Consider the following 57,671-nt stretch of genomic DNA (forward strand, 5'->3'; position numbering starts at 1 on the left):
TAACGGATTGCACACCTTTCAGGCCTCTTTCCACCGCTTGTTCCATCACTGTCAAATTCCTGTCCATCTTTTCAATGATCTGTTCTCTGGACAGGTTCGAGAATTCCATTTCTTGTAAAATCATGATTTCCGCGATTTTTACTTTTTTACTTTCAGCAAGTTCAACCAACTCTGCTACATTTCGGAACATGTTTTTACCTCCATATCTATGCCAACACTTTTAATGTTTATCATTCAACCATCCTTATGACTTGCGACACGTTTTCCAATCCTTCAATTTCCTTCATGACATCACCCTTGATTTTCTGATCGACTTCAATCACCATGAGGGCCATGTGACCTTTTTCTTTTCGTGAAACTTCCATATGTCCAATGTTAATTTCATGATTCGCCAATACTGTCGAAACGGAAGATATGATTCCAAACACATCGTTATGCACGACTAAAATAGCTGGGTTTTCACCCGACAATTTAAGCTTGAACGTATTCAATTCCGTTATTTCTATCGTTCCGCCGCCAATCGAGATCCCAACAAGTTCCAATTCCTTATCTTCGTCGAACAGCTTGATCTTGACTGTATTAGGATGATCCATCACCGTATCCTCGATTGTAAAGGTAACTTCCATGCCGGCTTCTTCCGCTATCGTTAAAGAAGCAGGGATTCGTTCATCATCCGTATCAAAATCCAATATCCCGCCTACGACAGCGACATCCGTACCGTGTCCCCTGTATGTTTTTGCAAAAGAACCATATAAAGAAATGATGGCTTTCTTCGGTTGCTTTCCGAATAATGTCCGTGCTACTCTGCCAATTCTGGCAGCTCCTGCTGTATGTGAGCTTGAAGGTCCAATCATGACGGGACCGATTATATCGAATGCAGATCTGTATTTCATCGTGTAATGCCCCTTTTCTGGGAAAAGATTTGTTTAACCGTCTTCTTTATGCCGCTATTTGTTCTTCTTTCGCCCTTATTCGTGAAAGGGCCTAATCTTTTAATTTTGATACGATTAAGCCAAGGAAACCTACCGAATCCCCCACAACTTGTACATAACCCAGCTGTGATAAGTCACCTTTACAGGATCATTGAATTCGTACAAAACTCCAAACCCTGTGATTGGTGTGGCTGCCCCGGTTACATTATGGGTCAGAAGCAGGGAAAAAGCTTTACAAGACGAGAACGGCCGTTGAGTGCGTCAATGCTAAAAAAAGAGTTTATTCAACTAATAATAATTTCAGTTATCGAACAGGCGAAAAAGATAAAGTACATTTCGAACTTATAATGCTTGTTTATATTTATAATCCTCCGAAATTAGCAGTGAATCGGCTCAATCAACAAATGCACAAAATAAATCAAGCTGTTATTCGTTTAGGTAAACGAAGGCAAACCCTTTATGGAATTATTTCAATTATAATAGAGATTGAAATGTGGCATTAATATAGGAATAAATAGTAATGATGTCCTGTTTGAGATATGACAAAATACTCACAAGGTCGAGGGTTTTGTCTGTTCTAATAGAATTAGTGGGGAAAATCTCTAAAAATAGTGTAAAGTTTATCTCCTATCTTTAAAGCATCATAATATTGTATTCACTCAAACACGATTGTTTTATTACCATGAATAATAACTCTGTCTTCAATATGCCAAGAAACAGCTTGGGCAAGAACCTGTCTTTCCACATGACTTCCGGTAACCTTTAATTCTTCGATTGTATGTCTATGATTAACCCGCTTTACATCTTGCTGAATAATGGGTCCTTCATCAAGATCATTCGTAACATAATGAGCAGTTGCCCCAATTAACTTTACACCACGGTTATAGGCCCTCGCATAAGGATTAGCACCGACAAACGCCGGTAAGAAAGAATGATGAATGTTAATAATTTGATTTGGGAACTCCGATACAAAGGCAGGGGAAAGAATTTGCATATATCTAGCCAAGGCAATAAAGTCTACTTTCCCTTTCAATAGACCTATTGCTTTCTGTTCTGCTTGTTGCTTCGTTTCATGAGCTAAAGGAATATGATAATATGGTATGCCATAACTTTCTACTATTTTTTTAAAATCAGGATGATTACTGATCACCATCGGAATTTCCACTGGAAGTTCATTCGATTTCCAACGCCATATAAGCTCCATAAGACAGTGATCCATTTTGGATACAAAGATAGCCATTCGTTTTCTTTTATTATTGCCGCTTAAGCTCCATTCCATCGCATAAGCCTGGGCTAGCACATGTAAGTCCTCTTCCAGTTTTGCATAGGAAGCATCAAAGTCGTTTAAATCAAATTCGATTCTCATAAAAAACATACCAGCTTGTGGATCCGTAGTATGTTGGTCAAAATGAACAACATTTGCTCTGTTTTCTAATAAAAGGTTAGATACGGCCGAGATAATACCTGGTTTCTCTGGACAAGATATTAATAATTTAGCACGATTAACATTCACTACTTGATACAATGGACTCTCACCATCCTTTAGATTTGTAATAAAAATATGTAAAAACTTTCGAATTCAGAATGATGGCTAACTCAACCGCTATAGGTGTCCGAACAATACCGTTACTACAATTTCATTTCTAGCAATCTTGAACTACGGTGAGGGAGGGCGAACCTTAAAATTTTTTTACTGACATGACGGTTTTCCTTCCATGATTTCACATCACCAGTTTTTATAGTGATACTACTTGATACCTTGCTTCTCCCACATCAAATGGTTCGCCATCCCCCATGAAGGAAGAAGTATTCAACTCTTCTTTTACTATCCTTTATATCTATGAGTGTATTTCCTTACCATATACTGCTAGGGCAGCTTCCCCAATTGCTTCCGCTAATGTAGGGTGAGGGTGTATCGTATGCGCAATATCCATAGCTGTTGCATTTAATACTCGTGCAAGACCAGCTTCCGAAATCATATCTGTTACATGCGGCCCAACCATATGTGCTCCTAACAACTTACTAGATTCTTCTTCAACAACGAGTTTGACAAAACCGTCTGATTCACCAAAAACAAGAGCCTTTCCAATCGCACGGAAGGAGAACTTCCCTGTTTTTACTTGATACCCCATCTCCTTCGCTTCCTCTTCTGTTAATCCAACACTAGCTACCTCCGGGTTACTATATATGCATTTGGAAACAAGAGATTGATCAAGTGGCACTGGTTTTTCTCCTGCCATATGTTCAATGGCGATGATCCCTTCATGTGAAGCAACATGTGCAAGCTGTAATCCTCCAATCACATCTCCAATTGCATAAATGTTTGGCTCATTCGTTTGATAATACTCATTTGTTTGAATCACACGTTCGACTTCGACTTTGGTATTTTCAAGGTGAATGCCTTCTATGTTTGCTAATCTTCCGACAGATACTAATAATTTTTCTGCTGAAAATGACGTGTCTTTTCCTTTATATTCCGCCTTTATAGAGACACCGTCACCTTTTTCTAACGATTCTGGAAGCACCTTTGCCCCTGTTACGATTTTCACACCTTTTTTCTTCATTAGTCGCTGTACTTCCTTTGAAATATCTTTATCTTCCATCGGTAAAATGCGCTCGGCATACTCAATCACAGTCACTTCTAATCCAAAGTCAATAAGCATGGAAGCCCATTCTATTCCAATAACACCGCCGCCGACAATAATGATGGAATTTGGGAGCTCTTTCATTTGTAGCGCTTCATCCGATGTCATCACATATTCGCCATCTGCTTCTAGGCCGGGTAATGTCCTTGGACGAGATCCTGTAGCTATTAAAATATTTCGAGAGCTTAATATTGTTTCCCGTTCATCATTATTCAATCTCACTAAAACATCTCTCGACTGTAAAATACTCCCTTTCCCTTCAAACACATCTATTTTCCCTTTTTTCATTAGATGTTGTACACCTTTAAATAAGCGTTCAGTAATTTCTTCTTTCCTAGCCTGTACCTTTGAGAAGTCCAGTCCAACTTCAGGTGCAATAACACCAAATTTTTCTGCATTTTTTGCATTCGAATATACCTCTGCACTTCTTAATAATGCTTTACTAGGAATACAACCTGCATGAAGGCATGTTCCACCAAGTTTACCTTGTTCAACTACCGCCGTTTTTAATCCTAATTGAGACGCACGAATGGCCGCAACATATCCACCGGTGCCGCCACCGATGATAACAACGTCATATTTTTGATTCACCCAATACTTCCCCCCTTGTTTTCATAACCATAGAGACATATGGATAGTCTAAGAAAACAACTAACTTATTAAGCACCATTTATTCTATTAATAGGTAAACGATCATGATACTTTAATTTATTTCAATGGCACATGCATTGGATGCAAAGCCTTCTCCAACAATAAAGCCACAATCTTCTTTATAATCAATTTGTGTTTCTTCATCTAAATAGCGTTTTGTAAAATGATCTAATCTAAGCTGAATTCCCTCATATTCAATAAATACATCGTTTCTGCGGGGCTCGTCCAATAAGAGGGAGAACTTCACCGACACCCCGCAGCCGCCGGCAATATCAGCGTCAATGCGAGGAATTTGCGCACACTTACATGTCATTTCCTTTAGTTTATTCATAGCTGCCTCTGTTATCTTTATTTTGTCTATCATCTCTTTCTCCCCTTTCTTAATGGTTTGTTGAAAAAATGATCATGCATTAACCTTAGTTGCACGAACTTGTTCATCAGCATGATAGGAGGAGCGAACAAGCGGACCGGCTTCGCAATGACTAAACCCTTTTGACATGGCAATGTTTTTCAGTTCTTCAAACTCTTCTGGACTCCAATATTTTACGACCTTCAAATGTCGTTTAGTAGGCTGTAAATATTGACCAATAGTCATGATGTCTACATCGTTAGCACGAAGATCATCCATTGTTTCCATAATTTCTTCTTTTGTTTCACCTAGACCAATCATAATGCTTGATTTCGTAGGGATAGTGGAATTCATTAGCTTTGCCCGCCTTAAAAACTCTAATGAACGTTCGTATGTTGCACGTGCACGAACTTTTTGGGATAAGCGTTTTACTGTTTCAATGTTGTGATTCAAAATGTCTGGCCTTGTATCCATTAATGTTTTTAAGCTGTCATATTCCCCATTCAGATCTGAGGGGAGAACTTCAATGCTGCAAAATGGATTTTGCCGCCTCACTGCTTTTACAGTTTCTGCAAATACCTTTGCTCCGCCGTCTTTTAAATCATCGCGAGCAACAGCGGTAATCACCACATGTTTTAGGTTCATTTGCTTTACTGATTCTGCGACACGTTCGGGCTCTTCCCAATCAAGTTCTGATGGCAGCCCTGTTTGAACTGCACAGAACCTGCAAGCTCGGGTACAAACACTTCCTAAAATCATGAAAGTTGCCGTTTTTCGTACCGCCCAGCATTCATGAATATTAGGACATCTTGCTTCTTCACAAACAGTATGAAGTTTTTTTTCACGCATCATTTTCTTTAAGCCTGTATATTGTTCATTTGTATTTAATTTAATTTTAAGCCATTCTGGTTTACGAAGATCAGTGGTGGACATTTTATTTCTCACTCCTATGAGCAGATGTAATTTTAGCTTTAAAGAGGTTCCATACGCCTAAAAAAAAAGACCGATAGAGTTTCTTCTTTGCTCTGTCTTTTTAGTTCTCAAGACTATTTTCTCCTTGCACCTCTTGGCACTTTTTTCATCCTTTATAAGCACGCTTAAATGAAACCACCTTGTATGAAATATTGAGATTCTTGTCTTAATATTCATCCTTGGTGGTTCATGTTCATTCAAACATTCAATTATGACGTTACCGTTGCTTCCTCTACTACTTTTTCTTTGGAGTAACGCAAGATAGGTTGTCTAGCTGCTTGGACCTCATCCAATCGCCCAATCACTGTAGTATGTGGTGCTTCTAAAACAACCCCTGGGTTTTCTTCCACTTCTTTGGCAATTGTAATCATGACCTCCGCAAATGCATCGAGTGTTTCTTTCGACTCTGTTTCTGTCGGTTCAATCATCAAACATTCCTCAACATTTAACGGGAAATAGATGGTCGGCGGATGGTAGCCGAAATCTAGCAGGCGTTTTGCTATATCAAGCGTTCTTACACCTAGCTTTTTCTGCCTGGATCCGGATAGGACAAATTCATGCTTGCAAATTTGTAAATATGGCGCTTCAAAGAATGGCTCCAATCTTTTACGAAGGTAATTAGCATGAAGCACAGCACTTTCCGACACTTGGCGAAGCCCAACAGGCCCCATCGTGCGAATATAAGTATACGCCCGCAGGAGAATTCCGAAGTTTCCATAATACCCCTTTACCCTTCCGATAGAGTGCGAATAATTAGCGTTCAGCACATATTTTTCACCTTCTTTTTCTATGCGCGGAACTGGCAAGTATGGAGTAAGTTTCTCTTTCACACCGACAGGACCTGCACCTGGACCGCCACCTCCATGAGGAGTCGTAAATGTTTTGTGAAGATTTAAGTGCACAATGTCAAAGCCCATTTGACCTGGTGTTGTTTTTCCTAAAATGGCATTGGCATTCGCTCCGTCATAATATAATAGCCCCCCTGCTTCATGAACAACCTGAGCGATTTCCACAATTTCTTTTTCAAAAAGTCCAAGGGTATTCGGATTCGTCAACATTAGCGCAGCTGTATCAGATCCTACATGTTTCTTTAATTCTTCTAGGTCAACTAATCCATTTTTATCGGATGGAATCGTGATCGTTTGAAAACCAGCAACACTTGCACTTGCAGGATTTGTACCGTGCGCTGAGTCTGGAACAAGTACTTTCGTTCTGGTTTCACCTTTTTCAGCATGATACGCCTTAACCATCATTAAACCTGTCCATTCCCCTTGAGCCCCTGCGGATGGCTGTAATGTTACAGCATCCATTCCTGTAATGACGGCTAGCTCTTCCTGTAATTCATATAAAACTTCTAATGCACCTTGTACTGTTTCAACGGGCTGATAGGGATGAATGCGGCTAAAGCCTTCCAGCCGTGCCACATCTTCATTTATTTTCGGATTGTACTTCATCGTGCAAGAACCCAGTGGATAGAATCCATTATCGATTCCATGGTTTTTATTAGAGAGCGCTGTGTAATGGCGGACAAGCTGCAACTCTGATACTTCTGGCAGCTCAGCAGGTTCGTCACGAATTAAATGCTTTGGAAATTTTTCATTTATATCAACATAGTCAACGTCACTATCCGGAATACTTGAACCTACCCGTCCTGGACGACTTATTTCAAAAATCAACTCATTATATTCAACCATTAAAAATCGCCTCCAAAGCATCAACAAATTGGTCAATTTCTTCTTTTGTTCGCTGCTCAGTCACAGCTAGCAGCATTTTGTTTTCAAAACCGTAATCACTTTCTAAATCAAATCCACCGATAATACCCGCCTTAAGAAGTTTTGCATTGATTTCCTTTACCGAACGAGGAAGCTCGACTATAAACTCATTGAAGAATGGTGCCTCATTGATTATGGTATAGCCCTTCTGTTCTAGAGTTTTCGCCATGTAATCAGCTTTCTCAATGTTTAGCTGTGCCATTTGACGAATCCCTTGCTTTCCAAGTGATGTCATGCAAATAGAAGAGGCAAGAGCATTTAATGCCTGGTTGGAACAAATATTCGATGAGGCTTTATCACGGCGAATATGCTGTTCACGTGCTTGAAGTGTTAACACAAATCCACGCTGTCCTTTTTCATCTGCTGTTTGGCCTACAATTCGTCCTGGGATTTTGCGCATGAGTTTTTTATTTACCGCAAAATAGCCGCAGTGTGGACCGCCAAAGGACATCGGGATTCCTAATGGCTGCATATCACCGATCACAATATCTGCCCCAAGTTTCCCAGGTGCCTGCAATAGTGCTAGTGCAAGAGGATTGGCGCTTACGATTAAAAGGGCACCTTTTTCTTCCGCAATTTTCTTAATTGCTTTTATATCCTCAATGGAACCGAAGAAATTTGGATATTGAACAATTACGGCAGCAGTGTCATTATCTATTTGTTCTTGCAGCTTCCCTAAATCTGTAATCTCATCAGCTAGGTTTACTTCCTCAGCTGTGTATCCCGGACCACCTGCTACTGTATGTAAAATAGCACGGGATTCAGGATGTACCGCTTTGGAAACAAGAACTTTCGAACGTCTCGTAGCCGCAACAGCAAGTGATGCAGCTTCTGCAAGCGATGTAAAACCATCGTACATGGAAGAGTTAGCCACATCCATTCCTGTCAACTCACAGACCATCGTTTGAAATTCAAAAATTGCTTGTAATTCACCTTGACTGATTTCCGGTTGGTAAGGTGTATAGGCTGTGTAAAATTCGGAGCGTGAAATCATATGGTTTACCACACTTGGAATGTAGTGATCATATGTACCCGCGCCTAGGAAAGTCGGGTAATGATTCGCATTTTTGTTTTTTGTAGCAAGCTGGTTCATTTTTTTCACAAGCAGCGGTTCAGGAACCGCCATTGGGATGTTTAGCTCTCCCTGCAGGCTGATTTCAGCTGGAATATCTTCAAATAACTCATCTATAGAAGAAATATTTAAAAATGTGAGCATCTCGTCTTGGTCTTGTTTCGTATCAGGAAGGTATCTATAAGTGGCTGTCATATTATTCCTCTCCTTCATTAGTAAATGCTTGATACTCATCTTCGTTTAGAAGTGAGTCTAATTCTTCTGGATTGGACATTTCTACTTCAACTAACCACCCTGCTTCAAATGGATGCTCGTTAATCGTCTCTGGAGCGCCTTCTAACTCTTCGTTTACAGTAACTACGGTCCCTGAAACAGGTGAGTAAAGTTCGGAAACTGCTTTAACAGACTCGATCGTTCCCATCGATTCATTGACCGTTACTTCATCATCAATCGCTGGATTTTCAACAAAGACGATATCACCTAACGCTTTTTGTGCATAATCAGAGATTCCAATACGAACACGGTTTCCTTCTAATTGTTGCACCCACTCATGTTCTTTGCTATATCGAAAACTTGATAATAATTTCGTCATTGTATTTTCCCCTTTTCTTTTCTTTTTTCTTTTTAACTATTCCCATAATTCAGAATATAATTTAGGTAATTTTGCTCTTAGGTAGTCGATTTTAGGCTGTATGCAAGGTAACGGATATCGACTCATGAAAACTACACGATAACTCTATTAAAATATTTCCGCTTACCTTTTGTAGAATGGTGCATTAACAATAACGGCTTCAATCTGTTTATTTCGGATTTCCACTTTTATCGGTGTCCCCACTTCAGCTTGATCGGCTGATACCAAGGCAAGACCTAAGCTTTTCTTCAAAGATGGTGATTGTGTTCCTGATGTAACAATACCAATTTCCTCTCCATCTTTAGAAATTACCTTGTAACCATTACGCGGAATCCCCCGGCCTGTTACTTCAATCCCTACTAATTTTCGTTTTAATCCAGTTTCTTTTTGTTTTGTAAGAGCAGATTTTCCGATAAAGTCACTTTCTTTGTTCGTCTTTACGACAAAGCCGATTCCTGCTTCAAGCGGGCTGATATCGTTACTTAGTTCTTGGCCATAGAGTGCAAGACGTGCTTCCAGCCGAAGCGTGTCCCGTGCACCAAGTCCGCATGGTTTTAATCCACTCGTGGCTCCTGTTTCTAAGAGCTTTTCCCAAAGTGCTACCGCTTTGTCTGCAGATAAATAAAGCTCATATCCATTTTCTCCTGTGTAACCTGTACGGGATACAAGTACGTCGGAAATCCCCGAGATGTTGACGTGTTGGGCGAATTTAAATGAACCAATTTCTGATAAATCAATTTCCGTTAACTTTTGCAAAATGCTTTCTGCCTTTGGTCCTTGGATGGCAAGCTGAGCGATGTCCTCCGAAATATTTTGGAGCTCCATCTCTCCTTTTACATGCTGCTTCATCCATTCGTAATCTTTCTCAATGTTTGCAGCATTAATGACAAGTAAATATTTTTCATTCCCTAATTTATAAACTAATAAATCATCGACCGTTCCACCGTCTGGATAACACATTGCTGTATACTGTGCTTGATTGATGCCAAGCTTTGTTACATCGTTTGTAACAAGGTAGTTAATATAACTCTCGGCATCTTTCCCTTCCACAAGCACTTCTCCCATATGAGAAACATCAAAAAGTCCTGCTTCAGTTCGAACAGCTTCATGCTCTTCTAAAATGCTGGTAAATTGAACCGGTAGAGCCCAGCCACCAAAATTTATAACTTTTGCTCCGTATTTTTTATATACTTCAAAAAGCGGTGTTTGCTTTAATGCTGTTTCAATACCCATGTTTTACCCCCAATTATGATTTTCTGCAAAATAGTTCAACTGTTAAAGTTTTTTTTATTGCTAGTAGTATCTCGCTGCCATGGCAGTTGCTCAGTTTTCAGCAAAGGCATAATTCCATTAAGCTGCCCCTTTATTTACACAGTAGTTGGCTGTTGAAATAACGGATAAACATCACAAATCTCTTTGGTTGTATCTCTTGCTTTCTGAAGGACGTCTTTATTCCCTTTACTCTTTAGAACAGTTGCAATCACTTCACCAATTTTCACCATCTCTTCCCTCTTCATGCCTCGAGTTGTTAAAGCTGCTGTCCCCATTCGGATACCGCTCGTAACAAATGGCTTTTCTGGATCATAGGGAATCGTATTTTTATTCACGGTAATGCCTGCGTCTTCCAATAATTTCTCCGCTTCTTTTCCTGTTAAATTCCACGGACGCAAATCTAAAAGGACAATATGATTATCTGTTCCACCAGAAACAAGTGCTGCACCTTCATTTTTTAATGTTTCGCCAAGTGTTGCAGCATTTTCAATGACTTGTTTCGCATAATCCTTAAAGCTTGGTTGTAAAGCTTCGTTGAATGCAACTGCTTTTGCTGCAATGATATGCATAAGTGGACCGCCTTGAATTCCTGGGAATACGGATTTATTAATCGCTTTGTTAATTACTTCATCGTTCGTTAAAATGATGCCCCCCCGAGGTCCTCTTAATGTTTTATGAGTTGTACTTGTCACAACATCCGCATATGGGATTGGGGATGGGTGAAGACCAGTAGCTACCAGCCCGGCTATATGAGCCATATCCACCATAAGTTTTGCACCAACTTGATCGGCAATTTCTCTAAATCGTGCAAAATTAATCGTTCTTGGATAGGCACTTGTTCCTGCAATAATCAATTTAGGTTGTTCTTTCTTTGCGATAGCTTCCAACTCATCATAATCAATTAACTGAGTATCTTCTCTAACTCCATAAGACACAACTTCAAACCATTTTCCTGAAACGCTGACTGGACTTCCATGAGTTAGGTGGCCACCATGTGAAAGGTTCATTCCCATCACCTTATCACCAGGCTGAAGGAGTGCGAAAAAAACTGCGAAATTGGCTTGTGCACCTGAGTGAGGCTGAACATTTGCATATTTGGCACCAAAAAGCTTTGTTAGACGCTCAATGGCCGTTTGTTCTGCCACATCGACAAATTCACACCCACCATAATAGCGCTTTCCTGGATAACCTTCTGCATATTTATTTGTCATCACGCTTCCCATTGCCTCTAATACATCTGGGCTAACAAAATTTTCTGATGCAATCAATTCCAGTGTTTGATGTTGACGTTGTCCTTCTTTCTCAATCGCTTCAAAAATGGTTGAATCATTTTGTTGTAAACTCATTTCATTTTCCCTCCCGGACATTTTTGTAAATTCAGAATTTTTACATAATTACCAATCCCAATATGGTGCTCTTTCCCGCTACAGACCTGCTTTTCTATGAAAACTGCTAAAAACAGTATGCTTTACAACCTTTTTTGCACGCAAAAAAGGACAGAAAAGGGTCGTAGCGTTCTCTACCCTTCTCTGTCCTTTTACCTGAGAGTTTAGCTCCATTTTTTAAATAGAGCCTTTCCCCTTTGGTGGCGTATGTGTTTATACGCGCTCTCCAGAGGTGCGTCCATTTGTGGTTCCATCTACCTGAGAGATTTGTTCCAAGGGTCTTTTTGGAACTTGCTCCTTCGGTGGCTTGTCGCTTTGCACTCTCCCACAACTGTCATCCGCTTATTCAATTTGGTACATTTAGAATAGTTGTTGAGAATAATAATGTCAAGCATTTTTGAAAGCGCTAACAATACTATTCTAAAATATTTATTTCGAATTATCATAGAATCAACCAGATATCTTTGGCTTTTTAAAACGGGCAGATTTTTTACTCACCGAGTTGGAAAAAATGGAGCAGCAACTATCTGTACAAACACAGCAAATAGAATCAAAGGATTTCTTGCCTCTTAATTCCCCGCTACCTCTCTCTGATTCGCCTGATCCACCTTCGTTATGCGCATCTTATAAATCGCAATCAGCAGAATGAACCAAACAGGAGTAACGAATAAGGCAACACGAGTGTCGTCCGCAAGTGCAAGAACAACAAGGACGAATGCCAGGAAAGCAAGGATCAAGTAATTGGAAATTGGATAAAGTGGTAATTTAAATTTGTTCTTTTTCACTAGATCTGGTCTTGTTTTACGGTATTTCAAATGACTGATGACTGTAATTCCCCAAATAAAGATGAAACATACGGTAGAAATACTTGTAATCAAGGTAAATACGCCTTCAGGCATTAAATAATTCAATACAACAGAAATTAAAATGACAACAGTTGAAAAGAACAATGCATTGGAAGGTACTTTACGGTCATTAAGTTTTGCAAACGGTACAGGTGCATTTTTATCTTTGGCAAGTGAGTATACCATCCGGCTTGTACTGAAGATTGCGCTGTTACATGCCGAAGCAGCCGATGTTAGGACGACAAAATTAACGATACCAGCAGCTCCAGCAATACCTACAGCCACAAATACTTGAACGAATGGGCTTTCCGTTGGGATGATTGCGTTCCATGGATAAACACTCATAATGACAATAAGTGCTCCAATGTAGAAAATTATAATCCGAATAGGAATATTATTGATCGCCTTGGGGATAACTTTTTCTGGATCTTCTGTTTCACCTGCTGTAAGTCCTACAAGTTCAATGCCCACAAACGCAAACACTACCATCTGGAATGAGAGGACAAAACCATTTATTCCATTTGGGAACATACCCTCGTGACTCCATAGATTCGTGAAACTTGCTGCGCCTGAATCAGTGGAAAAGCCTTTAATAATCATGAAAATACCGATAACAATTAATGCTAGAATAGCTATGACCTTAATTAATGCGAACCAGAATTCCATTTCGCCAAAAAGTTTTACGGTTGCAAGATTCATAAATAGCAGAATGACTAGTGCAATTAATCCAGGCATCCACTGCGGTACGGAGGGAAACCAATACTGAGTATAAAGTCCAACTGCTGTTAAGTCGGCCATTGCGATTGAAATCCAGCAGAACCAGTATGTCCAGCCGGTTACAAATGCTGCCATATTACCTAAATAGTCTCTTACAAAGTCAACAAAGGAATGATAGTTCAAATTAGATAAGAGTAGTTCTCCAAGTGCGCGCATGATTAAAAAACAAATGATGCCTGTAATCATGTAAGCAAATAGAATTGATGGTCCAGCTAAATGAATAGATTTTCCTGCTCCAAGAAATAATCCCGTTCCGATTGCACCACCAATAGCTATGAGTTGTACGTGCCTGTTTTTTAACCCTCTATCCAACTTTTGTTCCTGCATACGATTCCCCACTTTCTACTTTTATAGGCTACTTGGAATTTTTTCCTTATAAAGGTTCAGTCCTTCAATTAGTGTGAATTATTAGCACACTGGGAGACTGCTCTATCACTGTAAGCGCTTTCTTAGCAGGTGCTAGATATAGTTTAAGGATAGACTCATTTATCTACATATCTCCATGCACTCTCCTCTCTTTTTATCTTTCCAAGTACAAAAAAAGACAGAGGAAAGATAGGGATTTTCCTAACTTCCTCTGTCCTTTTACCTGAGAGTTTAACTCCTTCGGTGGCCTATGGCTCTCTTCAGAGACGCGTCCAATTGTAGTCCTTTTACCTGAGAGATTAGTCCCCTGCTTTTTAGGGTTTGCTCCTTCGGTGCTAAACAATGTTTAGTCTCTCCCACAATCTTCATCCGCTGGTATAGAGTTGTACTACTAGTTGTATATTATCGGGTTTTAATGGATATTTCAATTATTTTCTGAAAAGGCTCTATTTTCTGATAATTAAATATGGACAAGTTTGAACTTTATGAACAGTGTATAATTTGAAGTTATTAGCTACGAAAAAACAAGCTTATAGCAGCTTTTCTATGTCGCAAGGAATCCCAAACAAGCTTATGTATAAGCGAAACATTTTTACATTTTTCCGATTGACAATACGGGTGAATTTTAAAGATGGGAAAGGACATAAAGTCTATAGTTTTAACATAATTAATGTATGGAAAAAGAGAAAATTCGAGACTCGCGAAAATCCTTGCAGCAGTAAAGATTGTCCAGGAGCTTCCTCCCTAAGTTCAGCAGTATCAGAAGCCTTCTCTTCAACTTCCTCTTCAGCCCCACCACCTGCTATATTAGCAATGATGACTATTGCTAGAACCCATACCCACCACTTCTTTGGCTTCTTTAGCTTGATTTTCTTTTCCTTAACCATTAAGCCTTATACCCCCTTTACAGTTTTTCAGACGGACTGTTGTAAACAAAAATAGAATAACATAATTTGGATCAATACGGTTTATATTTATCATCACGCATTCATTTTCACAATGCTTGCCGTGTTAACGAAACCATCTCCCATTTCAATTTACCAGCGTCAAACCAGGCCTCTAATTTGGTTAGCCTCTTCTTTTAAAACATATCCATAAAGTATGATCAATTCTATACCTTACCTTGATAAAATGACATATTTTAAGGGCATGTTTAGGATGATCCAAACACACCCTAATAAAAATTCAATTTATCTAATTCAGCAAATCCTGTGGTAATCTGAACCACACCTTACAAATGATTCTATTCTTTTCCTTAATCTAACTCATAATAACCACAAACAACATACCCTACTGCTTTTGCTGCCACGAGAAGGGCATCTTCATCGATATCAAATTTAGGATTATGATTAAAATAAGGTTTTTCTACTCCTTTAGGTGTACAAGCAATGTAAAAGAAGCAGGAAGGGATTTTTTCAGCATAGTAAGCAAAGTCTTCAGATGGCGGCATTGCTGGAAATTCCATTACTTCTTTAATATCTTTATCCTTTGCATTCTTAAGAAACTCAGCAACCTTTCCTGTTAGATCGGGATCATTATATAAAGGTGGATAGTCATTCGTATAAGTAAAATCACATGTTACTCCAAACTCTTCTTCAAGTCCTTTTACAAGGCGTTTAACTTCCTTTTCAATTTTTTCTTTTGTTTCAACAGTCATATAACGGATATCGCCTTCAAGCTCTACGCTGTCTTTAATTATATTAAATGTTCCTTTTCCATCAAAAGATCCAATAGTAATCACACCAATATCAAATGGACTTAATCGACGGCTAATAATCGTTTGAGCAGCTGTAACAAAATGAGCACCAGCCACAATGGCATCATTCGCTAGGTGTGGTGAGGAACCATGTCCACCTCTGCCTTGAATTTTTAATTTCAGATAAGCCCTGCCGTTAAAAGAATATCCAGCGTGATAACCAACAACTCCTGCTGAATCCATTGGCAACAAATGGATGCCAAATATATTATCTAAATCGTCAATCACGCCGGATTCTACAATACTCTTTGCCCCGCCTGGCGGAACTTCTTCCGCATGCTGATGAATAATTTTGATTGTACCTGGAATTTCGGCTTTTAATTGAATGAGGCAATCCGCCAAGACTAACAAGTACGCTGTATGGCCATCATGACCACACGCATGCATAACGCCTTCATTTTTTGATTTAAAGGTTACATCCGTTTCTTCAACAATTGGAAGCGCATCAAAATCAGCTCGAAGACCGATGTTTTTTCCAGGCTTTCCACCTTTAATGGTCACGATAATTCCGTATCCATTACCTACATTAGATTGAACTTCTACGTCTTTTTCTTTATAAAAATCGATAATATATTGAGCTGTCTTTTCTTCTTTAAAAGAAAGCTCAGGATTTTCATGTAGGTATCTACGAATTTCAATCATTTCATCCGTACGGGATTGTAGCATTTCCATTAATTCATTTCTCATTATCTCTTCATCCCTTCATCATTTTTCGAAAACGCCGTTAAATGTGGCATTTTACATTTCCAACAGCTAATTATTCTGCAATAGGGTTCCGTTTGGTACCAGCCGGTGATTTTTTAGGAGCATTAGAAGTTTTAGCGGTATCTTTTGCACCAAAAAGATAATAGATGATATTGAAAGCAAAGCGAATATAACGTTTACGAAAATCCGAATGCACTGCCAAGTGAGCTTGCCACCTGTATATGGCTTATTTTGAAATACAGCAAAGTCAATCAGAACGATATCTTTGCTATTTTCAACGATTAAAACAATAACTTCTATGATTGTGGCAACGAGTAGGACGATTGAAATCGGACTTGTCCATCCTAATCTGCTCCGTAATTAATAAATACATTCAAGGCAATCATTATAATGGTAAAAATGATCAAGTCAGTGTAATCGAATTTATAGGCACCGTTTCCTTTCTGGTTTATCTTTCAGCAGAAACATACCAATTATTGCAAAGAATGAAAATCCACCTCCGCCACATGGAAGTTGCGATTGCACCTTCGCAAAAGATATTACGTCTTTTCCCGTATACCTTTCTCCTGCTTCTTCATAGCCTTCAAACTGTTTCCTCTAAATTAATTATAAGAATACTATTCAAATATAATGAGACATTATTGGGGATATTGCCTACAGGGACACTGTTGGATAGTTCTTATCGTCATCCAGGTGTTCATAAGGCAGCGAAATTCATAATCATGAACTACTACGCCTGCAGCTCTGGATTTATGCTACTGAGCTTTCCTTTTTCGTACATCGTGTAAAAATATTTTCATATTGACTTCGAAAATACAAACCCATTTCCAGAAATAGAAGTGCTTGTTGGGGAAATAGCACCAGGCCCAATAAACGAAAAAAGACGGAGCTTTACGCTCCGCCTTCATGCTAGAATATTTTTTTCTCATTCAACTCGAGAGCTAATTCTTTAAAGTACTGTAGCGATTCTGGATTTCCCATGGAGTCTGCATTCACTACCTTATCAAACTCGAACCCTAATAACACTTTACGAATCGGGACTTCCATTTTCTTTCCGTTCAATGTTTTTGGAATTTGTTCAACGACATGGATTTGGTCAGGAATAAAGCGAGGGGACACATGCCCTCTGATTTGTTCCTTGATTTTTGCCGTCAATGAAGTATCCAGGGCTTTACCGGGCTTTAGAACAACGAACAGCAGCAGTGAGGAACCCCGGCCAAGCACTTCCCTATCAATGACAAGGCTTTCCATCACCTCGTCTATCGCTTCGACGGCCCGGTAGATATCGCTAGTTCCCATCCGTACACCAGAACGGTTGATGGTCGAGTCGGAACGTCCATAAATGATACAGCTGCCCTTGTCGTCGATCTTTATCCAATCACCATGCTTCCATATGCCAGGATATGTATCGAAATAACTCTCGTAGTATCTTGACCCGTCTTGATCATTCCAGAAGTATAGCGGCATGGACGGCATCGGTTTGGTAATGACCAATTCACCGACTTCATTAATCAATGTTTGACCATGCACATCAAAGGCTTCCGCACAAACCCCTAATGCCCTTCCTTGTATTTCCCCGATTCTCACGGGCAAGGTTGGGACACCGCCAACAAAACCGGCACAGACATCGGTTCCGCCACTGGATGAACTGAGCCAAATATCCTTCTTGACATTCTCATACACCCATTTATAACCGTCGCCAGACAATGGAGCTCCAGTGGAAAAAAGAGCCTTCAATTTGGATAAATCATATTTTCCCATGGGTTTATTTCCTAACTTCATGGAATTGGTAAGGAAAGGTGCACTTGTTCCAAAAAAGGTCATGCCTGTATCTTCCGCCAATTCCCAAAGGGCATCCATATTCGGAAAAGAAGGACTGCCGTCATAAAGGACGATGGTCCCTTCATTAAGCAAACCGCCCATAAGGAGATTCCACATCATCCAGCCTGTCGTCGTAAACCAGAATACAGTATCCCCGGAAGTCATGCCTTGATGGATTCTTGTTGATTTAAAATGCTCCAATAATATACCGCCATGCCCTTGAACAATTGGTTTTGGCATCCCGGTTGTACCTGATGAATAAAGGATCCACAGCGGATGATCGAACGGAACACTTTCAAAAGATAATTCTGCCTGTTCTTCTAAAAGGTCATCCCAAGGAATCACATCTTCCAGATTCACTTCGAAAATCTTTTTTTCTATGTAAGGAAACAAAACGGTATGTTTGACAGTGACCAATTCCTGTATAAGCTGTGAGACGACTGATGTTTTATCATATACATTTCCATTGTACTGATACCCATCAACCGCCAGTAATACAACCGGTTCAACCTGTTTGAAACGATCTATGACACTTCTTGCCCCAAAATCAGGTGAGCAACTGGACCAGACGGCACCTATGCTTGATGCTGCCAAGAAAGCTATGACCGCTTCAGGAATATTCGGCATATAGGCAACAACACGGTCACCGGATTTCACACCAAGTTTCCTTAATGAATGGGCGACAGAAGCTACTTTTTCTTTCAGCTCTTTCCAGCTGACCTCTTGCTGCCTGATATGTTCTGAACGAAAAAAAATCGCCGTTTTCTCTTCTTGATCATTCAATAATGCATTTTCAGCATAATTAAGCCTTGCCCCCTCGAACCATTTGGCACCTGGCATGGATTGCTCGGCTAAAACCCTATCATATTTCCTGGCTGCTTTTACATCACAATATTCCCAAATTGAAGCCCAAAAATCCTCCAGTTCATCTACCGACCATTTCCATAATTCATGATAATCATAAAATGTTAAACCTTTCTTTTCTTTTAACCATTTCACATATTGAGTCAATACCGTTTGCTCGATTTGTTCCATTGTCGGTTCCCAAATGATTTGCCCATCTGTAAGCGATTTCATTTCGTCATCTCCCTTAGGTATCAAATGCGTTATTGAATCATTTCATAATATTGGTAGTTTACTTAAATTGTAATCTATGAGTTTAAAACCGTCAATTTACACTAAACTTAAATAAGCTCGTTTCTATGTAGGGGCAGGTTAATAGAGAAACATGTCCCTTTCCCTTGTACGCTTGATACATGTACCGTTCCATCCATACTTTTGATAACACTATACGAAACCATCATGCCTAATCCCGTCCCTTTATTTTTTGTCGTGAAGTAAGGCTCACCTAAACGGTATATTTGTTCCTGTGTCATTCCAATTCCCTGATCTTGGATCTTAATTTGGATGGTGGAGGCTGCATGAAATAAATGAATGTATATTTCGCCATCATGGTCCATCGATTCTATTCCATTCTTTATGATATTGAACAAGCATTGCTGGAATTTCTTCCTTTCACCCATGACATAATAAGCCCTATCTTCGAGCAGGGATAACTTCAATTTTATTCCATTATTATTAGCAAAGGGTTTTATGCTGTCCACGACATGCTGAATTTCCTCTGATACCCTTAATCGCTCTGTGTTTTCAGGGCTTATGGCAGCAAACGTCAAATAATCATTAATGACATCCGTGGCCCGATCTAATTCATTCAGTGCGATATTTGCATATTTGACCTTTGTATGTGAAGTCACATCTTCGCTTAACATTTGAATATATCCCCTGGTAACTGTAAGGGGATTTCTGACTTCATGAGATATACTTGCAGCCAGATGACTGACGACCTGCAATTTTTCCGCTTTCACTAATTTTTCGAGAACCTGAAAATTAGTGAGGATGACTTCCCATAATAAGATTACAACAACGATTCCTATGACATGGATCGAGAAGTATTGTTTCCATAGACTTATCCCGATAGTAAGTTCAAATACTTCTGTTGAAATAAACTGTGTGAGAATAAGGACAATGAATATTAATGATATACCAATAAGTATTTTTTTACTGACAGACATTTTTAGATAGTACTTAGAAATAAAAAACAGGGAAATTCCCATTAGTGGAAAAGAGATGCATGATATATAAAATCCATTTTCACCCCCTGATAAATATCGGATAACAAGAGTGATGACGATCAATATGATTCCTAACCGGTAGCCTCCATATAAACCGCCTAAGAGAAAAGGGATCCATCTAAGATCCCAAACAAAATCCTCTTCTATAACAACGGGAAATAACATGCATAGAACAAGTGAAAGAATAGGGAAAATCGATAGGAAGGATCCTTTTAATGCATCTAAACGGTATACGTACTTCACTAGATAGCTCATTTGCAATAAAAAAATCGGAAAAAGGATAATTAAAAAGTTAATCAGTAAATCTTTTGTCATAAGATTCATTTATACACCGAACTTTCGATATTTTTCGAAGATTTAGACAGGTATATCAATAATAACAAGATAGAGAATGATATGCTAGTGAAATTTCCATTCAGGAACTTAAAAAGTTCCTATTCCGACATCCAGAAAAGAATTTGAGGTAATGTTATAAAAAAATGCCCGTTCGTAAAAGTGTACTTTTACGAACGGGCATTTTTTCCTCCCATATAGGTAAAACTGTTGAATATTTAATTTCTCTATGACGCTAGTCTAGTTAAAATTATTATAATTCCGAGTTTATTTACCTTTCAAATGAATATTTCCCATTTTTTCAGTTCTTTATTAGCCACTTTTAAAAGATAATCATACTCATCTATTAAACAATGACACTCTCATACTTCATACATGGATGCTAATGCCTTTTCCAATAATCCCAATTTTTCATTTAGTATTTATGGGGAGAAGTAATCCCTATTGATGGAAATATGGACTGATTGGTAAAATGATCAGTCCAAAAATTTTTCTGATTCGAAAAGCGCCCTGAACAGAAACCCTTTTTAGATATAGAAGTAAGATGTTACAGTTCATTCAATCTCATGGTTCTTAAATGTCTTCCCATCATGGTAATAAAGTTCAGAGTCTAAATGAACATTGTCATCTTCTTTTAATTGACGAATAAGTTCCTCACTTTTTGTTTGATTCATTTCTTTAAACCAGGTCCCTTGTGGATATAGAATAGCTATCGGACCATGCCTGCATTGGCCGTTACATAATGTTTTTGTTGTGTGAATCTCCTTTTGTAGCTCTAATTTTTTCAATTCTCCCCTAATGGTCTCTGTTACTTCTTCTGCTCCATTTTTCGTGCATGTTTTTCCGTTACAAATTAATAGATGTTTGCTAACCCCATCTAAGTTCATAAAAATTCCCCTTTATCCTTTTTATTTGACCTCTATAACGAATGGATAGCTATTGACTTTACCATCAAATTTAAATTCTCCCCACACTTTGTAGATCCCAGGCTTATCAAATTTTGTTTCAAATTGTGTCTTTTCTTCTGATGTAGGGTGCACATGAACAAATTTTTCACCCTTATCATCCAAAATAACAACATGGCCTAGAGCCCCCAGATAGGGCTCTGAAGTAATCCCTTTCGTATCAAAGTTTAACGTCACATCTTTGTTTATCCCTGGCTCTGTAGTTGTTAATTCAACTGTCTTTTCATTGATTGTTTTTGTTAAATTTGTATCGATCTTTAGTGAGCTTTCCTCATGTTCACCATGACCTTTACCCACCAGCAACTCTATCGGACTAACCTGATAGGCAAGATTTTTTGGTTTAATATCAACAAACACTTTATAAGAGTTTTCAGGTAGGGCGAATTTCTGAGTATACATGCCATTTCCCTTTTTCACAGGATGTAGATGATAATAATCTTCTAAGTCGGCACTTACAATAATTAAATGCATACTCTTTTCATGTGATATTTCTAATTTAGGTGATTTTTGATCTTTATCCTTCACATCGATTGTAATTAAGCCTTTTTCATACTTTACGTTTGTGACCACTTCACTTTTTGAATGAGCTACATGACCTGAATGCCCTGAATCCTCACCATCACTTTTTTGGCTTGTATGATTATCATTATGTGCTTGCTCATTAATTGATTCTTTTTCCTCGTTACCATTTATTTTTGCCGTATGGGTATCCGTGTGATCGTTATTACCGTTCAAGCTTGCAGATACGGAATATCCACCAATTACTAATCCAAGATACACAATGGCTGAAACCGCCCAGGCCAACATGTTTTTTTGTTTCATGAAAAAATCCTCTCTTTTAAATAGATAGATTATCCTTTTAACTTAATCCTTTGTAATCTGAGTGCGTTTAAAACAACTGAAACTGAACTAAATGCCATCGCTACTCCTGCCAGCCATGGTGCCAGAAAGCCTAGGGCTGCAATTGGAACTCCTATAGCATTATAAGCAAAGGCCCAAAATAAATTTTGCTTGATATTTCGAATCGTCATTTTACTCATAAAGATGGCATCGGCAATACTATTTAGGTCTCCTCTGATTAAGGTGATATCAGCAGCTTCCATTGCTACATCCGTACCTGTACCGATGGCCATGCCAATATCAGCAGTAGCTAACGCTGGAGCATCGTTAATTCCATCACCGACCATCGCCACTATCTTTCCAGCTTTTTGGAGCTTTTTAACTTCCTCTGCCTTTCCTTCAGGCAGGACTTCTGCTATAACATGGTCAATTCCGACCTCATTTGCAATTGCTTGAGCTGTCTGCTTGTTATCACCTGTAATCATGACGACTTCCAGACCCATCTCTTTTAACCTTTCAATTGCTTTGTGAGAGGTTTCTTTAATTGTATCTGCGACAGCAATCACTCCAGCGAATTGATTATCTACGGCTACTAGCATTGCAGTCTTGCCTTGTGTCTCTAAGTTTTCCATTTGTGGTAATATGTCTTGAATATTAACCCTGTTTTTAGCCATTAAACGGCGTGTTCCAATTAATAAGGATTTGTTTTCAACTGTAGATTCAATACCAAAGCCAGGAATAGCTTCAAAATGTTCAGAGTTGCCTAGTTCTATCCCTTTTTCTTTAATGCCCTCAACAATTGCTTCAGCTAACGGATGTTCAGAATTTCTTTCTGCAGCACCGACTAACTTTAAAAATTCCTTTTCTTCAAACCCATTGGAGAGAATAACATCTGTAAGTGTTGGTTTTCCATTTGTTACAGTTCCAGTTTTATCAAGAACCACTGTATTTACTCGATGAGTCGTTTCAAGATGCTCCCCGCCTTTAAATAATATCCCATATTCAGCTGCGCGACCTGATCCAGCCATAATGGACGTCGGAGTAGCTAGGCCTAAAGCACATGGACATGCGATAACTAATACGGCAATTAACTTTTCAAGAGCTACTGCGAACTCTCCCGGACTTACAGCAAAGTACCACACAAGAAACGTAATAATTGCTATACCCACTACAATAGGGACAAATATTCCTGAGATGACATCGGCTAAGCGTTGAATAGGCGCTTTTGATCCTTGTGCTTCTTCGACTACTTTGATAATTTGAGCTAAGGCGGTATCCTTTCCTACATTTGTTGCCTTAACCTTCAGAAACCCGTTTTTGTTAATTGTTGAGCCAATAACTAAATCTCCTGCAGTTTTATCAACAGGAATACTTTCACCTGTAATCATTGACTCATCTAGGGCAGATCTCCCTTCAAATATTTCTCCGTCTACAGGTACCTTTTCACCTGGTTTAACATAAACGATATCTCCAGCTATTACCTCTTCGATAGGTAAATTCATTTCTTGACCGTCTCTTAGAACTGTGGCTGTTTTGGCTTGCAGACCCATAAGTTTTTTTATGGCCTCCGATGAACGCCCTTTTGCTTTTGCTTCAAATAACTTACCTAATATTATTAGTGTAATAAGCACAGCACTTGTTTCAAAATATAATTCAACCATGTGAGCTTCGGATCCTAATAACAGAATGCTTAAATAAACACTATAGAAATAGGCTGCAGAGGTTCCAAGTGCAACTAAAACATCCATGTTTGCACTTTTATTCCTTAATGCTTTAAAGGCGCCTACGTAAAACTGACCTCCAACTAAAAATTGAACAGGAGTCGCTAGTGCGAGTTGCATCCATGGATTCATGAACATCTCTGGTAGCCAAATAAAAGATGTAAATTCAAAATGACTGACCATCGCCCAAAGTAAAGGGATGGACAAAATAGAAGAGAATATGAATTTACCTGTTTGTTTCTCAATTTCCTTCTGTCTATGATCAACCTTTTCGCCTGTAGTTTCTTGCTTTTGTTCTAAACGATAACCCAATTTCTTAATGGCATCCTTCATATCCGGGACCGAAACTTCATCAAGATTATATTCTACAAGGGCTGATTCTAAGGCGAAGTTCACAGTTGCATTTTGAACTCCATCTAACTTGTTTAAACGTTTTTCTATCCTGTTAGCACATGCTGCGCATGTCATACCAGATATTTCAAATTCCGCTTTTTCACTAACCACTTTATACCCTAAGGATTCAACTTTATCTTTAAGTTGGTTAACATTTGATTTGGATGGATCAAACGTTACTTTTGATTTTTCTAACGCAAAATTTACGCTTGCATCCTCTACTCCATCTATTTTTTTGAGACCTTTTTCTATTCTCACTGCACAGGCAGCACACGTCATGCCAGCTATATGAAGTGTTGTTTCTTTTTTATCGCTCATAACCTTACACTCCTATCACCACATACTTTCAGTGGAGTATATATTTTAGGAAAGAAAACGTACCGGGGCGAAAAAAGCATTTACTTTCAATTCATTAGTGACAACTTTGATTTTTAGGTAATTTACTTAGCTCTACAACATAACCTTGGTCCTCTATAATGTCAGTAATCCTCTTCAAAGAAACCACTTTCGAATCAAATGATATATCCACTTTTCCTTCATTTAAGTGAACCTTTACAAAATTTACACCGTTTAATTTTCCCACATTCCCTTCAATTGAATTTATACAATGCACACATGACATTCCTTTCACTGCTAATATTACATTCTCCATTCTTTTGTCCTCCTTAATTTATGTTAGATGATTTATTTCAATATTTTAAACCATACCCTGGTATAGTATATGTTATTCTAAAAGAAATCGTGCTTCAATTCGCACGTTCTTTATTAAATGTTATTGTACATCATAACCCTGGTCGTCAATTGTTTCCTTAATAGAGTCAAGGGTTACTTCATCTGGATTAAATTCCACTACAACGGTCCCTGAATACAAGTTTACTTTCACGGAGTTAACTCCAGGTAATTTCCCTACACTACCTTCAATCGCACTAATGCAATGTCCACAAGACATACCCTTTACATTTACATTTACATTGTTTTTAACCATAATGAATGATCAATCCCCTTCTATTTTTTCATTAATTTTGAAATGTAACCAGTACCTCATCTAAAACCCCTGTATCTCCCTCTTGAATTCTTTCAAGAACACAGCTTTTCAAATGACCCTCCAATAAAATTCGGGCAACACTATTTAAAGCTGATTGGGTCGCAGCAATTTGTGTAATTACATCGTCACAATAAGTATCTTTTTCAATTACCCCTTTTATTCCCCGGATTTGTCCTTCAACCCGATTTAATCTTGTTGCTAAATTTTTTTTACTTTATCTGAATGGTGACTTTTCCTTTTATTTTCTGATGAGCAACATGAATCGATTTCAACAATATTATCAAGACCTTCTGAATTCATTGACAATTTTTCTCAACCCCTTTAACGAAAGAATACTATACCCCTCTATGGTATGTAAACCTCTTTTTATTTATACGTTGATAATAGTTAATGGACATAGTGTTTTTATAACACTTGGATGATTCTCTATTGATAAGCAAAGAACTAGATCCATTCCCACCTTTTTTGCCTTAATATATCGTCCGTAAGGTTTTTTGTTCAATGATTTGGCATGGAATTTCAGTGTCTCACCTCATGCAAAACTGAACGGTTTGATGAAGGGACGGTGACCATCGCTTACACATGGATAAGGTTTTTTTCACATTCCGTTAAATTATTCACAGAAACGAATTATCACGGACGTTGAATTGCAGCTACGCTCACTCCCAGAACTATATGGAACAACTTTTTGAAGTACGGCTTAATAAGCTTTTCGATGGGAGAGTATGTGATACGGGTTCACATTAGAGAGGATTTTTATGCATAACTTTACAGAGATACAAAAGATGAATAGCTAAAAAATGAACAGAAAAAACACTGAAACGACGAAGTCATTTCAGTGCCTTCATGAAAATAAAGAATAAGAACTTAATAAAGAGCTGACTTTGCGAGCATGGTGATTGTCGCATCATCCATCGGAGGATTATGAAGTCCTGCGCGTACATCCCTATAGTAACGTTGCAGGGGATTATTTCGTTGTAAACTTTTGGCTCCGACGACCCTCATCGCTTTATCGACGATGGAAATCGATTTGTTGACGACTGATAACTTTACAGCACCCAATTGCTCCGATAATTCCTCATGATCTTCAGGGTTCCGCACCCATTTTTCTGCGACTGAGTAGAGGAAATGGTGTGCTTCGCCCAATTCCAGTTCCATCTCCCCAATTGTTCTTTGAACATTCGGAAGGTCCCTGATTGGTCCTGGTAAGCTATTGGGAGAATAGGTTTTCGCAAATTCGACTGCGTAATTTCTGGCAGCCACTGCGATTCCCAAGTAGCAAGCCGGTATATGTAATAGCCACGCTTCAGGTTTTCTTTTTTCACCTGGATTACTTTTCATGACATAATACTTTTCAGGCAGGCTGACGTCATTTAACACCAAATCATGACTTCCTGTCCCCTGCATGGAAATCATATCCCAAGTTTCTTCTATACTTACCCCCATTACATCACGATGAATTAAAAATGTGCCTAGCCGCTCATCCTCGGGAACCCATGCCGTTACTAGAAAAATATCAAGAACAGGAGAGAGTGTAGTAAAGGTCTTTCTGCCATTCAGCTTCCATTGCTGACCCTTTTTGATAGCGATCGTTTCCGGTCGGCCTCCGCGCGTCGGGCTTCCCGTTCCAGCCTCGGATGCCGCCGTGTTGATGAGAGCTCCTTTCGACACTTCATCAAACAATTCATCCATGACTCCTTTTTCCCATGGTCTCTTCTCCGTTAAGGATAGGACCGTTCCAACATGCCAGCCTATCCCTAAGGCTGTTGGGCCGCAATATTCGGCTATTTTTTCTTGGCAAAGGAGAAAATCATATAAGGAACCGCCATATCCGCCATCTTCTTTTGCTAAAGTTAATTGGGGATATCCGAATTCCTTTAACTCCTGAATGTTTTCAAAAGGAAATCCCTTTGAATCATCAAGCGCTTCAGCTCGGCTGGAAAAGGACTGAATCGCTTCCTCTAATTTTTGTATATATTCCTTTTGCTTCCGTGATTGAAAAAACGACATGAAGATCATCCCTTCTGTAGAAAATCCTGAACCATACAGCAGCAGAAACAGAACTGCAAACTCCAATTTATCATATCACCTTAGTGTAGTATATAGTTTGAATGTGCCCATTAAGAGTCAATATCTTCATTTTTATATTCTTTGTTCGCATTCTTGTAAGCTTCCTTCGCCTGATCAATATCTTTGTTTTCGAGAAAGTAAGCTATCGCTGCTTGCCCGATTCCATATGTGACCGCGCCCGCTACCGCACCGGAAACGGCTAGACCAGCTCCTGGGATGAAACGGACTGCAGCCCTGACCCCTTCTCTGACAAGGAGACCGATTCCAACATTGATCCCTAATGCCGCAATGAATTCACTTGCCGTTTTCGTATTGATCTCTTTATCCGCGATAAAACCAATCACCACAATCATCAAACCTTGAATGCCAGTCAAAATGGGAAAATCGGCGAAAGGTATTGGCTCTGCACCGATTATACCGGCTATTGCCGTAAACGTTCCCACTATCGTCCGCGCGAATTTCTTCTTAACGAATTGGCTCTGCATCGCTTTGGCGGTCTTCAGCTTCGCTTCACTGGGTAAGGCCTCGATCAAGTAATCAGAAAGCAATTCTATGTTCCAACGCATATCATATTCAATATTTCCGCCTTCATCAAAATCAATATACGAACAAGTAGGAATGGTGTTCAATAGTGGTATATCACTCTCTTTAAATCGTTTTGACATCAAAGCGATGGCTTCATCAATATTTTGTTTTTTCTTAGGATTGGCATCAAAAGGTACTTGTTTATAATGTGGCGGATCTAATTCATCCACTTGTGTGACCACACAGATGACAGGTACATCATAATGGTGATTCTCTTTAACGATTTTCCGTAGCTTTTTCAACTCTTGTAAATCTTCTTCAATACGTGAATCCGTTTCTTTTGCCTTAATCAAGAAAAGAAACACATCAGGCTGTTCTTCGGTTACCGCTTTTATCAATTCATCCATTGGTGTTTCTTCTTCGAACTCTTCAGTAGGAGCTTCACTCTCTCCCAGCCCCCGGGAGTCCAACAAACGGATTTTGGGCTCGGCATCACTCGGGTACCAAAGCCATTTTCCCTTACCCGTTCCAGATTTAACGGAACTGACATATTGCCGTTCCTGTCCAAACATCGCATTGATCAGTGATGATTTTCCGGACCCTCGCCTTCCGACAAGAGCAATTCTCGGTTCCCTTGCATCAACTGTCATTGTTTTTAACTTTAAGAGCTGGTCGAGCATTTTGTTCTTTTTCGATTGTGAAATGGGCAGCTTATTTACTTGGCCTTTAATGAAACTGAATATGCTTCCCATTTCATCGTGTTTTTCCACCATCAGTCATTCCCCCTTGTTAAGAAGTTTTTTAAGTAACATTTACCCTGGAACGATCCAATTTAAGCATGTAACTCCAATCTCCTTGCAAAATTAAGGGGCTCCATTTCATATTGTCATTTAATTCTTTTCTTTTAGGAACATAACAACACTGGCCATGTATTTTTGGATTTCCTGGACTTGAAAGGCGGCAGAATCCGCAATCTGTTTGTAATGATGCTGTCCTTCATCGGTGATTCGTAAATACCGTTTAGTTCGTTTTTCACTTTCCCATCTGCCGACAAGAAGGCCGTTCTCTTCCATTTCATGAGATAAATCGTATAAATACCCGTTTGAAGCGATCCAACCGAACTGATTTTTAAGCAGATCGCCAATTTCCCCCATATAAATAGGCTTCTTAGTGAAAGCGGCTTTTAAAGTTACATAACGGACAAGGTCTTTCACCGATATTATTTTCGAGAAATACGACCTGTATTCTTCTGGCAGTTCATTAATAACCGGTGGGTTTTCACCAGAACCCCTTAAATCGAACATGAAGCGATCAATGACCTTTTTCACTTCGGAAAACCGTTCCAGGAAATTTTCTTGGTACCATATGTAAAGCTCTTTGCCTTTTTCAGTAATTTGATAATAATTTCTTCCCTTATCCGTATATAGTGATAAATGGTTGGATTCGACTAGCGTATTGGATATTTTACATAGATAGTCATAGCTATGCACTTTTCCAGTGAACGTATTTTTTAGGTCCTGATGAATCGCCCTTGGATAATTCGCTTTTATTCTCAAAGAGTGTAGTAAAAAAATCGTTAAAAATTCCCGCTGGCTCAACCCAACCGTTTCAACCGTTGCAGACAGTTTCTCCCCTTTCTTCACTGTCAAAACCCCCTTTATATAGTGTTTATATAACATATTATTAATTATTTCTTCCTTCCCCTTATTATCCTGTGCTCCCACATAATAGTAAAGTTTTTAATGCCTGCCTGCCTATTACTAATTTTTCGAATTCGCTCTATTGGGGGAGTGAGGGATTCAGAATATTCTGTCGAGGTTTATTGTGGTATATTTTGATAAAGCAAAAAGAAGAAGCGGCACATGATAAGGCCGTTTCTTCTTTTTGTTTACTGTTCCGTTAAAATGATCGGATCTTCTTTTGTAATGACTAGGGTATGTTCATATTGGGCGGAGAGTTTTCCATCTGCCGTTCTCGCCGTCCAGCCGTCTTGGTCCATTTTCATGTGCCATGTTCCTGCATTCAGCATTGGCTCGATCGTGATGACCATTCCCTCTTTTAGACGCGCACCTTTACCTGGCTTACCATAATGTAGGACTGTTGGGTCTTCGTGCATGGTTTTACCGATTCCGTGCCCCGTAAAATCGCGAACGACAGAAAACTTTTCACCTTCTGCATATGACTGGATTGCATGCCCGATGTCCCCAAGACGATTTCCTGCCCGTGCAACTTCGATGCCTCTATATAAAGCATTCTTGGTTACATCCATTAAACGCTGAGCTTCATCGGAAACTTCACCGACTGCATATGTCCAAGCAGAATCCGCCAAACCTCCGTTAAGGTTCACCACCATATCAATTGTAACGATGTCTCCCTCTTTTAAGGCTTTCTTTTGCGGAAAGCCGTGGCATATTACATCATTCACTGATGCACACGTTGCATATTTGTAGCCGTTATAGCCCTTTTGTTCAGGTGTAGCACCATGCTCAGCCAAGTACTTATCGACAAATTCTTCGATTTCCCAAGTCGTGATGCCCGGTTTTATCATTTTTGCAATTTCTCTATGCGTCGCAGCAAGAAGTTTGCCCGCTTCATGCATCAAATTTATTTCTCGTTCACTTTTAATGGTTATCATTTAAAATCCTCTTTCGTTTTATAACTTTTCTGCTTGAGACTCCTTAGTTATCATATGCCTTTTTTTATATAAAAAGCAACCAAAAACCCGGTAAAAATCACCGGGTTCATTAATTCATAACCTATTCCGTACCTGTAATTCCGAGGAAAATAAGCTTTTGAATGACAAAATTGATAAAAATACGTTATCCTTTACCCAAAATGATTATTTTTCCGGGGGATGAATAACCTACAACATTATTGTTTCAAAAATTCTATATAGGCCCATGGGCATTAATTGGGTACAGATTCCCATTAAATGCAAATGAAACTCTTCCTGTTTCCTCTGATACCACCAATACAAGGGCATCACTTCGTTCAGATAAACCTAAAGCAGAACGATGGCGTGTTCCAAGTTTTTTTCCCCCTGTTGATCTGTCTGAAAGCGGAAGGACATTTGCTGCGGAAACAATTTGATTTTGACTAACCAATACGGCGCCATCATGTAGTGGATTTCCAGGGAAAAAAATTGATTCCAATAAAGAATGGGTTAACTCCGCTCCTATTGAAATACCGGGTTGAATCAATGAATCAATAGGGTCTCCACGTTGAATCACAATCAAGCCGCCATGTCTCAAATTCGACAAATTTTGTACGCAAGTTGATAACTCAGGATATTTGTCCGTAAACGGTGACAAATAACAGTTCAAATAAAAGGTTGCTGCTTTCATATCGATGTATATAAATTTTTCCTTTATTTTCTCGAAATTTCCAAGAAGACAATAATTTTCATCACCCATTGCTTCTAAGTTATCCTGTAATGACGATATTACTTGACGAATATCCTCTTTTAACATTTGTTTCATTGGTGAAAAATCACAATTGCCATTAGTCACAGGCATGCACCTCCCTTTTATTATTTCACCTCTTTAAATCTTAAATGGCTCTCTAAAAGAACATTCTAATTTTCCTTAGCTCTGTTTATACCTTGTTAAATTTATAATTATGATTGTACTTAAAGTTTGTCTTCAAGATAATTAATTATTCATCTTAACTATCATTCAGTAATTGACTTCACATTTTTTTATGTCATATGGACAAGGTAAGAGAATAGATATATAAATGACCTGTTGAAAGATATCTTATAATAAGAGGTGGTATTAGATGCCTTGCGTAACAGTATTTGACCAAGGAACGTTTGAAGTTGAAAATGGAAAAAAGCTAGTATTAGCATTGGAAGATAACGGTATTAATATTCTCCACCGCTGCGGCGGGAAGGCTAAATGTACAACTTGCAGAGTGGAAATTTTGGCAGGTGATTTTTTGGAGGTCACACATAAAGAAAAAAAGATCTTTGAAGAAAAAGGAATGGAAGATCATTTGCGTTTATCTTGTCAAATTTATGTGAATGGGGACATAACCGTTCGGCCGATCAAGACGGTTGAGAACTCTGGACTTCTTTCTGGGCCAAGGCCTGCAGACTAAATAGTAGTATAAAAAAACATCAAAATGACTAAAAATAGTATTTCGAGTCGTTTTGATGTTCTTTATTTATAGTTAAATGATTTACTTCTTTTCCATGACCGCAAAGTAATTATCTTCGTTATCAGCAAAATTGAAGACTCTTCCAGATGGCATATTCACAAGTTCCCCGACTTTGATATTCTTCTCAGAAAAGTCTTTATATAATTCATCAAGATTATCCGAGTAAAACATTAACGAAGGTGTATTAAGATTTAATTCCGGCTGCATTTTAGCGATGAATTCCTTATTATGCAGGATGATACTCGTTTGCGCTTCCTTTGTTGGGGCTATTTCAATCCATCTTAGCCCTTGGCCGTTATCTTCTTCAGAAATTACACTAAAACCGAATTTTTCCGTCCAAAATTTCAATGACTCGTCTTGGTTATTTACATATAACATGATTTGACCGACTTTATTAATCATTTGCTTCTCTTCCTTTCTTCTGGCTCCGTGATTAATGATATCCATTAAGTATAAGCATATTGTTGGTTGGAACTAGATAACTAATTGAATGGTATAATAAATCCAAAATTTAATCAATATTTACCAAGATTCCATTTCCCGGCTTTTGGAAGTCAATTTCTTACGAATATTGCTTAATTATCACTTCTGCATGATCTAAGTAATCTGTATGTGCGAATTCCCTTCCAGATATTGCGCTATCACCGTTAATCGTTCCATAACTCCATCTCTTATGGGAGTAAAAACCATCTCTGTGGTTTTGCTCCTATTCATTTTATCAAGTGTAAAAGAAAAATGTTATTTTAAGAAGATGCCCCCGTTAGAAAAAAAAGCTGTACAAACTTTACATAAAGAAAATTGCAGGAGTAGCAGGACTTTTCGATTTTCCCCAGAACTTCTATACAGAGTATTTCTCAAAGGAGAGTGAAATGGTGGTTCTATCGAAAGAGGGTTTGCTAAATATATTAGAAGGCAACAGGAGATTAACGATGCGGGTGGTTGAAGCCTTTCCTGAAGAGGAATTATTTCACTATACCCCGGCTGGGAAGCTTCGCCCTTTCGCAGAGATGGTTAAAGAAATCATGAACATTGAGACTGGATATATGCGTGGAATTGCACTTAGTGTTTGGGAGTATCCAGATTCGTTTGCTGGGATTTCCACCAAAGAGGAACTAGTTTCAGCATGCGAAGCGGTAAGGGCTGATACTAGGAAACTGTGGGAGGAAATGACTGAGGAAACGCTTGCAGTCGTGGAAAAGGATCCCTTTTTTGGTCCCTCACAAAGCCACTTTGATAGACTTCAATATGCTTTGGAAAATGAAATCCATCATAGGGGACAAGGGTATATCTATCTTAGAACGCTCGGAATTGAACCACCGGAATTTTTCGTCAGGTAATAATGAAACATGATGTCATTAAACTTGTAGCAACGAATAATAAATAAAAAAATAGGAGTGAGATAAATGTCAGTTGATGCATATCTTAATTTTAATGGGAATTGCCGAGAAGCAGTAGAGTTTTACGCAGAGGTTTTTGGAACGGAGCAACCAAATATCATGACCTTTGGTGAAACACCTCCTAATCCGGAATTTCCCCTTCCAGAAGAAGCGAAAAATTTAGTCATGCATACAAGGCTGAATATTAATGGAAGCAATGTCATGTTTTCCGATACTTTTCCTGGTATGCCCTTTGTTGAAGGTAACAATATCAGCCTGGCATATGTCGGTAATGATTTGGAAGAAATTAAATCGATCTTTAACAAACTAAGTGTAGGAGGAACGGTTGGTCTGGAGCTCCAAGAAACATTCTGGAGTAAAATTTACGGTCAGTTAACCGATAAATTCGGAATCAATTGGCAATTTAACTTCGAGAGCTAAGAAATGAAGATGAGCCTTTATTGATTAATCTTCGATTTGGATATAGGTCTTTTCACTGGTGAAAAGTTTCTATATCCTTTTTGTATTTCCATCACCAAGGGCAAAGATTCTATAACTAAGGAAACAATTTTTCGTTAACCCTTAGGGGATGCTATATAAAGGTTATCAGTTAAATGATTGGCTAGTAAAAATTGAATTCTCAAAACGATTTATAACTTCAACCTAACGCTTATTTTCTTGTTTCCTGACAAGGGTACATCCATAATCAAAAAAACAAATTTCACTTATTACCTCAATAACTGAAGGGTTTAGTTATCAAAGACTTGCTAAATATGTAATCGAAAAGGAGAAATTATGAAAAATAAAATTCAAAAAATCACAACTAACTTGTGGTTTGATACTCAAGCTGAAGAGGCGGCAAAGTTCTACACTTCCATCTTCGGAAATTCTAAGATTGGAAGAATCACTCGCTATGGAAATGAAGGGAATCAAATCCACGGGAAGCAAGAGGGATCAGTGATGACCGTGGAATTTGAATTGGAAGGACAAGCATTCGTAGCAATGAATGGCGGTCCTCAATTCAAATTCACAGAGGCAATATCATTTATCATCCATTGCGAGGATCAAGAAGATTTGGATTATTATTGGGGAAAACTTTCCGAAGGCGGAGACGAAAAAGCCCAAGTGTGCGGTTGGCTGAAAGATCGATTTGGTGTTTCATGGCAAATTGTCCCTGAGGAACTAACCGAAATGGTAAACGACCCGAATCCTGAAAAATCGGAAAGACTAATGAAAGCGCTGCTCCAAATGAAGAAAATTGACATTAAAGCGTTAAAGCAGGCGTTTATGGGATAGGATCTAGGAAACAACTATCTCGTAAGTTGTGTTTATTCCAGAAGCGTATGAATTTGAAGTGAATTAAGCCTATTTTCTTGGTACTTCAGGTGTGAAATTAGGTTTTGAGATTTAAATTTCCTTGAAGCTGTTAATCCTCATTTCCTGGCGATCCACCTATTAGAAAGGCTTTTTTCGCATGCTTTGTTGCTATTTACCAAGTAAAGCCGTGTGGTTGATTTCCCCTCCAGATGCTCGCTTTCCGAGGGGCGGGGCGGTGAGCCTGTGGGGTCTCACCTGTCCCGTTGCTCCCGCAGGAGTCTCGCACTTGCGCTCCAATCACCCTTAAATCGTTTAGTTTTTAAAAACAACTATCTTTACGAAAAGAGCCATTAGAAAAGAAAAACCTTATTGAGTATAATGAAATAAATGATCTAGATAGTTTTTAAGGGAGAATAGAAACGATGGACAATATATTTACACCAGCACTACAGCGTGGCGATGAAATAATAGAAAGAAAAATCCGCTATGACTCAGTAGTTGTGGAATATAACTGTTTGCTGTTAAAAGCACAAAAGCAACATGTCGTGCTTTTTCATGAAATCATGGATACGTTCACGATGAAAGCGGGTTCTATAAAACTAACCATTCCTATAGGCAGTTATACGATTGCTCATTATTGGAAAGACCGTCCTTATAATTTATACATCTGGAGAGATAACGAAGGGCATTATTTAGGATCCTATTTTAATATTGTAAGGAATACATATATGGAGGATAAGTTGGTTTCCTTTGAGGATTTGATCATTGATATCTTAGTGCTTCCGGATGGGGAACATTTTATTTTAGACGAGGAAGAGTTACCTTTGCCATTAGAGCAATATGAGAGTGGCTCTGTTAAACTAGCCCTAAACTCTTTACTTGATTCCATTGATATTCTTCTTTCACAAACCATTTCAGAATCCGAGAAACTCTATAAACATAATGACCTCCTTCCATGGTTGAACAACAAATGACAAACAAAAAGCCTACTTCGTTCAGTAGGCTTTTTGTTCTCCCTCACTCACCATCAGCTTGAGCCGATATACTGTCGTCAAGCTCCTCAATGTTCTTAGATACTTTTGCACTGTATGAGTAATCACCGTAGCAATATGGGTATCGAAAATTCTCTTTGTCTCCGCCGCAATCATAAAGGGTAGGGTTTTTTTCGACCTGAAGCATGGAAAACTTCTTCGCAAGCGCCTCAGTATGCTTGCCCCCTTTTTCCGCAACGAAATCAATATAACCAATTCCCATGTTATATGCTTGGATGATCGTGGCAAAATCCACGTCCTTTTCATTGCCATATTCATTGATTCTCTTAAAATGTTTCACTCCATACTTAATGCTTTCCGTTGGATCTGTGATCGTATTTGGATCAAGACCCGCTGACTCAGATGCCTGCATTGGGTCACCGCCCCGTCCCCGGCTTTCTTGCTGCATCAAAGCAATCAATGTCGAAGTATGCTCCTCAAGCCCGTATTTAGCCAGCTCGTCCCTGAGAAGTGAACTATACTTTTTCACGTTCGCAAAAGAATCAAGCGTATTTACTGATGTGGAAACATTTTCGTAATTGGGGGTTCGCATGATCTCCTTTAGTAGCAAAAATGCAAAGATGAGGATAAAAATGACAAAAACATTCTTTGATTTCTTACGTTTCTTCTTCACAATCTCTCTCCGTTATCTCTAAGTTATACATTTATATCTTAACAAATAGTAAGAGTAATAACTATTTAGAATACCAATTAAATGTTCTTGAAAAGAAGATTACTAGCATTGAATTAGTATTTTATCTTTAACTCTTACTTTAAACACAAGAAAACTTAAAAAGACCCGGTCACTCAGCGTATGTTTTTTCGGATAATGAGACACCCTATTGTGTGGAGGTGATATGTATGGATAGGAAGAATGATAAAGATGAAATCCTTGATGATAAAAAGAATAAAAATAGAAATGAGTTTGGGGCAGATCCTGATGAACAAGAAATGAATGGTCTGTATGGTATGTTGGAAACTGAATATGAAGATAAGCTACATGATAAAGAAAAATGACGATTGGTTTCTTGAAATTTTGTTAAGCGCCTAATATGGCGTTTTTTTAATGAGTTCATCTGTGTTGAGCTTCTCGAATCAATTCATTTAGGCTATGAACGGATTTTTTACATATGCCACAAAAAACGAAAACCCAGAAGGTCTTCGTTTTCTGCAAATGTGAATACGTTGGGTCATTAACTAAAAAGATACCATTAAAAGGGAGTGGCCAAATGCTGCCACTCCCTTTGTTCAATTAGTATTGTGAAGATTGTCCGCCATCAATCGGTATGACTGCCCCGTTGATGAACTCTGATTCCCCTGATAATAAGAAAGCGACTAAACGGCCGACTTCTTCAGGCTTACCAAAGCGTTTTTTAGGATTCACACTGATGAAATCCGCCATTGCTTCTTCCCAATTCTCCCCGCCTATTTGCCTGAATGAACCTTCCACCATCGCTGTTAAGATTACTCCTGGTGCAATGGCATTTATGCTGATTCCGTATTGACCATATTCTATGGCAGCTGTTTTTGTTAATCCTGCTACAGCATGCTTACTTGCAACGTAGGCAGCTTGGTTAAGTACCGCACGAATTCCGCCTACAGAAGCAACGTTCACCACTGCCCCTGATCCTTGTTCTTTCATGATTGGCAGGATGTATTTCATGCCATAAAATACACCATTAATATTGATGTCCGTTACTTTGTTGAAAACGTTGCTATCGTATTCAGCTGTAGGTGCCTGTTTACCTTCGATACCTGCATTATTATAAAAACCATCGACTCTTCCATATTTGCTGACTGTTTGGTCTACATAGTTCTTTACTGCTTCTTCATCCGATACATCTGCAGTGATCAGAAGCACGTCTGAATTTGGTGCAATTTCAAAGATTAATTTTTTTGTTGCTTCCAAAGATGCATCGTTTAAATCAACTAATGAAAGTTTAGCTCCTTCTTTAGCCATTTCCAATGCGGCTGCTTGTCCTAAACCTGATCCTGCACCTGTAATGATTACTACTTTGCCATCGAATCGTTTGTTCATATGTCAAAACTCCCTTTTTAAGATATCTTGAAAATCTAATTGATAATAATAATTACCCCTTAAAGCTTAAGAATCCATCATCGACAGGAATGACTTGTCCATTAATGGCATCCGCTTTTTCGGAGAACAAGAACGTTACAACTTCAGCAACCTTTTCTGGCTGAATCAATTTTTTCCTCATATGAAGTTGTGCCAAACTATCCAGGAACTCTGGATCATCACCAATGATCGGCGTTTCGATAAAACCTGGTGCAACACCGACAACACGAATCCCAAATTGTGCAAGTTCAATTGCTCCAGATTTAGTCATGGCGATGACTGCAGCTTTTGCAGCATGGTAATTAAAGCTGCCGATAGAAACCATCGTCCCATATATTGAGGCTGTATTGACGATCGTTGCGCCTGTTACCCCAAGCTCCACCATCTTCCTTGCTGCATAATACATGCCATAATAAACGCCGTGTTGGTCAACATCAACGACTCTGTGGTAAGACTCTGGATCCATCTCTAAAAATGGTTTTACTAGTCCAATTCCAGCGTTGTTGAAAATGCCGTCGATGGTGCCATGATTGGCAACAGCAGCTTCTACCATCGCTTCCACTTCTTCCGCTTTAGCTACATCCACTTTCACAAAAGAAGCCGTGCCTCCCTTTTGTTGAATGGCTTCAGCCGTTTCTTTAGCAGCAACATCATTGTAATCAGCCGCTACGACAATAGCTCCCTGTTCAGCTAATTTAAATGCCGTTTCCTTTCCAATTCCGCTGGCTGCTCCTGTAATTACTATGACTTTTCCCTTTAAACTCATATATTCGTCCCCCTATAATAAAGTTTATTGCTTATCAGATTAAAATGGCCCCGCCGTCGATTACAAGTTCTTGACCCGTAATGTGGCTGGAAAGATCTGATACTAAGTACATCATTAGATTTGCAATTTCCTGAGGCTCAGCATACCGGCCATCCGGAGTCGTTGCTTCCAATTGTTTTCTAGCCGCTTCAGCTGCCGCGGAATCACCTTGACCAAATCCGCTTTCAATCGACCGCATCATAGCCGTGTTGACGACACCTGGGCAGACAGCATTCACCCGTACACCATGGGGGGCAACTTCGACACCAGCAGTTTTCGTCATTCCAAGAACCGCATGTTTACTTGCACCATATGCCACCATGTTTGGCGTTGCGAGTAAACCAGCTCCAGATGCTGTATTTACGACCGCCCCGCTTTTTTGTTCAATCATATAGGGCAATACATGTTTCAAACCCAAGAAAACGCCGCGTACATTTATTGACATTAATTGATCGAAAACTTCAGTAGGATAATCGACAAGAGGCATGATTTTGCCTTCCCACCCAGCATTATTCAGGAAAATATCGATTTTCCCATAAGAATCTATCGTTTTTTGAACATAATTTTTTATATCGGCTTCATTTGTAACATCGGCTTTAATGAACTTCGCTTCGCCGCCTTTTTCTTTGATTTGATTTACCGTTAATATGCCAGCCTCTTCAGAAAGGTCAACAACAACCACTTTGGCACCATTTTCTGAAAGTGTAATAGAAGCCGCCCGGCCAATACCCCCGCCGCCGCCGGTAACAATTGCTACTTTTTCTGTAAAATCAAATGCTTGCATAATATTCTCCCTTTCTCCCTTTAATCTTGGTGATGATCTTCTTGTTTGAATACGTTTACATCATAACACTATTTTTGTCGATTGTCGACAATTTGCTTTTAGAGTCAAAGACTCTACATCACTCCACGATTCAGAGCCTCATGAATTTCATTTTTTGCCTTAACGAAATCGTCTTCGAGAATGCCCTCAATAGACATTTTTAATCTGAAATGGAAACTTTCCATCGTTTCTGTATTCCATTGACTTTGGGCAAAAACCATGAGGATATGACTGGCTTCCTCAAAAAATCTTGATAATGCTTTGTTATTAGCGATTGTAAAAATATATCGAAATATCTGTTCAGCTTTTTTTTGATACTCGATTACATTACTTTTCTCACACTCATCCGTTGCACTTTCCAAATGCTTTCGTAATGATTGCTTATTTTCTTCGTGCCAACTTCCTTGGGAAAATTCAATGCCCATCTGGATCAGCCCGATCGTAACATCATTATATTCAATGATTTCCTTTTGTGAGAATGGCTTGACGATCGTTCCCCGCCTCGGTATCCTCTCAACAATTCCGTCAACCTGCAATAAATAAAGCGCTTCGCGTACTGGTGCACGGCTCGTATTCAATTCTTTGGAAATGTCTTCTTCGACGATTTTCTCTCCAGCTTCTATTTCCCCTTCAATGATTTTTTTTAAAATGTGTTTGGCGATTTGGTGTGGTAACGATTCCCCAAAATAAATGCCATCTGTCAAATTGGAAGTATTTCCAAACATCTTTCAGCACTCCTATACTTCTAATAATTGATTTTAGTTCTATTAGTATAACATATGGATAGGAATTAACTTCCTTAAAAATTACTCCCATTAATGTTAACCCACCAAGAAAAACGTTTTAAACCATGTGTGACTCAGAATGAAAAGATGACCGAATGCTTCTTCGAAGATTTAACGATCTTACTGAGTTTAATGTTACATTCAACAGATTTGAGCCCCTTTTATAGAAAGGGCCCTATGGTGGACTTTTTTATTCCACTAGCCTAGGTTTCGCTGGATCGCAGTTTGGCTTTTCTGTGTCTGTCGATTCAGCGAGTTTCGTTAAATAATAACATTCTTCACGCCACATATGATCTGCCATTAATGGCGAAAACGTTCCGAGAGCCTGCGCACTGAGATCAAGCTCCTCCACTTCAAGCAGAAAGTGATGAAATAATTTAATTTCCAATTTAACGTCCTGATTCATTTTTTCCAATGCTGGGAATGTTGACAGATTGGTTCGTAAATATCCAGCCATTTCAACCGCTTTTAAATAAAAATCATTAAAATGTTTTTTATATTGGTCACTTTTCTCCTTTAATCTTTTTTCAACATCATCCATATTGGATGAAATTGCACTTGCATGCCCCGCTGCATCTAAAAGCCAAAGCAAATGATGATGAAGTTCATGGAAAACAGGCGGCATTTGATTTGAATTGAAGTATTTCAATAATCTTAAATATTCTTCTAATTCGTTCACCATATGATTAATGAATGAAGGTGAAAGATGTATTTTTATTTTACCAACCAGATGTTCTTTAAGTAGGTATAGCTTAAACTCCCGAAACCTTAATGCCTCTTTTTCAGCCATGGCCGTTAGTTGCGAAATCTCTTCTGAATTGGCTTTACCAAGGAGATTATCAAAAATTCGAATGAATTCTGAGGCAATTTCTATGTTTTCCACTTCAACCGGAGCTAAAGACTCATGGATGAACCTGCCATGGTCTCCTAAGATTTGCAGCCAAAACCGATGCTCGAATCTCGCGGTTTTTTCCAAAAACTCGTTCATTCGCTCTCCCCCATAATTCAAAGTATCGAAACTCACTTATAATTTGTATTCCAAAGCCTGCAAACTTATTAATATAAATTGTATGGTGGCGTTACAAAGATTAAACTTGATCCTTTACCCGCAGGAATGTTTATCCCCAAGAAATTAAAGTGTTATTTGAAGTAGATTCTTCATTCACCTGATTATTACGCTTTAATCCGATATGCTCCGCAGTGAGTCAAACGTGTGCATACCCTCCACAAAAACGGTCATTTTAGCACTCGTTTAACTCCCTGGCAGTTATCTGCAAATACAAACATCATATTTGTATTGATTTAACGGTTCTGCTTGTGGTAAAGTTTGTAAAATTCTGATTGTTTGGAGGAAGGTAGATTGTCAAAGGAAATAAATAGATACATTGACTGTCCAATGGTGAAAATTCCAGGGGGAGAAATAGAATTAAGGGACGATAGAATTAAAAGCAAATGGAAAGCTGAAATAAGACCATTCCTTCTTGCCCGTTATCCTGTTACTACGGATTTCTACTATGTTATTACAAATAAACCGCCTAATTCTTTTGATCGAAATCTAAAACCTGTTGTGAATATTTCTTGGAATGAAGCAATTTCTTTTTGTAATCTGCTTTCACAGAAAGCCGGACTGGCAGAGTGTTATTCTAAAAATGGTGAAAACATAGTTTGTAATTGGGAATCAAGCGGTTTTCGACTTCCATCAGAAGCAGAGTGGCAATACGCATGTAAAGCTGGGACTGCTGGTTACAGATATGGTGAGCTGAATAAGATTGCCTGGTATAACGAAAATTCAGGGGGCATAATCCATGACGTAGGAACAAAGGAATCGAATCCATGGGGGCTGCATGACATGTTAGGGAATGTTTGGGAATGGTGCTGGGATTTATATGATGAACAAGTGTACGGCACCTATCGTATTTTTCGAGGTGGTAGCTGGGCTGAGGATGCCAGGGGTTGTGGAGCTTCATGTCGTCGGCGCAGCCATCCTACATTCCGCATAGACGACCTAGGATTCCGTCTTGCCAGGTCTTTTTAATTTCAGCAATCAAGCCAACTTAATTCAAGGTTTTACAGTTTTACTAACGGATAATAGGAGTGAAAACAGAGTGATCAGCTGTATTTATTTGTGATGAACCCCAAAAAAGAAGCAGGTTCAACAAAAGGAGCGATTAGAGGTTAAATTCAGAAAAAAGGAATCGTCTTACATGTATTTTAGCCGTACTGCTATTCATATTTCTTTCCCGTTTTTTTGGTTGGATTCCAATTGTGTACAAAATAAAAAACCTGATAATTTTTCAGGTTTTTTTAATTTTTATCATTCGATTACCAGAGAAATGCGAGAAAAACTAAAGATGCAATTGCCCCAAAGGCAAATCCATTTGCAGCACCCCAACCAAATCCTGCATTAAAACCTCCATAACCAAACCCACCAAGGTTTCCGCCACCGTCAAATGGACGAATATATACACGGTTCGCCGTAACCCGGTGTATGATTCCCCGATGAACGGTTCCTCTACTTGTACGAATTTCAACCGGCCTTCCAACACCTTGCCTGCATTTATGATAATAATTATGATAACCCATTTTACACTCCCCTTGTCCGTTGATTATACATCGTATGCATTCGGAGACTAGCCTGCATGAATTAAATACCCACCAAACCTTTAAAAGTCTTTCCCATATTCCTTGCGAATGGTTAAACACTCTTTGAAACCAAAGCATAAAATACATTTATTCATGTACCAAAGGAGATTATGCCATGAACCACTCATACCAAGACGCACTAGCCATAATTGGAATTGAAGGGGCACACCCTGGTGGATTTGAACTGACTAAGCAGCTCTTGAAAAATGAAGAACTCGATCAGACGTCAATAATCCTTGATGCCGGATGCGGGACTGGGCAAACCTCATCTTACTTGGCACAAACGTTTCTTTGCCAAGTATCCGCGCTTGATCATCACCCAGAGATGGTGAAACATGCAAAAAAAAGATTCCAACAAGCTAAATTAAGCATTGACCTATATAAGTCTTCAATTGAAGAACTGCCTTTTGACAATAATTCTTTTGATTTTATCATAGCCGAATCAACGATTGCATTCACGGATATATCAAAATCGCTCGGTGAATTTTTCAGGGTCCTTAAATTAGAAGGAACTTTGTTATCCATTGATATGACAGCAGAAACCAGCCTTGATTCTGCCTCAAAAAAAGAAATCATGGACTTCTATAAATTAAGAGAATTATTGACGCAATCCGAATGGTTAAAGGCATTTCAACAAAACGGATTTACAGATTCAAAAATCTTGAGATCGAGTACCGTCTTAGAGGAATTAATGAATTCTTCAGCATCAAATAGCCTCGTTCAGCCAATGAATGAATCCTTGGAACGAGTCATGGACGAACATTACCGCCTCATTCTATCTTATGGACACAGCCTCGGGTATAGAGTATACAGAGCAAGTAAAAAGTAGGGCATTTATAATGCATGACTCAGCTCAAGATTGTCAGGAATTATGAACACAATAAAAAAACCTATAACAAGTTCAAGGTTTAAAGGGATGGTTCCATTTTAGGCGATGATCTTTACACAATTTCTTCCATTCTTCTTTGCGGCATATAAGGCTTGGTCAGCCCGTGTCATCAATGTTTTGATGGATTGGCTTCGGTCACCAGCTTCAATTAAGGCATGAGTCACCCCGAAACTGCAGGTAACGGAAATCCTCTCTTCGTTAACAATTGCAATGCTTGCAGAAACTTTTTTCCTAATAATATCTGCCAACTCATATGCAGTGGCTAAAGCGGTATCCGGCAAACATATGATAAATTCTTCACCCCCATAACGCCCCAATAGATCGCCTTCCCGAATGTGTTCCTTTGCAGTATTTGCAACAAGCGCTATGACTGCGTCCCCTGCTTCATGTCCAAAAGAATCATTTACATCTTTGAAATGATCGATATCGAACATGATGACTGAAACATTGCCGCCTTCCATGCTTAGTGCATCGAATAGCATTTCCGATTTATTAATGAAAAAGGTTCTATTCAATATTTGGGTTAATCCGTCCAAGCTGGCCAGTTGTTTCAACTTTTCCAGCATAAGAACTCTTTCAGTTACGTTGGCGAAGGTGATGATCTGTCCGATAGGCAGGTTACTTTTGTTGAGCACAGGTGAAAAACCAATATGGTAATGTACTATATTACCATTTAGGCTGCAATTAAAATCACTGTCTTGCTTAAGGTCGATTATTTCCCTAAGTTGATGATTCCCATTTAGCAGACTTGTAATCGATTTACCTATGGAATGTTCATCCAACATGGGTATGACTTTGCGCATTCCATGGTTATAGTCAACAATCAAACTCTGTTGATTTAAAACGATGACGCCCTCTTTCATACTTTCAAAGACAGTTTCCCGAGCGATCGGGGCTACATTGAACATTTGAAAAGTCAAAAGTGCCGCACCATGAAAGATAAACGTGATACTCATGGATACAGGACCAAGATCGATGCCATATGTGCTTAATCCGTTGATATAATAGTAATTTGCCATTATAGGAATAATAAGACCTGCCACCATCATTGATATTTGCATCCTGAATCTGAATGAGGATTTTTTCATTTGTTTTAGCAATATGATTATACTTAACATGACACATAAAAAAAGGAAAAGGGAGTGGACGTAAAACCAAGGGCCCCCCACCAGTTTAATAATTGGAAAAGGACTTTCGCTTCTCAATTCCATTGATTTGTAATACAAGTGATGAAGGCCGTTTGTATAATGCATGAATATGGTGATGAACGGAATGATGAAAAGGGCATATTGCCAGATCTTCTTAATTCTCTGCCCAACATATTCAAGGCACATCAACAAAAGGAATACTGGGATGAATGGTAATGCCAAGTACTCGACCCTTAACCAAAATATGATTTGTTCCAAAGATGTACTGGAGAGTTCGAAAGCATAGGAAAAAGTAAAAATGGAAGACAAAAATGTCACGAAAATATAGGGTTTTGCTCCAGGTGCATCCTTGATCCTTAACTGTGCAAATAAACACAGGAACAAGCTTAAAACACCTGCCATTATAACTACGAGTATGTATAACAATAATTCCCGTGGCAATGCGATCAACTCCGTTTAACAAAAAATACTTTTTCCGTATATTATATAGCGCTTTATGCCTAGGTGACCAGAGTTTATTCAGGGAATTCTGAATTTTAAATGCCAGGATTTTATAAACACGCCATATTGGGAAGCCATTTACTAACTCCCCAAACCGACGTACCTAAAATGCCAGTTTTCAAACAAAGAAACCCCGCTTCATCACTGGAACGTGAGTGGCAGGGTTTCCAATTAAAATGTAAATAAATGAAATATTTTAATGCGGATTACACTTTTTCTGTTACTGCTGTGAATCGCTTTAAGAATGTGAGTATTTTTTGATAGACGGCAATTTCATTTTCTTTTTTGGAAAACCCATGTCCTTCATCTTCCAGAAGCATATAATCGACATCTCTTCCTTTATCTTTCAACGCTTTAACGATTTGATCTGATTCTGCTTTGACGACACGGGGATCATTTGCTCCTTGAATGACAAGCATTGGCTTTATCATGGATCCTAAATAGGTGATAGGCGAATACTCGATTAGTTTTTCTTTATCTTTTTCCGGATTTCCTACCCATTGATCCATGACTGGTTTCCACTCTTCTGGTACTGAATTGATAAATGAGAAGAGATTGGATGGTCCGAAAATATCGACAACCGCTTTAAAATAATCCGCATGTCGTCCGTGCAGCAAAAGTGCCATATACCCTCCGAAGCTTCCGCCCATCAATAGAATGTTGCCTTTTTGTGCATGCCCTTGGTTAATGAGCCAATCAAGGCCGGCTACATTATCAAGTCTTGGTCCATTTCCCCAATCTCCTTCCACCATTTTCGTGAATTCCAAACCATAGCCAGTCGAACCGCGGAAGTTTGGCGCAAAAATACTGTAACCATGATTCAGGAAAAATTGAAATGATGCCCTAAAGGATTTCCGTTCTGCCGCTTGAGGACCTCCATGTGGCCAAAAAATGATTTCACCATTGTCAATTTCCTTTTTTGCCCTAAAAAATAACGATTCGATCTCCAGGCCATCAAAGGAAGGGTATGTAATGATGTCCGGTTCAACCAATTCATCGGAATCGACGCCAGGAACAGTATATTTAGTTAATGATACCCACTCATCACCTGTTTTTTTATAGATGTTATGAGGCTTTGTTGCGCTCATGCCAAATAAGTAAAGCGTTCCAGTTGCAGTAACCTCAAGTTTATTAATGACGCTGCACGGCACGGGGATATATCTCCAATCTTCATTTTGCAGATTGAATTCATATAATTGATCTTCTACACCCTTTTGACTAGTTATATATAATAGTTGATTCTCTTTACTATATTTAATGGCAGTAAAACTCTCATTCTCCAATTCTTTAACTTTATTGAATTTGTTTGTTTCAAGATTGTATGAAGCCAAATAGGTAAAGTCCGAATCATAATCAGTCAATAAATATATCATCGAATTCGAAACAAAAACACCATCATTCACTGTATGTTGTTTCTCGGAGGGCGGAGTGAGCAGGATATCTTCGTTCCCTTTTTTTGCATAGAGAAGGGTATTTGTATTAGCAAAGTGTTTATAGTAAAGTAAGGTTTCTTCATCTGGGCTGAAGCCAAATAAATAGGTCGCTGCGTCTTTTCCCTCGAGTACCAGCCTCTCCTGTCCTGATTCTAAATCTAAACAATAGGAATTTAGAAAGGTAGGATTTCCTCTGGATGTCGTGTAATAGAGCTTTTTACTGTCATTCGATAATTTTGGCATGAAATTACGTGTATTTTCATGCTGGACGATTTCCTTCATTGTCCCGCCATTCAAAGGAATCCCGTAAAACTGGGTATTTTCATTACCGTCTTGATCGAAACCAGCAATTATAAACCGGCTCTTCTTATCATATATCAGCTCTTGGCAGCTCTGATCAATGGTTGTAAGCGGATAAGGAAAGGAGTTTGGCAAATCCATTCCCCATAAATTATACTTGCCGCTCAAATTGGTACTGAAAACCAGATGTTTTTCATCTGGACTTACAGCAAAATCAGCAATGGAAAAGGTTCGTAAAAATTGCTCAACATCAGGTTTCCGAAAAGTGATCATCTTTGGCAGCCCCTCACATTATAATATAAAGAAAAATCTGTACTTAACTATACCATATTTTTCCTAGTAACTGCAGGTAAAATGAACTCTAGAAATTCTCTGTCGCCATTATTAAAAATATACTGCTTGATATAAGAATTAATCAGCAACAATCAAAACATCAAGGTGTCTAGCTTCCCTTAAAAGACGAACAACAATTGACCCTCCCTTAATTTCTTGCCATCTCGTTCTTGCTGATTGTCCTAAAATAATTTGTGTAGCTTTTTTGTCATGTAGTTGTTTCTTAATTTCATTGACCACTGAACGTTTATTCCTGGTTGTATGCAATACAAAGTGGCCTCCCAATCGGTGTGTAAGGCTTACGAGTTTATTAAGTATCATCTCTTCATCAATCCGCAGCTCTTTTTGATGTTTTACGAAAATAACATACCAATTTGCTTTAAGACGATAAGCTATGCGGAACCCTCTTCTTATTAGACGCTCAGAATCCGCTCTTAGCTTGACGCTGACAAAAATCACTTCATCTTCTCTCCATGGTCCCCTTACTCCTTCCTTTCGTTTCAATGACTCTAATCTGTCATCCACTTCATCTGCCAATTCACGGAGAGCAAGTTCTCTCAAAGCTATAAGGTTTTGTGTCTTGAAGAAATGGCTAAGTGACTGTTCCACTTTATCCAAAGCGTATATATTCCCCTCTACCATCCTTTGCCGGAGCGCCTTTGGGGAGATATCGATCAATTCAAGTTCATCCGCTAGTTGTAGAATGCTGTCAGGTACTGTTTCTCTAACAGAAACACCTGTTATTTGCTTTACACTATCTTTCAAACTTTCTATATGTTGAATATTCATTGTGGAAATTACCGAAATTCCGGAGTACAAAATGGTCATTACATCTTGATATCTTTTTTGATTTTTGATTCCTGGTACATTCGTATGTGCTAATTCATCTATTAGGACTACCTCAGGATTTCGTATCATAACGGCATCAAGATCCATTTCCTCCAATAATACGTTTTTATATGGAATTAGCTTTCTAGGCACGATTTCTAAATTCCCCACTTGGGAGGCAGTTTCTTTTCGCCCATGTGTTTCCAGTAATCCAATCACCACATCAAGTCCATTTTCTTTTAAGTGATTTGCCTCCCTTAGCATGGTAAATGTTTTTCCAACACCAGGAGCAGCCCCAATATAAATCTTAAATGTCCCCCTCCTCACCCCTTCGACTTTTTCGTGCAATTCCTCAGGTGTGAGTCTGTGATATGGATTTCCATTCCTTTTTTCCGCCTTTATTGCGGGGATGATTCTCTCACCAAATGCTTTAACCCTGTCTGCTACAATAAATACATCAATGTTCTTCGATTTTCTCAATATGTTATTGACTATGGAACCGTTGATCATCTCCTCCAACGCCGACTTTTTGGATTGGCCAAGGATAATTCGTGTTATTCGATGCTGCATGGAAAATCCGACAATTTCATCTGCTATTTCATCTTCCTTCATTATTATCTCAATAAACTTTCCCTTTAATTTAGTGATCAGTTTTTGCATGGACCTTTTAAATATTTCTTCCTCTTTTGAGAGTTTGCTTGTTTTTGAGATAAAGGTAGCTATTACGAACTCACCGCCCAACCGCTTGGCAATTTGATCTCCTCGCCTAATTAATATGGAGCCATTCAAATGATATTGCACACAGACCAAGATTCGCTCCGTTGCACCTGAAGGACCCAATAAACCTTCTAGTTCCCTTTGTTCAGTCAGATTCTCTTCAACTTCTTCAGCTAAATACCGAAGTGACAATTCCCTAAGAGTGGCTAGATTACCATTATTGTAAAACTGTAACACCCCTTCGTCTTTTTTCTCGATTTCCCCTTTTTGCAGACGTTTTAAAATGGCTTCAGGGGTAACGTCCAAAAGACGTACTTCATCAGCATTTGTAAGAGTATCTTCGGGCACTGTAACTTGTACGTGAAATGGAAGTTCAAGTAATTGTTCAGCAACTTTTTTCACTCCTTTCAACTCATAAATATTTATGGTCGTTATAACACTGATTCCATTTTTAATTAATTCTTTAACGTCGTCCAATCTAGTTGGATTTTTTACATTTCGATGATTTTTATGTGCTAATTGATCAACTAAAACCACCTCTGGATTCCGCTTGTAAATCCCCTCCAAATCAAGATCTTGCCCTGTGTGTCCGTTTTGTTCCCATTCTATAGCAGGTATAAGTTCAAGACTGCCTAATTGTTTATGTGTCTTAAGACTACAGGGCTTGCTGACTATTCCGACAACAACGTCAATCCCTCGTTTTTTCAATTCTTTTCCTTCAAGAAGCATATGGTAGGTCTTCCCCGAACCGCTTACAGCTCCAAGTATGATTTTCAACCTTCCCTTTTTGATATTGGAAATCGACTCTAGAATTTCATCTGATGTTTTCCTACGAAATTGTTCCGACATATTACCACCTCCTTATTAGTTTTATTGCAATCGGAGAGAAAATCTCTCTCTACAACAAAAATTATTTTAATTTGTCCAATGCCATATTTAACTCCAAAACATTAATTCGAGATTCACCAAAAAGTCCAAATGATTTACCGCTCGTATATTTTTCCACAAGAAGATATACCTTGTTTTCAGACAATCCCCTTTCATGAGCAATACGGGGAACCTGTACCTTGGCGCCATCAGGAGAAATATTGGGATCAAGCCCTGACCCCGAATTTGTCATTAAATCAGATGGTATGTCTGCTTTATCGACAGTAGGGTTTTCTTCTAAAAATTTTGAAATATCCGTTTTTGTCCGATCAATGAGCTCCTCATTTGAAGGAGAATAGTTTAACGTACCTGAATTAGCTGCATCATATTCAATAGATGAAACACGACCTTGAAAGTACCGAGGATCTTTAAAGGATTGGCCGATCATTTCAGAACCTATAATTTCACCCGATTCATTCTTAATTAAACTGCCTTCTGCTTTTGCGGGTATCGTCAACTGTGCTAGGCCTGTCATCAACACCGGATAGGCCACTCCACATATGATAAAAAGCACAAAAACCAAACGTAAGTTTTTTAACATGGATTTCCACCCTTAATTTGTATTTTTAAACCACTCTTAATACGACAAGAATTAAATCAATTACCTTTATTCCAATGAAAGGAACTAACACTCCCCCTACTCCATAAAGGGACAAATTCCTTTTCAACAATCTTGTAGCGCTCATAGGAACATATTTAACCCCTTTCATTGCCAAGGGTATTAGCATTGGAATGATAATGGCATTAAATATTAAAGCTGATAATATGGCACTTTGTGGTGTTGCTAAACCCATAATGTTCAGGGCTTTCATTTGAGGTATCGCCAACATGAACATGGCTGGTATTATCGCAAAATATTTAGCTACATCATTAGCGATGCTAAAGGTTGTCAATGCCCCCCGGGTCATGAGCAACTGTTTCCCAATGGATACCACTTCAATGATTTTTGTGGGATCTGAATCTAAATCCACCATATTAGAAGCTTCCTTCGCCGCGTTTGTTCCTGTATTCATCGCCAAACCTACATCTGCCTGTGCCAATGCAGGGGCATCATTTGTGCCATCTCCAGTCATAGCAACAAGCTTGCCGTCCGCTTGTTCCCGCTTGATGACTGAGATCTTATCTTCTGGCTTAGCCTCGGCGATAAAATCATCGACCCCTGCTTCTTTAGCGATTGTTTCTGCTGTTAAGGGATTATCCCCGGTGCACATTATGGTTTTAATACCCATTTTCCTTAATTCTTCAAAACGTTCCTTCATGCCTGGTTTCACTGTATCTTTCAAATATATAGTGCCAAGTATACGGCTTCCCTCTGTGACAACCAATGGAGTACCACCTTTCTTTGATACTTCATCACAAGTGTCTTTTAAACCGATAGGGATATTCCCTCCCTGATGCACGATATATTTCATTATCGTATCAACTGCACCCTTTCTGACCCTTTTCCCATCAGGAAAGTCCGTTCCGCTCATTCTGGTTTCTGCGGTAAATTCGATTCCTTCCGTTCCGTTTTTATTCAGTAATTTTTCAGGTAATCCATTTTTTTTGGCAAATTCCAAAACAGACCGGCCCTCAGGGGTTTCATCATGTAAAGATGCGTATACAGCATATTGGTAAAACTCTTCCTGACTTATACCGCTAGCTGGTATTAAGGCAGAGGCCATTCGGTTGCCATGTGTTATGGTTCCTGTTTTATCAAGGATGATCGTATTGATATCACCTGCGGCTTCAACCGATTTTCCAGACTTCGCAATTACATTGAATTGGGTTACTCTATCCATACCTGCTATTCCTATGGCTGAGAGTAATCCCCCGATTGTTGTGGGGATCAGGCAAACCAGCAAAGCTACCAGGGTAGCGATCGGAAGGGTAACATGAATATATGACGTAATAGGAACTAACGTGGTACATACAAGCAAAAAGATGATGGTTAAGCTAACCAGGAGTGTACCTAGTGCGATTTCATTCGGTGTTTTTTGTCTTTTAGCTCCTTCGACCAAATTAATCATCCGATCAAGGAAGGATTCACCAGGGTCTGTACTGACTTTAACTTTGATATAATCACTGATGACTTTTGTACCTCCTGTTACAGAACTGAAATCCCCACCTGGTTCTTTTATTACGGAAGCTGATTCACCCGTAATCGCCGATTCATCTATAGCGGCCACTCCTTCAATGATTTCTCCATCCGTCGGTATTAAATCGTTTGCCTTCACTAAAACCATATCGCCTTTACGTAATTGCAAGGCATCTACAACTTTTACGGAACCATCTTTTTGAATCAACCTTGCTTTAGTATCCTGCTTTGTCTTTTTGAGGCTATTGGCTTGTGCCTTTCCGCGTCCCTCTGCAAGTGCTTCCGCAAAATTAGCGAAAATGATCGTTACAAATAAAATGATGGTTACTGCAACGTTATACCCCCTGTCAGCTATTCCACCAAAAATTTCAGGGAATATTGACAGAATTAAGGTAATGACAAATCCCACTTCAACAACAAACATGACTGGATTGCGGGCCATTACTTTTGGATGCAATTTTTTGAGTGCATCTTTACATGCCTCATAAGCAATGTTCTTATTTATATTTGCTATTCGCTCTGTACTCATTTGGAATGCCCCTTTCAACATTTATCTAATCGTAAGCCATTCAGCGATTGGTCCAAGTGCTATTATGGGAAAGAAAGTCAAAGCTCCTATAATTAAAACCGTTGCTAAAAGAATGACAAGGAAGGTACTATTATCCGTTTTGAATGTTCCAATTGTCTCAGGAACACGTTTCTTTACCAATAATGATCCTGCGACAGCAATCATTGCAAACATCGAAAAGTAACGGCCGAACAACATGACTAAACCGGTGGAAATATTCCAAAAAGGTGTATTGTCGCCTAAGCCTTCAAAACCGGAACCATTATTGGCAGCAGAAGAGGTAAACTCATAAACTACTTGGGAAATACCATGAAAACCAGGATTTGAAATAGCTGCTGATCCCATTTGTGTCGCTAAAGCGATGGCAGATGGAACTAATATGATCAATGGGTGTAGAAGTATTGCTAAAGCTATTAATTTCATCTCCTGCCCTTCAATCTTCTTACCCAAAAACTCAGGTGTACGTCCCACCATAAGTCCGGCAAGAAATACAGCCATTATTGAATACATGAGAATATTGATTGTCCCCACACCTTCTCCGCCAAATACACAATTCAACATCATCATTGCTAGTGGGGCTATACTTCCCAGAGGTGTTAGGGTATCATGCATATTATTTACCGACCCTGTAGTGGCAGCTGTAGTGATGCTAGTGAATAATGCACTCTGAGCCACCCCGAAACGAACCTCCTTCCCTTCCATACTCCCACTCTCTTGTGAAAGGCCCAATTGCTCTAAAGCTGGATTACCATTTTTTTCATTGAAATAAGTCATGCCCAAGAAGAGAAGTAGCATAAGTCCCATCGCTGAAAATAGAATCCAGCCTTGCTTCTTATTTTTCGCCATATATCCAAATGTCAACGGAAGGGCAGCAGGTATAAGGAACATGGACAATATTTCCAATACATTAGTAAAACCATTAGGATTTTCAAATGGATGGGCTGAGTTAACCCCAAAGAACCCTCCTCCGTTTGTACCTATATGCTTAATCGATTCCAGTGCCGCTACAGGCCCCCTTGCTATATATTGGGTCGCTCCTTCTAATGTTGTAGCAACTGCAGTAGTGCTGAATGTTTGCGGAACCCCTTGGGACACAAGGATTAAACCAATCAAAATAGATAAGGGAAGCAGCAATCGGGTAATCGTACGAATAAAATCCACATAGAAGTTTCCCAGACTCCTCTGACCAGTTAACCCCCTAAAGAAAGCAATACACAATGAAAGTCCTGTAGCGGGGCTCGTGAACATCAAGAATATGATTACTGCCATTTGTGATAAATAGGACAGGCCTGATTCCCCGCTATAATGCTGTAAATTGGTATTCGTAAGAAAACTTGCAGCGGTATTGAATGCCAGCAATGGCTCCATGCCGTCTACATCACTAGGGTTGCCTGGTAACTCCCCTTGGAAACGAAGGATCATATAAGAAATAAAGAACATCACTAAATTACTCAATATCAAGGCCTTGGCGTACTGCTGCCATTTCATATCATGCGTCTTAATCCCGGACAGTTTAAAGATATACCGTTCCATCCTTCCAAAAATGCGATCTTGTTTCGTTATTTCAAGGGAATAAACATTCGTTAAATACTTAGCCAATGGCACGGCTAATATAACCGCAATTGCCAATACCACAACCATTTGTAATAGATCCATTTGCAAATTCCTCCGATAGTCACCATTAGTATTTTTCCGGATATATTAAGGCATGTATTAAATACAGCGTAACCGCTCCGACGATGATCATTAAAAACATCTCGCTACTCTCCCTCATCTGCTATGACTTTATTACAAAAATGAATGAATCCTAAAAAGAAAAGAAACGGTATAACCATTAGTAAAATTGCTATCACATCCATTTTGTATCACTCCTCCCACACAGCTATTAAAACTTTTATTCCGAACCACCTCCTTAAAAGGTAAGTATCTTAATCTCGAAGACCTTTTGCTAAAACCTCGTTTACATCCCATTTCTTTGAATGGAATTGGACAAACTCTTTCGTTTTTTAAACACTTTGACTTTTCCAGGGAGGGGAAAACGTCAGTTAAGGCATAAAAAAATAGACCAATGCTTACTTTCCCCCATTACAGCTGCCCTGCTCAAATAAATCCCTATCCTTACAGCGTCACCAGCTTTGACGCATCAGAAAAGGAAAAGATATGCAGAAGCAAACATATAGATGGAGAAAAAGTAATCATTGGTCTACTTAACGCCCAGCAAGCGATAGCGCTTACTCCACGATCCGTCTTCCAAGAAACCTTTTCAATTATAGGCATAATAAAAAGACCTACGAAAATGTCAGATTGCCATTTTGCTATAGCATAACAAAAAAGCCTCCTGAATCAAGGTGGTCTAATGACCTCCTTCGCTTTAGCCGACGAAGTTAGCTGACGGGTAGGATGGCGAAAGAGTATCTCATCCCTTCTGCAAATGCAGAATTAACCCCAAAAATAGTGGGTCCTCCGTTCTCAATCACTTGAGATTTGGCCGATATCAAATTGTATTTCTGAGGTTATTGTACGCTCCTCACCGAAGGTTTGTAAACTCATATAATTCTTTAAAAACCTCCATATTCATTCATTACAGCCCATATTTAACCATTTAAAACACAAAAGTGCTTTCTTCCTTCAAAATACTAACTATTTCGCATTTTCCCAAAGTTTCACAAACTGTTATTGACAAGAACTCAAAAATGGCATTATGATAAACCCCATAAATTGGTCAGATAATTGGAGGCATTATGATAAATACAAAAAAAAGGCTAGAAGCTGAAATAAGTGAAGCATTCATTAAGTTCCAGCGCGAATTGATTGGAAGAGGACCTCAAGAAACTAAAACGTATATTATCAATGATATGTTGATAACCCGTTTCAAGGGTGTTCTAACTGTTGAGGAAAAGCACCTTGTAAGTCACAATTCTGGCAAAAAGCTTGTAAAGAAAATGCGTTCCCTGCTTCGTGAAATGTACACGAAGGATTACGAAAAAATTGTTGAAGATCATACGGGATGTAAGGTTCTTTCTTCTCACAGTGATATAAGTACCAAAACAGGTGAAAGAATTGAAGTTTTCATTATGGATAAGGATTTAGAACGTCTTTTTTGAAACGATCAAGTAGAAGGGCTATAAAGTTACGATTCTACCAAACAAATATTACAGTAAATTATTTCAAAAAAACTTTATATGAAAAAAACATCAGTCTGACAACAAAGATTAATGCCCCTTCACTGATGTTTATTGTTCTTTTAAATAAAAGGCAAAATCCCCAATCATGTAAAAACAGATTGGTTGTTCCAGCTTAATACACTATAAAAGTATACGAATCTTCAGGTTCTGCTATCCTATTCGAGATACAGGATGTTCGCTTTGAATGGCGGATGAATGATTTTCCTGAAACTTGTTTCCATTCATCTTCTTGAAGACCCATATGAATTCGTCACACATTACAAAAATTGAATGAACCATAAACTTAAAAAAAATAAAAAATATATCAAAATATTATTTTTGAGGAAATAGATTGTGATGAGGGTCATGAAGAAATGGTTATTCAATGTATGCAGGAAGATAAGGGGATTGGCCAGTTATAAGTTTTGTCATCCGTTGAAGAGATTTGAAATCTTGTTTACATAAAAAAAAACCTGAGAGCACCGTGCTCTCAGGTTTTTAATATTCAATCGATATATCTTCTTGCTCCTGCATATTCCTCTCCATATCCCGATGTTTTTATTTCATCTATCCTTACATGTGTTGAGCTGTTTGGCGAATGGATCATTTTTCCATCACCAATATACATTCCAACATGATGGACCCTTCCCTTTCCTTTATCATAGGCAAAAAATAGTAAATCACCTGGTTGAAGGTTTTCTTGTTCCACCTTTTTGCCCTGTTGCGCCTGAACGGAAGAGTCCCTTGGAATCGTAATTCCATTAGCATGGTACATTGTATAGGTAAATCCAGAACAGTCAAATCCAAAACCGGACATTCCAGCCCATAGGTAAGGAAGCCCCAAAAATTCTTTTCCTGAATCAACGATGTCCTTACCGGTTGGAGCAGGTATTTGATTTTCATTTTGATAGACTGACACGTCCTGCTTTTCTATCCATTTTGCGCCATTACTCGGTGTCATCACCTTCACTTTATCTTTTTTCACCTGTAATAACGGGAGGCGGGTATCGAAGCTGACCTCCATGAATTTGAACCGAAGTTTCGAATCCGAATAAAGCCAAGTCTTAGGGGCATTTACAAGGGCAAATCCTCGTTTAAATTGCTTCTCAAAAGAATTTCCGTCTTTTAATTGTGCCTTTGGCATCCATCCTGGATAACCAATATCATTACGGGGCGTCGGTTGATTGGCAACGGCTAATTTCACCCATTCACCCTGTTCTTCTAGAATCGTCACTTTTGAACCATATAACGCTTGTGTTTCCAGGTTACCTACAAGCCACAGTTTGTCTTCATAATTCATCGAGCCGATCCAGGCATTCATATCAACAGGGTTCGATGCTGAAGGAGCATCGATTTCCCTTAATAATCCAGGCTCAGTCCAAAGAGTGGCCACAGCTACATCTACATAGGCAATTTTCTCCTTTTCTTTTGCATTGGCTTCAATGGGACTGAAAACTAAAATACCGAGAGTAAATAAAGATAGCACCACAACTGTTAACTTTTTCAAAATAATCACCCTTTCGAAATAGTTTTTATTGAGTAAATGAGGATTTCCTCTTGACTCCTAGTCCAGGTTTATCAGCAATGAGAAGTTGATCTTTCATAAATTGAATGCCTTCAAATGGTTCATTCTTAATCCATAATGGTGCATCTAAATCAATCTTCGTTATATTAGGATGGGCGGTTGCCAGATGAGCTGCGGCTGCTACACTCACGGTCGATTCCATCATACTCCCGATCATGCATTCCACCCCTGCTGCTTCTGCCATATCGGCGATTTGAAGTGCACGTCGAAT

51 protein-coding genes, 3 pseudogenes and 4 riboswitches (1 of these 58 running past the window's edge) are annotated in these 57,671 nt (G+C 38.9%); of the genes and pseudogenes, 9 read left to right on the forward strand and 45 right to left on the reverse strand.

Annotated features, from left to right (window positions below; genetic code table 11):
* The 29 genes and pseudogenes from ACQKFG_RS18030 to cdaS form a co-directional block, all read right to left on the reverse strand.
* A pseudogene (locus ACQKFG_RS18030) lies at positions 1 to 190 on the reverse strand (L-serine ammonia-lyase, iron-sulfur-dependent, subunit alpha); the annotation flags it as partial.
* 40 nt (positions 191 to 230) lie between these two features.
* On the reverse strand, positions 231 to 893 hold the full coding sequence (sdaAB, locus tag ACQKFG_RS18035) for an L-serine ammonia-lyase, iron-sulfur-dependent subunit beta (RefSeq protein ID WP_427561283.1): 663 nt from the start codon (positions 891 to 893) through the stop codon (positions 231 to 233).
* A gap of 694 nt (positions 894 to 1,587) precedes the next feature.
* The gene (purU, locus tag ACQKFG_RS18040; protein ID WP_427561286.1) at positions 1,588 to 2,457 is read right to left on the reverse strand and encodes a formyltetrahydrofolate deformylase; all 870 of its coding nucleotides are present in this window, start codon (positions 2,455 to 2,457) and stop codon (positions 1,588 to 1,590) included.
* A gap of 313 nt (positions 2,458 to 2,770) precedes the next feature.
* On the reverse strand, positions 2,771 to 4,168 hold the full coding sequence (gene lpdA / locus ACQKFG_RS18045) for a dihydrolipoyl dehydrogenase (RefSeq protein ID WP_427561289.1): 1,398 nt from the start codon (positions 4,166 to 4,168) through the stop codon (positions 2,771 to 2,773).
* Between the two features lie 112 nt (positions 4,169 to 4,280).
* Complete coding sequence (locus tag ACQKFG_RS18050; RefSeq protein ID WP_349730151.1) at positions 4,281 to 4,592, reverse strand: iron-sulfur cluster biosynthesis family protein; 312 nt, start codon at positions 4,590 to 4,592, stop codon at positions 4,281 to 4,283.
* Between the two features lie 39 nt (positions 4,593 to 4,631).
* Positions 4,632 to 5,510: a lipoyl synthase gene (gene lipA, locus ACQKFG_RS18055; RefSeq protein ID WP_427561293.1), complete on the reverse strand. Its 879-nt coding sequence runs from the start codon at positions 5,508 to 5,510 to the stop codon at positions 4,632 to 4,634.
* A gap of 248 nt (positions 5,511 to 5,758) precedes the next feature.
* Positions 5,759 to 7,243, reverse strand: a complete 1,485-nt coding sequence (gcvPB, locus tag ACQKFG_RS18060; protein WP_192204793.1) for an aminomethyl-transferring glycine dehydrogenase subunit GcvPB — start codon at positions 7,241 to 7,243, stop codon at positions 5,759 to 5,761.
* Positions 7,236 to 8,588 (reverse strand): aminomethyl-transferring glycine dehydrogenase subunit GcvPA, encoded by a 1,353-nt coding sequence (gene gcvPA, locus ACQKFG_RS18065; RefSeq protein WP_427561297.1) that lies wholly within the window; start codon positions 8,586 to 8,588, stop codon positions 7,236 to 7,238. The genes gcvPB and gcvPA overlap by 8 nt, the downstream gene beginning before the upstream one ends.
* A 1-nt stretch (position 8,589) precedes the next feature.
* Entirely contained in the window at positions 8,590 to 8,985 is a 396-nt protein-coding gene (gene gcvH / locus ACQKFG_RS18070; protein ID WP_098372267.1) for a glycine cleavage system protein GcvH, read from the reverse strand.
* A gap of 162 nt (positions 8,986 to 9,147) precedes the next feature.
* Positions 9,148 to 10,257, reverse strand: a complete 1,110-nt coding sequence (gene gcvT, locus ACQKFG_RS18075) for a glycine cleavage system aminomethyltransferase GcvT (RefSeq protein ID WP_427561301.1) — start codon at positions 10,255 to 10,257, stop codon at positions 9,148 to 9,150.
* Between the two features lie 134 nt (positions 10,258 to 10,391).
* Positions 10,392 to 11,642, reverse strand: a complete 1,251-nt coding sequence (gene glyA / locus ACQKFG_RS18080) for a serine hydroxymethyltransferase (protein WP_427561304.1) — start codon at positions 11,640 to 11,642, stop codon at positions 10,392 to 10,394.
* A gap of 173 nt (positions 11,643 to 11,815) precedes the next feature.
* Positions 11,816 to 11,921: riboswitch (glycine riboswitch) on the reverse strand.
* 329 nt (positions 11,922 to 12,250) lie between these two features.
* Positions 12,251 to 13,630 carry an amino acid permease gene (locus ACQKFG_RS18085; RefSeq protein WP_377411405.1) on the reverse strand — a complete coding sequence of 460 codons (1,380 nt, stop codon included), beginning with the start codon at positions 13,628 to 13,630 and terminating at the stop codon, positions 12,251 to 12,253.
* Positions 13,631 to 13,878: 248 nt separating this feature from the next.
* A riboswitch (glycine riboswitch) is annotated at positions 13,879 to 13,935 on the reverse strand.
* A 3-nt stretch (positions 13,936 to 13,938) separates the two neighbouring features.
* Positions 13,939 to 14,038: riboswitch (glycine riboswitch) on the reverse strand.
* A 281-nt stretch (positions 14,039 to 14,319) separates the two neighbouring features.
* Positions 14,320 to 14,556, reverse strand: coding sequence for a hypothetical protein (locus ACQKFG_RS18090; RefSeq protein ID WP_427561307.1), 237 nt, complete (start codon positions 14,554 to 14,556; stop codon positions 14,320 to 14,322).
* A 368-nt stretch (positions 14,557 to 14,924) separates the two neighbouring features.
* On the reverse strand, positions 14,925 to 16,112 hold the full coding sequence (locus tag ACQKFG_RS18095; protein ID WP_427561310.1) for an amidohydrolase: 1,188 nt from the start codon (positions 16,110 to 16,112) through the stop codon (positions 14,925 to 14,927).
* 70 nt (positions 16,113 to 16,182) lie between these two features.
* A complete protein-coding gene (locus ACQKFG_RS18100; RefSeq protein WP_427561313.1) occupies positions 16,183 to 16,332 on the reverse strand; it encodes a hypothetical protein in 150 nt (49 codons plus the stop codon).
* Between the two features lie 707 nt (positions 16,333 to 17,039).
* Positions 17,040 to 19,028 carry an acetoacetate--CoA ligase gene (locus ACQKFG_RS18105; protein WP_427561316.1) on the reverse strand — a complete coding sequence of 663 codons (1,989 nt, stop codon included), beginning with the start codon at positions 19,026 to 19,028 and terminating at the stop codon, positions 17,040 to 17,042.
* Between the two features lie 107 nt (positions 19,029 to 19,135).
* Positions 19,136 to 20,326, reverse strand: a complete 1,191-nt coding sequence (locus ACQKFG_RS18110) for an ATP-binding protein (RefSeq protein ID WP_427561319.1) — start codon at positions 20,324 to 20,326, stop codon at positions 19,136 to 19,138.
* A 226-nt stretch (positions 20,327 to 20,552) separates the two neighbouring features.
* Positions 20,553 to 20,829, reverse strand: a pseudogene (locus ACQKFG_RS18115) (Lrp/AsnC ligand binding domain-containing protein); the annotation flags it as partial.
* A gap of 141 nt (positions 20,830 to 20,970) precedes the next feature.
* Entirely contained in the window at positions 20,971 to 21,303 is a 333-nt protein-coding gene (locus tag ACQKFG_RS18120; protein ID WP_427561322.1) for a (2Fe-2S) ferredoxin domain-containing protein, read from the reverse strand.
* 21 nt (positions 21,304 to 21,324) lie between these two features.
* Positions 21,325 to 22,203 (reverse strand): hypothetical protein, encoded by an 879-nt coding sequence (locus tag ACQKFG_RS18125; RefSeq protein ID WP_427561324.1) that lies wholly within the window; start codon positions 22,201 to 22,203, stop codon positions 21,325 to 21,327.
* 29 nt (positions 22,204 to 22,232) lie between these two features.
* Positions 22,233 to 24,653, reverse strand: coding sequence for a heavy metal translocating P-type ATPase (locus ACQKFG_RS18130; protein ID WP_427561327.1), 2,421 nt, complete (start codon positions 24,651 to 24,653; stop codon positions 22,233 to 22,235).
* Between the two features lie 94 nt (positions 24,654 to 24,747).
* A complete protein-coding gene (gene copZ, locus ACQKFG_RS18135) occupies positions 24,748 to 24,987 on the reverse strand; it encodes a copper chaperone CopZ (protein ID WP_427561330.1) in 240 nt (79 codons plus the stop codon).
* A 120-nt stretch (positions 24,988 to 25,107) separates the two neighbouring features.
* Positions 25,108 to 25,320, reverse strand: a complete 213-nt coding sequence (copZ, locus tag ACQKFG_RS18140) for a copper chaperone CopZ (protein WP_427561333.1) — start codon at positions 25,318 to 25,320, stop codon at positions 25,108 to 25,110.
* 20 nt (positions 25,321 to 25,340) lie between these two features.
* A pseudogene (locus ACQKFG_RS18145) lies at positions 25,341 to 25,680 on the reverse strand (metal-sensitive transcriptional regulator).
* Between the two features lie 567 nt (positions 25,681 to 26,247).
* The gene (locus ACQKFG_RS18150; protein WP_427561711.1) at positions 26,248 to 27,390 is read right to left on the reverse strand and encodes an acyl-CoA dehydrogenase family protein; all 1,143 of its coding nucleotides are present in this window, start codon (positions 27,388 to 27,390) and stop codon (positions 26,248 to 26,250) included.
* Between the two features lie 110 nt (positions 27,391 to 27,500).
* Complete coding sequence (locus ACQKFG_RS18155) at positions 27,501 to 28,748, reverse strand: GTPase family protein (protein ID WP_192204781.1); 1,248 nt, start codon at positions 28,746 to 28,748, stop codon at positions 27,501 to 27,503.
* 117 nt (positions 28,749 to 28,865) lie between these two features.
* Positions 28,866 to 29,618, reverse strand: a complete 753-nt coding sequence (locus ACQKFG_RS18160) for a helix-turn-helix transcriptional regulator (RefSeq protein WP_192204780.1) — start codon at positions 29,616 to 29,618, stop codon at positions 28,866 to 28,868.
* Positions 29,619 to 29,863: 245 nt separating this feature from the next.
* Positions 29,864 to 30,610 (reverse strand): type I methionyl aminopeptidase, encoded by a 747-nt coding sequence (map, locus tag ACQKFG_RS18165; protein ID WP_192204779.1) that lies wholly within the window; start codon positions 30,608 to 30,610, stop codon positions 29,864 to 29,866.
* A gap of 253 nt (positions 30,611 to 30,863) precedes the next feature.
* Positions 30,864 to 31,490 (reverse strand): sporulation-specific diadenylate cyclase CdaS, encoded by a 627-nt coding sequence (gene cdaS / locus ACQKFG_RS18170; protein ID WP_370662543.1) that lies wholly within the window; start codon positions 31,488 to 31,490, stop codon positions 30,864 to 30,866.
* Positions 31,491 to 31,752: 262 nt separating this feature from the next.
* Here cdaS and ACQKFG_RS18175 point away from each other — a divergent pair, with 262 nt between their 5' ends.
* Positions 31,753 to 32,073, forward strand: coding sequence for a 2Fe-2S iron-sulfur cluster-binding protein (locus ACQKFG_RS18175; protein WP_192204777.1), 321 nt, complete (start codon positions 31,753 to 31,755; stop codon positions 32,071 to 32,073).
* Between the two features lie 81 nt (positions 32,074 to 32,154).
* Here ACQKFG_RS18175 and ACQKFG_RS18180 read toward each other — a convergent pair whose 3' ends face one another.
* Positions 32,155 to 32,535 (reverse strand): VOC family protein, encoded by a 381-nt coding sequence (locus tag ACQKFG_RS18180; RefSeq protein WP_063233829.1) that lies wholly within the window; start codon positions 32,533 to 32,535, stop codon positions 32,155 to 32,157.
* Positions 32,536 to 33,002: 467 nt separating this feature from the next.
* On the opposite strand from ACQKFG_RS18180, the gene ACQKFG_RS18185 reads away from it, so the two are divergent.
* From ACQKFG_RS18185 to ACQKFG_RS18200, 4 genes are all read left to right on the forward strand, one after another.
* Complete coding sequence (locus tag ACQKFG_RS18185) at positions 33,003 to 33,470, forward strand: DinB family protein (protein ID WP_427561338.1); 468 nt, start codon at positions 33,003 to 33,005, stop codon at positions 33,468 to 33,470.
* A 66-nt stretch (positions 33,471 to 33,536) separates the two neighbouring features.
* Positions 33,537 to 33,950, forward strand: coding sequence for a VOC family protein (locus ACQKFG_RS18190; RefSeq protein WP_349730137.1), 414 nt, complete (start codon positions 33,537 to 33,539; stop codon positions 33,948 to 33,950).
* Positions 33,951 to 34,304: 354 nt separating this feature from the next.
* Positions 34,305 to 34,805, forward strand: a complete 501-nt coding sequence (locus ACQKFG_RS18195; protein WP_427561342.1) for a VOC family protein — start codon at positions 34,305 to 34,307, stop codon at positions 34,803 to 34,805.
* A gap of 443 nt (positions 34,806 to 35,248) precedes the next feature.
* Positions 35,249 to 35,800, forward strand: coding sequence for a DUF402 domain-containing protein (locus tag ACQKFG_RS18200; protein ID WP_427561345.1), 552 nt, complete (start codon positions 35,249 to 35,251; stop codon positions 35,798 to 35,800).
* Positions 35,801 to 35,843: 43 nt separating this feature from the next.
* Here the strand turns inward: ACQKFG_RS18200 and ACQKFG_RS18205 are convergent, their stop codons facing one another.
* The gene (locus ACQKFG_RS18205; protein ID WP_228467403.1) at positions 35,844 to 36,491 is read right to left on the reverse strand and encodes a lysozyme family protein; all 648 of its coding nucleotides are present in this window, start codon (positions 36,489 to 36,491) and stop codon (positions 35,844 to 35,846) included.
* Between the two features lie 227 nt (positions 36,492 to 36,718).
* Here ACQKFG_RS18205 and ACQKFG_RS18210 point away from each other — a divergent pair, with 227 nt between their 5' ends.
* Complete coding sequence (locus ACQKFG_RS18210) at positions 36,719 to 36,874, forward strand: DUF4021 domain-containing protein (protein WP_192204772.1); 156 nt, start codon at positions 36,719 to 36,721, stop codon at positions 36,872 to 36,874.
* A gap of 235 nt (positions 36,875 to 37,109) precedes the next feature.
* Here ACQKFG_RS18210 and ACQKFG_RS18215 read toward each other — a convergent pair whose 3' ends face one another.
* The 5 genes from ACQKFG_RS18215 to ACQKFG_RS18235 all read right to left on the reverse strand — a co-directional run bounded on the left by ACQKFG_RS18215 (position 37,110) and on the right by ACQKFG_RS18235 (position 41,335).
* Entirely contained in the window at positions 37,110 to 37,895 is a 786-nt protein-coding gene (locus tag ACQKFG_RS18215; RefSeq protein WP_192204771.1) for a glucose 1-dehydrogenase, read from the reverse strand.
* Between the two features lie 52 nt (positions 37,896 to 37,947).
* Complete coding sequence (locus tag ACQKFG_RS18220; protein ID WP_349730134.1) at positions 37,948 to 38,700, reverse strand: SDR family NAD(P)-dependent oxidoreductase; 753 nt, start codon at positions 38,698 to 38,700, stop codon at positions 37,948 to 37,950.
* 34 nt (positions 38,701 to 38,734) lie between these two features.
* On the reverse strand, positions 38,735 to 39,523 hold the full coding sequence (locus tag ACQKFG_RS18225; RefSeq protein ID WP_349730133.1) for a glucose 1-dehydrogenase: 789 nt from the start codon (positions 39,521 to 39,523) through the stop codon (positions 38,735 to 38,737).
* A gap of 113 nt (positions 39,524 to 39,636) precedes the next feature.
* Entirely contained in the window at positions 39,637 to 40,287 is a 651-nt protein-coding gene (locus ACQKFG_RS18230; RefSeq protein ID WP_427561352.1) for a GntR family transcriptional regulator, read from the reverse strand.
* A gap of 250 nt (positions 40,288 to 40,537) precedes the next feature.
* A complete protein-coding gene (locus ACQKFG_RS18235) occupies positions 40,538 to 41,335 on the reverse strand; it encodes a DUF2935 domain-containing protein (RefSeq protein WP_427561355.1) in 798 nt (265 codons plus the stop codon).
* A 408-nt stretch (positions 41,336 to 41,743) separates the two neighbouring features.
* Here ACQKFG_RS18235 and ACQKFG_RS18240 point away from each other — a divergent pair, with 408 nt between their 5' ends.
* Positions 41,744 to 42,382, forward strand: a complete 639-nt coding sequence (locus ACQKFG_RS18240; RefSeq protein ID WP_427561714.1) for a formylglycine-generating enzyme family protein — start codon at positions 41,744 to 41,746, stop codon at positions 42,380 to 42,382.
* Between the two features lie 287 nt (positions 42,383 to 42,669).
* Here the strand turns inward: ACQKFG_RS18240 and ACQKFG_RS18245 are convergent, their stop codons facing one another.
* The gene (locus ACQKFG_RS18245) at positions 42,670 to 42,930 is read right to left on the reverse strand and encodes a hypothetical protein (RefSeq protein WP_427561358.1); all 261 of its coding nucleotides are present in this window, start codon (positions 42,928 to 42,930) and stop codon (positions 42,670 to 42,672) included.
* A 175-nt stretch (positions 42,931 to 43,105) separates the two neighbouring features.
* Between ACQKFG_RS18245 and ACQKFG_RS18250 the strand changes: the two genes are divergently transcribed.
* Entirely contained in the window at positions 43,106 to 43,819 is a 714-nt protein-coding gene (locus tag ACQKFG_RS18250) for a class I SAM-dependent methyltransferase (RefSeq protein WP_427561361.1), read from the forward strand.
* Between the two features lie 98 nt (positions 43,820 to 43,917).
* Here the strand turns inward: ACQKFG_RS18250 and ACQKFG_RS18255 are convergent, their stop codons facing one another.
* The 6 genes from ACQKFG_RS18255 to kdpA all read right to left on the reverse strand — a co-directional run bounded on the left by ACQKFG_RS18255 (position 43,918) and on the right by kdpA (position 54,367).
* A complete protein-coding gene (locus ACQKFG_RS18255; protein ID WP_427561717.1) occupies positions 43,918 to 45,429 on the reverse strand; it encodes a histidine kinase N-terminal 7TM domain-containing protein in 1,512 nt (503 codons plus the stop codon).
* Positions 45,430 to 45,734: 305 nt separating this feature from the next.
* Positions 45,735 to 47,534: a S9 family peptidase gene (locus ACQKFG_RS18260; protein ID WP_427561364.1), complete on the reverse strand. Its 1,800-nt coding sequence runs from the start codon at positions 47,532 to 47,534 to the stop codon at positions 45,735 to 45,737.
* A 138-nt stretch (positions 47,535 to 47,672) separates the two neighbouring features.
* Positions 47,673 to 49,988, reverse strand: a complete 2,316-nt coding sequence (locus ACQKFG_RS18265) for a universal stress protein (RefSeq protein ID WP_427561367.1) — start codon at positions 49,986 to 49,988, stop codon at positions 47,673 to 47,675.
* A 61-nt stretch (positions 49,989 to 50,049) separates the two neighbouring features.
* Entirely contained in the window at positions 50,050 to 50,607 is a 558-nt protein-coding gene (gene kdpC / locus ACQKFG_RS18270) for a potassium-transporting ATPase subunit KdpC (RefSeq protein ID WP_427561370.1), read from the reverse strand.
* Between the two features lie 25 nt (positions 50,608 to 50,632).
* Positions 50,633 to 52,672, reverse strand: a complete 2,040-nt coding sequence (gene kdpB / locus ACQKFG_RS18275; RefSeq protein ID WP_427561373.1) for a potassium-transporting ATPase subunit KdpB — start codon at positions 52,670 to 52,672, stop codon at positions 50,633 to 50,635.
* 21 nt (positions 52,673 to 52,693) lie between these two features.
* Positions 52,694 to 54,367 (reverse strand): potassium-transporting ATPase subunit KdpA, encoded by a 1,674-nt coding sequence (kdpA, locus tag ACQKFG_RS18280; protein WP_427561376.1) that lies wholly within the window; start codon positions 54,365 to 54,367, stop codon positions 52,694 to 52,696.
* Between the two features lie 702 nt (positions 54,368 to 55,069).
* Positions 55,070 to 55,211: riboswitch (cyclic di-AMP (ydaO/yuaA leader) on the reverse strand.
* Between the two features lie 241 nt (positions 55,212 to 55,452).
* Here kdpA and ACQKFG_RS18285 point away from each other — a divergent pair.
* Positions 55,453 to 55,815, forward strand: coding sequence for a DUF2294 domain-containing protein (locus ACQKFG_RS18285; protein ID WP_427561379.1), 363 nt, complete (start codon positions 55,453 to 55,455; stop codon positions 55,813 to 55,815).
* A gap of 565 nt (positions 55,816 to 56,380) precedes the next feature.
* Here the strand turns inward: ACQKFG_RS18285 and ACQKFG_RS18290 are convergent.
* Together ACQKFG_RS18290 and ACQKFG_RS18295 are read right to left on the reverse strand one after the other, a co-directional pair.
* A complete protein-coding gene (locus ACQKFG_RS18290) occupies positions 56,381 to 57,382 on the reverse strand; it encodes an NlpC/P60 family protein (protein WP_427561382.1) in 1,002 nt (333 codons plus the stop codon).
* Between the two features lie 25 nt (positions 57,383 to 57,407).
* Positions 57,408 to 57,671 carry the 3' portion of a dipeptide epimerase gene (locus ACQKFG_RS18295; protein ID WP_427561385.1) on the reverse strand. It continues 819 nt past the right edge of the window, so 264 of the gene's 1,083 nt are visible here — the last part of the coding sequence; the start codon falls outside the window, past its right edge; the stop codon is at positions 57,408 to 57,410.

Source organism: Peribacillus sp. NPDC076916 (assembly GCF_050269675.1).
Lineage (GTDB): Bacteria > Bacillota > Bacilli > Bacillales > DSM-1321 > Peribacillus > Peribacillus aracenensis.

Bases quoted from the DNA above. Each gene is read 5' to 3' on its own strand.
- ACQKFG_RS18155 (WP_192204781.1), bottom strand. From the start codon at position 28,748: ATGGTGGAAAAACACGATGAAATGGGAAGCATATTCAGTTTCATTAAA.
- ACQKFG_RS18175 (WP_192204777.1), top strand. From the start codon at position 31,753: ATGCCTTGCGTAACAGTATTTGACCAAGGAACGTTTGAAGTTGAAAAT.
- kdpC (WP_427561370.1), bottom strand. From the start codon at position 50,607: ATGTTAAAAAACTTACGTTTGGTTTTTGTGCTTTTTATCATATGTGGA.
- ACQKFG_RS18085 (WP_377411405.1), bottom strand. From the start codon at position 13,630: ATGCAGGAACAAAAGTTGGATAGAGGGTTAAAAAACAGGCACGTACAA.
- ACQKFG_RS18095 (WP_427561310.1), bottom strand. From the start codon at position 16,112: ATGAGAAATGAATTAATGGAAATGCTACAATCCCGTACGGATGAAATG.
- ACQKFG_RS18220 (WP_349730134.1), bottom strand. From the start codon at position 38,700: ATGAGTTTAAAGGGAAAAGTCATAGTAATTACAGGAGCAGCCAGCGGA.
- ACQKFG_RS18210 (WP_192204772.1), top strand. From the start codon at position 36,719: ATGGATAGGAAGAATGATAAAGATGAAATCCTTGATGATAAAAAGAAT.
- ACQKFG_RS18235 (WP_427561355.1), bottom strand. From the start codon at position 41,335: ATGAACGAGTTTTTGGAAAAAACCGCGAGATTCGAGCATCGGTTTTGG.
- gcvT (WP_427561301.1), bottom strand. From the start codon at position 10,257: ATGGGTATTGAAACAGCATTAAAGCAAACACCGCTTTTTGAAGTATAT.
- ACQKFG_RS18285 (WP_427561379.1), top strand. From the start codon at position 55,453: ATGATAAATACAAAAAAAAGGCTAGAAGCTGAAATAAGTGAAGCATTC.
- lipA (WP_427561293.1), bottom strand. From the start codon at position 5,510: ATGTCCACCACTGATCTTCGTAAACCAGAATGGCTTAAAATTAAATTA.
- gcvPB (WP_192204793.1), bottom strand. From the start codon at position 7,243: ATGGTTGAATATAATGAGTTGATTTTTGAAATAAGTCGTCCAGGACGG.
- ACQKFG_RS18090 (WP_427561307.1), bottom strand. From the start codon at position 14,556: ATGGTTAAGGAAAAGAAAATCAAGCTAAAGAAGCCAAAGAAGTGGTGG.
- ACQKFG_RS18245 (WP_427561358.1), bottom strand. From the start codon at position 42,930: ATGGGTTATCATAATTATTATCATAAATGCAGGCAAGGTGTTGGAAGG.
- ACQKFG_RS18180 (WP_063233829.1), bottom strand. From the start codon at position 32,535: ATGATTAATAAAGTCGGTCAAATCATGTTATATGTAAATAACCAAGAC.
- ACQKFG_RS18050 (WP_349730151.1), bottom strand. From the start codon at position 4,592: ATGATAGACAAAATAAAGATAACAGAGGCAGCTATGAATAAACTAAAG.
- ACQKFG_RS18260 (WP_427561364.1), bottom strand. From the start codon at position 47,534: ATGATCACTTTTCGGAAACCTGATGTTGAGCAATTTTTACGAACCTTT.
- ACQKFG_RS18200 (WP_427561345.1), top strand. From the start codon at position 35,249: ATGGACAATATATTTACACCAGCACTACAGCGTGGCGATGAAATAATA.
- gcvPA (WP_427561297.1), bottom strand. From the start codon at position 8,588: ATGACAGCCACTTATAGATACCTTCCTGATACGAAACAAGACCAAGAC.
- glyA (WP_427561304.1), bottom strand. From the start codon at position 11,642: ATGAGTTTACAACAAAATGATTCAACCATTTTTGAAGCGATTGAGAAA.
- ACQKFG_RS18130 (WP_427561327.1), bottom strand. From the start codon at position 24,653: ATGAGCGATAAAAAAGAAACAACACTTCATATAGCTGGCATGACGTGT.
- cdaS (WP_370662543.1), bottom strand. From the start codon at position 31,490: ATGCCTGTGACTAATGGCAATTGTGATTTTTCACCAATGAAACAAATG.
- sdaAB (WP_427561283.1), bottom strand. From the start codon at position 893: ATGAAATACAGATCTGCATTCGATATAATCGGTCCCGTCATGATTGGA.
- ACQKFG_RS18240 (WP_427561714.1), top strand. From the start codon at position 41,744: ATGGTGAAAATTCCAGGGGGAGAAATAGAATTAAGGGACGATAGAATT.
- gcvH (WP_098372267.1), bottom strand. From the start codon at position 8,985: ATGACGAAATTATTATCAAGTTTTCGATATAGCAAAGAACATGAGTGG.
- map (WP_192204779.1), bottom strand. From the start codon at position 30,610: ATGATAACCATTAAAAGTGAACGAGAAATAAATTTGATGCATGAAGCG.
- ACQKFG_RS18230 (WP_427561352.1), bottom strand. From the start codon at position 40,287: ATGTTTGGAAATACTTCCAATTTGACAGATGGCATTTATTTTGGGGAA.
- ACQKFG_RS18125 (WP_427561324.1), bottom strand. From the start codon at position 22,203: ATGAAACAAAAAAACATGTTGGCCTGGGCGGTTTCAGCCATTGTGTAT.
- copZ (WP_427561333.1), bottom strand. From the start codon at position 25,320: ATGGTTAAAAACAATGTAAATGTAAATGTAAAGGGTATGTCTTGTGGA.
- ACQKFG_RS18190 (WP_349730137.1), top strand. From the start codon at position 33,537: ATGTCAGTTGATGCATATCTTAATTTTAATGGGAATTGCCGAGAAGCA.
- ACQKFG_RS18195 (WP_427561342.1), top strand. From the start codon at position 34,305: ATGAAAAATAAAATTCAAAAAATCACAACTAACTTGTGGTTTGATACT.
- ACQKFG_RS18250 (WP_427561361.1), top strand. From the start codon at position 43,106: ATGAACCACTCATACCAAGACGCACTAGCCATAATTGGAATTGAAGGG.
- ACQKFG_RS18105 (WP_427561316.1), bottom strand. From the start codon at position 19,028: ATGAAATCGCTTACAGATGGGCAAATCATTTGGGAACCGACAATGGAA.
- ACQKFG_RS18225 (WP_349730133.1), bottom strand. From the start codon at position 39,523: ATGCAAGCATTTGATTTTACAGAAAAAGTAGCAATTGTTACCGGCGGC.
- copZ (WP_427561330.1), bottom strand. From the start codon at position 24,987: ATGGAGAATGTAATATTAGCAGTGAAAGGAATGTCATGTGTGCATTGT.
- ACQKFG_RS18185 (WP_427561338.1), top strand. From the start codon at position 33,003: ATGGTGGTTCTATCGAAAGAGGGTTTGCTAAATATATTAGAAGGCAAC.
- ACQKFG_RS18215 (WP_192204771.1), bottom strand. From the start codon at position 37,895: ATGAACAAACGATTCGATGGCAAAGTAGTAATCATTACAGGTGCAGGA.
- ACQKFG_RS18120 (WP_427561322.1), bottom strand. From the start codon at position 21,303: ATGAACTTAGATGGGGTTAGCAAACATCTATTAATTTGTAACGGAAAA.
- kdpA (WP_427561376.1), bottom strand. From the start codon at position 54,367: ATGGATCTATTACAAATGGTTGTGGTATTGGCAATTGCGGTTATATTA.
- ACQKFG_RS18150 (WP_427561711.1), bottom strand. From the start codon at position 27,390: ATGTCGTTTTTTCAATCACGGAAGCAAAAGGAATATATACAAAAATTA.
- ACQKFG_RS18265 (WP_427561367.1), bottom strand. From the start codon at position 49,988: ATGTCGGAACAATTTCGTAGGAAAACATCAGATGAAATTCTAGAGTCG.
- kdpB (WP_427561373.1), bottom strand. From the start codon at position 52,672: ATGAGTACAGAGCGAATAGCAAATATAAATAAGAACATTGCTTATGAG.
- ACQKFG_RS18255 (WP_427561717.1), bottom strand. From the start codon at position 45,429: ATGGCAGGTGTTTTAAGCTTGTTCCTGTGTTTATTTGCACAGTTAAGG.